General features: G+C 67.9%; 53 protein-coding genes, 1 tRNA gene and 1 pseudogene (1 of these 55 cut by a window edge). 31 read left to right on the top strand and 24 right to left on the bottom strand.

Annotated elements, in window-relative coordinates; genetic code table 11:
• The 6 genes from QCD75_RS07190 to QCD75_RS07165 form a co-directional block, all read left to right on the top strand.
• Positions 1 to 366 carry the 3' portion of a DUF3180 domain-containing protein gene (locus QCD75_RS07190; protein WP_301227232.1) on the top strand. It extends 156 nt beyond the left edge of the window, so 366 of the gene's 522 nt are visible here — the last part of the coding sequence; the start codon falls outside the window, past its left edge; its stop codon occupies positions 364 to 366.
• Complete coding sequence (locus QCD75_RS07185; RefSeq protein ID WP_301227086.1) at positions 347 to 859, top strand: PH domain-containing protein; 513 nt, start codon at positions 347 to 349, stop codon at positions 857 to 859. The genes QCD75_RS07190 and QCD75_RS07185 overlap by 20 nt, the downstream gene beginning before the upstream one ends.
• A gap of 24 nt (positions 860 to 883) precedes the next feature.
• Positions 884 to 2,482 carry a PH domain-containing protein gene (locus QCD75_RS07180; protein WP_441005444.1) on the top strand — a complete coding sequence of 533 codons (1,599 nt, stop codon included), beginning with the start codon at positions 884 to 886 and terminating at the stop codon, positions 2,480 to 2,482.
• On the top strand, positions 2,475 to 3,383 hold the full coding sequence (locus QCD75_RS07175; RefSeq protein WP_301227084.1) for a Rossmann-like and DUF2520 domain-containing protein: 909 nt from the start codon (positions 2,475 to 2,477) through the stop codon (positions 3,381 to 3,383). The genes QCD75_RS07180 and QCD75_RS07175 overlap by 8 nt, the downstream gene beginning before the upstream one ends.
• A gap of 14 nt (positions 3,384 to 3,397) precedes the next feature.
• Complete coding sequence (gene panC / locus QCD75_RS07170; RefSeq protein ID WP_301227082.1) at positions 3,398 to 4,297, top strand: pantoate--beta-alanine ligase; 900 nt, start codon at positions 3,398 to 3,400, stop codon at positions 4,295 to 4,297.
• A gap of 172 nt (positions 4,298 to 4,469) precedes the next feature.
• Complete coding sequence (locus QCD75_RS07165; RefSeq protein WP_301227080.1) at positions 4,470 to 5,930, top strand: DHA2 family efflux MFS transporter permease subunit; 1,461 nt, start codon at positions 4,470 to 4,472, stop codon at positions 5,928 to 5,930.
• Between the two features lie 110 nt (positions 5,931 to 6,040).
• On the opposite strand, the gene QCD75_RS07160 is transcribed toward QCD75_RS07165, so the two are convergent.
• From QCD75_RS07160 to QCD75_RS07150, 3 genes and pseudogenes are all read right to left on the bottom strand, one after another.
• The gene (locus QCD75_RS07160) at positions 6,041 to 6,874 is read right to left on the bottom strand and encodes an alpha/beta fold hydrolase (RefSeq protein WP_226759163.1); all 834 of its coding nucleotides are present in this window, start codon (positions 6,872 to 6,874) and stop codon (positions 6,041 to 6,043) included.
• A gap of 59 nt (positions 6,875 to 6,933) precedes the next feature.
• Positions 6,934 to 7,560: a thymidine kinase gene (locus QCD75_RS07155; RefSeq protein WP_301227228.1), complete on the bottom strand. Its 627-nt coding sequence runs from the start codon at positions 7,558 to 7,560 to the stop codon at positions 6,934 to 6,936.
• A gap of 216 nt (positions 7,561 to 7,776) precedes the next feature.
• A pseudogene (locus QCD75_RS07150) lies at positions 7,777 to 8,505 on the bottom strand (alpha/beta fold hydrolase); the annotation flags it as partial.
• A gap of 77 nt (positions 8,506 to 8,582) precedes the next feature.
• Between QCD75_RS07150 and lysS the strand changes: the two are divergent.
• From lysS to QCD75_RS07130, 4 genes are all read left to right on the top strand, one after another.
• Positions 8,583 to 10,115, top strand: a complete 1,533-nt coding sequence (lysS, locus tag QCD75_RS07145; RefSeq protein WP_301227077.1) for a lysine--tRNA ligase — start codon at positions 8,583 to 8,585, stop codon at positions 10,113 to 10,115.
• 2 nt (positions 10,116 to 10,117) lie between these two features.
• On the top strand, positions 10,118 to 10,306 hold the full coding sequence (locus QCD75_RS07140) for a hypothetical protein (RefSeq protein WP_301227075.1): 189 nt from the start codon (positions 10,118 to 10,120) through the stop codon (positions 10,304 to 10,306).
• 135 nt (positions 10,307 to 10,441) lie between these two features.
• Complete coding sequence (locus QCD75_RS07135) at positions 10,442 to 10,768, top strand: histone-like nucleoid-structuring protein Lsr2 (RefSeq protein WP_226759157.1); 327 nt, start codon at positions 10,442 to 10,444, stop codon at positions 10,766 to 10,768.
• A gap of 348 nt (positions 10,769 to 11,116) precedes the next feature.
• Entirely contained in the window at positions 11,117 to 13,609 is a 2,493-nt protein-coding gene (locus QCD75_RS07130) for an ATP-dependent Clp protease ATP-binding subunit (RefSeq protein ID WP_301227073.1), read from the top strand.
• A 92-nt stretch (positions 13,610 to 13,701) separates the two neighbouring features.
• Here the strand turns inward: QCD75_RS07130 and QCD75_RS07125 are convergent, their stop codons facing one another.
• Positions 13,702 to 14,148 carry a Rieske (2Fe-2S) protein gene (locus QCD75_RS07125; protein WP_301227071.1) on the bottom strand — a complete coding sequence of 149 codons (447 nt, stop codon included), beginning with the start codon at positions 14,146 to 14,148 and terminating at the stop codon, positions 13,702 to 13,704.
• 124 nt (positions 14,149 to 14,272) lie between these two features.
• Here QCD75_RS07125 and QCD75_RS07120 point away from each other — a divergent pair, with 124 nt between their 5' ends.
• The 5 genes from QCD75_RS07120 to dhaM all read left to right on the top strand — a co-directional run bounded on the left by QCD75_RS07120 (position 14,273) and on the right by dhaM (position 19,834).
• Positions 14,273 to 16,420, top strand: coding sequence for a S9 family peptidase (locus QCD75_RS07120; protein ID WP_301227069.1), 2,148 nt, complete (start codon positions 14,273 to 14,275; stop codon positions 16,418 to 16,420).
• A gap of 81 nt (positions 16,421 to 16,501) precedes the next feature.
• A complete protein-coding gene (locus QCD75_RS07115) occupies positions 16,502 to 17,011 on the top strand; it encodes an amino-acid N-acetyltransferase (protein WP_301227067.1) in 510 nt (169 codons plus the stop codon).
• 521 nt (positions 17,012 to 17,532) lie between these two features.
• Entirely contained in the window at positions 17,533 to 18,534 is a 1,002-nt protein-coding gene (dhaK, locus tag QCD75_RS07110) for a dihydroxyacetone kinase subunit DhaK (RefSeq protein WP_301227065.1), read from the top strand.
• Positions 18,535 to 18,536: 2 nt separating this feature from the next.
• Positions 18,537 to 19,163, top strand: a complete 627-nt coding sequence (gene dhaL / locus QCD75_RS07105) for a dihydroxyacetone kinase subunit DhaL (protein WP_301227062.1) — start codon at positions 18,537 to 18,539, stop codon at positions 19,161 to 19,163.
• Complete coding sequence (gene dhaM / locus QCD75_RS07100; protein WP_301227060.1) at positions 19,160 to 19,834, top strand: dihydroxyacetone kinase phosphoryl donor subunit DhaM; 675 nt, start codon at positions 19,160 to 19,162, stop codon at positions 19,832 to 19,834. Before dhaL ends, dhaM begins: the two co-directional genes overlap by 4 nt.
• A gap of 7 nt (positions 19,835 to 19,841) precedes the next feature.
• Here the strand turns inward: dhaM and QCD75_RS07095 are convergent, their stop codons facing one another.
• Genes QCD75_RS07095 through QCD75_RS07085 form a run of 3 tightly spaced genes read right to left on the bottom strand, consistent with a single transcriptional unit; the run spans position 19,842 to position 21,943 of the window.
• On the bottom strand, positions 19,842 to 20,534 hold the full coding sequence (locus QCD75_RS07095) for a hypothetical protein (RefSeq protein ID WP_301227058.1): 693 nt from the start codon (positions 20,532 to 20,534) through the stop codon (positions 19,842 to 19,844).
• A 24-nt stretch (positions 20,535 to 20,558) separates the two neighbouring features.
• Positions 20,559 to 21,056: a hypothetical protein gene (locus QCD75_RS07090; RefSeq protein WP_301227056.1), complete on the bottom strand. Its 498-nt coding sequence runs from the start codon at positions 21,054 to 21,056 to the stop codon at positions 20,559 to 20,561.
• Between the two features lie 50 nt (positions 21,057 to 21,106).
• Positions 21,107 to 21,943 carry an A/G-specific adenine glycosylase gene (locus tag QCD75_RS07085; RefSeq protein ID WP_441005446.1) on the bottom strand — a complete coding sequence of 279 codons (837 nt, stop codon included), beginning with the start codon at positions 21,941 to 21,943 and terminating at the stop codon, positions 21,107 to 21,109.
• 246 nt (positions 21,944 to 22,189) lie between these two features.
• Between QCD75_RS07085 and QCD75_RS07080 the strand changes: the two genes are divergently transcribed.
• The gene (locus QCD75_RS07080; RefSeq protein WP_301227054.1) at positions 22,190 to 22,921 is read left to right on the top strand and encodes a hypothetical protein; all 732 of its coding nucleotides are present in this window, start codon (positions 22,190 to 22,192) and stop codon (positions 22,919 to 22,921) included.
• An 87-nt stretch (positions 22,922 to 23,008) separates the two neighbouring features.
• Here the strand turns inward: QCD75_RS07080 and disA are convergent, their stop codons facing one another.
• A complete protein-coding gene (disA, locus tag QCD75_RS07075) occupies positions 23,009 to 24,085 on the bottom strand; it encodes a DNA integrity scanning diadenylate cyclase DisA (RefSeq protein ID WP_301227051.1) in 1,077 nt (358 codons plus the stop codon).
• A gap of 460 nt (positions 24,086 to 24,545) precedes the next feature.
• On the opposite strand from disA, the gene QCD75_RS07070 reads away from it, so the two are divergent.
• On the top strand, positions 24,546 to 26,159 hold the full coding sequence (locus QCD75_RS07070; RefSeq protein ID WP_301227049.1) for a peptide chain release factor 3: 1,614 nt from the start codon (positions 24,546 to 24,548) through the stop codon (positions 26,157 to 26,159).
• A 232-nt stretch (positions 26,160 to 26,391) separates the two neighbouring features.
• A complete protein-coding gene (locus QCD75_RS07065) occupies positions 26,392 to 27,750 on the top strand; it encodes a GAF domain-containing serine/threonine-protein kinase (protein ID WP_301227047.1) in 1,359 nt (452 codons plus the stop codon).
• Positions 27,751 to 27,776: 26 nt separating this feature from the next.
• Here QCD75_RS07065 and QCD75_RS07060 read toward each other — a convergent pair whose 3' ends face one another.
• Positions 27,777 to 28,979 (bottom strand): PucR family transcriptional regulator, encoded by a 1,203-nt coding sequence (locus QCD75_RS07060; RefSeq protein WP_301227045.1) that lies wholly within the window; start codon positions 28,977 to 28,979, stop codon positions 27,777 to 27,779.
• A gap of 99 nt (positions 28,980 to 29,078) precedes the next feature.
• Between QCD75_RS07060 and QCD75_RS07055 the strand changes: the two genes are divergently transcribed.
• From QCD75_RS07055 to QCD75_RS07045, 3 genes are all read left to right on the top strand, one after another.
• The gene (locus tag QCD75_RS07055; RefSeq protein WP_301227043.1) at positions 29,079 to 30,152 is read left to right on the top strand and encodes a ferredoxin reductase; all 1,074 of its coding nucleotides are present in this window, start codon (positions 29,079 to 29,081) and stop codon (positions 30,150 to 30,152) included.
• A gap of 13 nt (positions 30,153 to 30,165) precedes the next feature.
• Positions 30,166 to 31,377 (top strand): fatty acid desaturase family protein, encoded by a 1,212-nt coding sequence (locus tag QCD75_RS07050; RefSeq protein ID WP_301227041.1) that lies wholly within the window; start codon positions 30,166 to 30,168, stop codon positions 31,375 to 31,377.
• 148 nt (positions 31,378 to 31,525) lie between these two features.
• On the top strand, positions 31,526 to 32,407 hold the full coding sequence (locus QCD75_RS07045) for a cytochrome c oxidase assembly protein (protein ID WP_301227040.1): 882 nt from the start codon (positions 31,526 to 31,528) through the stop codon (positions 32,405 to 32,407).
• Between the two features lie 67 nt (positions 32,408 to 32,474).
• Here QCD75_RS07045 and QCD75_RS07040 read toward each other — a convergent pair whose 3' ends face one another.
• The 6 genes from QCD75_RS07040 to QCD75_RS07015 form a co-directional block, all read right to left on the bottom strand.
• A complete protein-coding gene (locus QCD75_RS07040; RefSeq protein ID WP_301227038.1) occupies positions 32,475 to 33,110 on the bottom strand; it encodes a class I SAM-dependent methyltransferase in 636 nt (211 codons plus the stop codon).
• 13 nt (positions 33,111 to 33,123) lie between these two features.
• On the bottom strand, positions 33,124 to 35,271 hold the full coding sequence (locus QCD75_RS07035) for a heavy metal translocating P-type ATPase (RefSeq protein ID WP_301227036.1): 2,148 nt from the start codon (positions 35,269 to 35,271) through the stop codon (positions 33,124 to 33,126).
• Between the two features lie 85 nt (positions 35,272 to 35,356).
• Positions 35,357 to 36,838, bottom strand: a complete 1,482-nt coding sequence (locus QCD75_RS07030) for a multicopper oxidase family protein (protein WP_301227034.1) — start codon at positions 36,836 to 36,838, stop codon at positions 35,357 to 35,359.
• Entirely contained in the window at positions 36,838 to 37,128 is a 291-nt protein-coding gene (locus tag QCD75_RS07025) for an SHOCT domain-containing protein (RefSeq protein ID WP_301227032.1), read from the bottom strand. The genes QCD75_RS07030 and QCD75_RS07025 overlap by 1 nt, the downstream gene beginning before the upstream one ends.
• A 111-nt stretch (positions 37,129 to 37,239) precedes the next feature.
• Complete coding sequence (gene radA, locus QCD75_RS07020; RefSeq protein ID WP_301227030.1) at positions 37,240 to 38,616, bottom strand: DNA repair protein RadA; 1,377 nt, start codon at positions 38,614 to 38,616, stop codon at positions 37,240 to 37,242.
• 54 nt (positions 38,617 to 38,670) lie between these two features.
• Positions 38,671 to 39,798, bottom strand: coding sequence for an FUSC family protein (locus tag QCD75_RS07015; RefSeq protein ID WP_301227028.1), 1,128 nt, complete (start codon positions 39,796 to 39,798; stop codon positions 38,671 to 38,673).
• Positions 39,799 to 40,050: 252 nt separating this feature from the next.
• Here QCD75_RS07015 and pstS point away from each other — a divergent pair, with 252 nt between their 5' ends.
• From pstS to pstB, 4 genes are all read left to right on the top strand, one after another.
• Positions 40,051 to 41,172 (top strand): phosphate ABC transporter substrate-binding protein PstS, encoded by a 1,122-nt coding sequence (gene pstS / locus QCD75_RS07010; protein WP_301227026.1) that lies wholly within the window; start codon positions 40,051 to 40,053, stop codon positions 41,170 to 41,172.
• Positions 41,173 to 41,316: 144 nt separating this feature from the next.
• A complete protein-coding gene (gene pstC / locus QCD75_RS07005) occupies positions 41,317 to 42,249 on the top strand; it encodes a phosphate ABC transporter permease subunit PstC (RefSeq protein ID WP_301227024.1) in 933 nt (310 codons plus the stop codon).
• Positions 42,250 to 43,359 carry a phosphate ABC transporter permease PstA gene (pstA, locus tag QCD75_RS07000; RefSeq protein WP_301227022.1) on the top strand — a complete coding sequence of 370 codons (1,110 nt, stop codon included), beginning with the start codon at positions 42,250 to 42,252 and terminating at the stop codon, positions 43,357 to 43,359.
• A 55-nt stretch (positions 43,360 to 43,414) separates the two neighbouring features.
• Positions 43,415 to 44,194 carry a phosphate ABC transporter ATP-binding protein PstB gene (gene pstB, locus QCD75_RS06995; protein WP_301227020.1) on the top strand — a complete coding sequence of 260 codons (780 nt, stop codon included), beginning with the start codon at positions 43,415 to 43,417 and terminating at the stop codon, positions 44,192 to 44,194.
• 14 nt (positions 44,195 to 44,208) lie between these two features.
• Here pstB and QCD75_RS06990 read toward each other — a convergent pair whose 3' ends face one another.
• The 3 genes from QCD75_RS06990 to QCD75_RS06980 form a co-directional block, all read right to left on the bottom strand.
• Positions 44,209 to 45,225 carry an inorganic phosphate transporter gene (locus QCD75_RS06990; protein ID WP_301227018.1) on the bottom strand — a complete coding sequence of 339 codons (1,017 nt, stop codon included), beginning with the start codon at positions 45,223 to 45,225 and terminating at the stop codon, positions 44,209 to 44,211.
• Position 45,226: 1 nt separating this feature from the next.
• Positions 45,227 to 45,844, bottom strand: coding sequence for a DUF47 domain-containing protein (locus QCD75_RS06985; RefSeq protein WP_301227016.1), 618 nt, complete (start codon positions 45,842 to 45,844; stop codon positions 45,227 to 45,229).
• 389 nt (positions 45,845 to 46,233) lie between these two features.
• A complete protein-coding gene (locus QCD75_RS06980; RefSeq protein ID WP_301227014.1) occupies positions 46,234 to 46,890 on the bottom strand; it encodes a hypothetical protein in 657 nt (218 codons plus the stop codon).
• A gap of 234 nt (positions 46,891 to 47,124) precedes the next feature.
• Between QCD75_RS06980 and QCD75_RS06975 the strand changes: the two genes are divergently transcribed.
• From QCD75_RS06975 to QCD75_RS06965, 3 genes are all read left to right on the top strand, one after another.
• Positions 47,125 to 47,197, top strand: a tRNA-Lys gene (locus tag QCD75_RS06975).
• Positions 47,198 to 47,319: 122 nt separating this feature from the next.
• Positions 47,320 to 47,829, top strand: a complete 510-nt coding sequence (locus tag QCD75_RS06970; RefSeq protein ID WP_301227012.1) for a MarR family winged helix-turn-helix transcriptional regulator — start codon at positions 47,320 to 47,322, stop codon at positions 47,827 to 47,829.
• A 52-nt stretch (positions 47,830 to 47,881) separates the two neighbouring features.
• The gene (locus QCD75_RS06965) at positions 47,882 to 48,148 is read left to right on the top strand and encodes a hypothetical protein (RefSeq protein WP_301227010.1); all 267 of its coding nucleotides are present in this window, start codon (positions 47,882 to 47,884) and stop codon (positions 48,146 to 48,148) included.
• A 12-nt stretch (positions 48,149 to 48,160) separates the two neighbouring features.
• On the opposite strand, the gene QCD75_RS06960 is transcribed toward QCD75_RS06965, so the two are convergent.
• Positions 48,161 to 49,333, bottom strand: coding sequence for a GGDEF domain-containing protein (locus QCD75_RS06960; RefSeq protein WP_301227008.1), 1,173 nt, complete (start codon positions 49,331 to 49,333; stop codon positions 48,161 to 48,163).
• Positions 49,334 to 49,510: 177 nt separating this feature from the next.
• Between QCD75_RS06960 and QCD75_RS06955 the strand changes: the two genes are divergently transcribed.
• On the top strand, positions 49,511 to 50,533 hold the full coding sequence (locus QCD75_RS06955) for a PHP domain-containing protein (RefSeq protein WP_301227006.1): 1,023 nt from the start codon (positions 49,511 to 49,513) through the stop codon (positions 50,531 to 50,533).
• 186 nt (positions 50,534 to 50,719) lie between these two features.
• On the opposite strand, the gene QCD75_RS06950 is transcribed toward QCD75_RS06955, so the two are convergent.
• Positions 50,720 to 51,832, bottom strand: coding sequence for a lactonase family protein (locus QCD75_RS06950; protein WP_441005443.1), 1,113 nt, complete (start codon positions 51,830 to 51,832; stop codon positions 50,720 to 50,722).
• A gap of 64 nt (positions 51,833 to 51,896) precedes the next feature.
• Here QCD75_RS06950 and QCD75_RS06945 point away from each other — a divergent pair, with 64 nt between their 5' ends.
• Complete coding sequence (locus QCD75_RS06945; protein WP_301227004.1) at positions 51,897 to 52,748, top strand: putative protein N(5)-glutamine methyltransferase; 852 nt, start codon at positions 51,897 to 51,899, stop codon at positions 52,746 to 52,748.
• Positions 52,749 to 52,780: 32 nt separating this feature from the next.
• Here QCD75_RS06945 and QCD75_RS06940 read toward each other — a convergent pair whose 3' ends face one another.
• From QCD75_RS06940 to QCD75_RS06925, 4 genes are all read right to left on the bottom strand, one after another.
• Positions 52,781 to 53,275 (bottom strand): hypothetical protein, encoded by a 495-nt coding sequence (locus QCD75_RS06940; RefSeq protein WP_301227002.1) that lies wholly within the window; start codon positions 53,273 to 53,275, stop codon positions 52,781 to 52,783.
• Positions 53,276 to 53,393: 118 nt separating this feature from the next.
• Positions 53,394 to 53,657 (bottom strand): GlsB/YeaQ/YmgE family stress response membrane protein, encoded by a 264-nt coding sequence (locus tag QCD75_RS06935; protein WP_301227000.1) that lies wholly within the window; start codon positions 53,655 to 53,657, stop codon positions 53,394 to 53,396.
• A gap of 284 nt (positions 53,658 to 53,941) precedes the next feature.
• Entirely contained in the window at positions 53,942 to 54,151 is a 210-nt protein-coding gene (locus QCD75_RS06930; RefSeq protein ID WP_226759802.1) for a dodecin, read from the bottom strand.
• A gap of 96 nt (positions 54,152 to 54,247) precedes the next feature.
• Positions 54,248 to 55,057: an SGNH/GDSL hydrolase family protein gene (locus tag QCD75_RS06925; RefSeq protein ID WP_441005445.1), complete on the bottom strand. Its 810-nt coding sequence runs from the start codon at positions 55,055 to 55,057 to the stop codon at positions 54,248 to 54,250.
• A 272-nt stretch (positions 55,058 to 55,329) separates the two neighbouring features.
• Between QCD75_RS06925 and QCD75_RS06920 the strand changes: the two genes are divergently transcribed.
• Positions 55,330 to 55,587 (top strand): metal-sensitive transcriptional regulator, encoded by a 258-nt coding sequence (locus QCD75_RS06920; protein WP_069950339.1) that lies wholly within the window; start codon positions 55,330 to 55,332, stop codon positions 55,585 to 55,587.
• Positions 55,588 to 55,627: the final 40 nt, after the last annotated feature.

Here is a 55,627-nt window from a genome sequence, read left to right as displayed (position 1 = left end):
CTCGTGCTGGGTATCCGGGTGCTCCGCTGGCGCAACGGCAACAAAAAGAAGATGCTCAACCCCATCCTGGCTGCCTGGACCCTCGTCCTCGCCCAGGCCTGCGCCTACACCGGCAGCGTGCTGCTGGGCTGGCATGCCGGGATCTTCGCTGACCAGCTGCGCCTCTGGAACCTGCGCAGCGACCAGACCCTCGCCTGGCAGGCACTGATCATGGCCGGCGGCGGCCTGGCCATGATCGTGGTTGGCCTGCTGGTGGAGCGGTTCTGCCGGATCCCGCCCGAAGAAGGAGACGGCGAACCGGCCCCGGGGCTGCAGGAAAAGCGCAAGCCCAAGTCGGAGGGCGAATATGCCTACCGAGGCGATTGACCCTCCGGGCATCAGCTGGCGGCGCGTCTCGCCAAAATACGTCACGGTGCGACTTGCCGGCTGGGCGCTGGCCAATCTCGTCGTCGTATCGCTGCTGTGCCTTCCCCTGATTCTGGTCGTCAACGGCTGGTGGCAGTCCTTCCCGCTGTGGCTGGCCGTCGGCATCCCCGCAGTGACGCTGGTCCTGGCCCTGTGGCGGCTCCTGCTCATTCCCCGCCAGGTGCGTGCCATCGGCTACGCCGAGCGCGAAGACGACCTGCTCATCCGCCGCGGCATCTTCTTCCAGCGCACACTCGTGGTCCCCTACGGCCGGATGCAGTACGTGGACATCGGCGCCGGGCCGGTGGAACGTGGCCTGGGCCTGTGCACGCTGAAACTGCACACCGCCTCCGCCGGCACCAACGCGGAAATCCCGGGGTTGCCCGCTGCCGAGGGAGCCCGGTTGCGTGAGCAGCTCTCCGCCCGCGGTGAAGCCCGGCTGGCCGGACTGTGACGGGTTCGCCGTGAAGGTCCTGCCGTGAAGCCGGACGCTGCCCCCGGGGCGTCCGCCGGCGCCGGGGCGGGGACCAACGACGGCGACGGGGCCCCCGACGGCGCGTGGCTGCGCGTGCACCCGGCCTCACCGTTTGTGCGCGGCTGGGTGCTGCTGGCCGCCATGGGATTCTTCTTCTTCCGGGACAGTTTCGAACGGGTGCTCCAGGGCGGCCCCCTCGTCGATGAGCGGATCGCCGGCCGGGCACCGTGGCTGCTGCTCGGCGGCGGCATCGTCCTGCTGCTCACCGTGCTCGGCTACATCCTGGGCTGGTACTTCACCCGCTACCAGGTGGCCGAAGGCTATGTCCGGCTGAACACCGGGTTCCTCTTCAAACAGCAGCGGCAGGCCCGGCTGGACCGGGTCCAGGCGGTCGACGTCGTGCAGCCATTGCTCGCGCGGATCTTCGGGCTGGCCGAGCTCAAATTCGAAGTGGCCGACGCCGGTGAGTCCGCGGTGCGGCTCGCTTACCTCCGGATGGACGAAGCGCGACAGCTCCGCGCCACGATCCTGGCCCGCGCCGCCGGCGTGCCGCAGAACCCCGCGCGCCCGGGGGCAGCCGCCGCCGAAGCGCCCGAGGACGCCGTGCTGACCGTCCCGCCGGGGCGCCTGGTCGGATCCCTGATCCTGAGCGAGCAGAGCGTATTCGTGGTCCTCGGCGGGGCGGCGTCCGTGGTGCTCTCGGCCCTTACGGAGAACCGCAGCTTTTACCTTTTCCTGATCCCCGCCGTGCTGGGCATGGTGGCCGCGTACTGGAACTCGGTCAATAGGGGCTACAACTTCACCGCCGCCGTGTCTCCGGACGGCATCCGGCTGCGCTACGGACTGCTGGACACCCAGGCGCAGACCCTGCCGCCGGGCCGGATCCAGGCACTGCGGGTCAGCCAGCCCCCGCTCTGGCGGATCTTCGGCTGGTACCGGATCCAGGTCAACGTCGCCGGTTACGGCGCCGCCGGAGGCAACGGCGAGGGCTCGTCCCGGACCACGCTCCTTCCGGTGGGGTCCTTCCCCGATGTGCTCACCATGCTCGCCCTCGTCCTGCCCGACCCCGGCACCCCGGACCCGGCGCGGGTCTTCACCGCCGGCGTCAACGGCCTCGCCAACCCGGCGGCGTACTCGGCGGACACTGCTGTCCCGGAGGCACCGGCGGGTTCAGGGACCGACGACGGCGGCTTCGTCACCACCCCGCGGCGTGCCAGGCTGCTGGCACCCCTGGGGTGGCGGCGCAACGGCTTCACCGCCACCGACACGGCCCTGCTGATCCGCTCGGGCCGCTGGTGGCGCAATCTCGTGGTGGTCCCGCACCAGCGCACCCAGTCGATGGCGCTCGAGCAGGGGCCGCTGGCCCGGCGCTTCCGGGTCGCGGACCTGGTGCTGCACACCACCGCCGGTCCGGTGTCCCCGCGGCTGATCCAGGCGGGCCTGGACGAGGGGCGCGCCCTTCTGGATGCACAGGCGGCCCGCGCCCGGGCCGCGCGCCAACGCCAGACCAGCGAGCACTGGCTGGACCAGGTCCGGGCCCTCGGGGCCGGACTCGCCCACACCGACGAACCCAACAGGCAGGACGAGCAGCAGCATGGCTAAACCAGGACGACTCGGCATCGGAATCATCGGAGCCGGAAAGGTCGGCGCCGTCCTGGGGGCGGCGCTGCGCGGCGCGGAGCACGCCATCATCGGTGTTTCCGCAGTCTCGGACGCTAGCCGGGAACGGGCGGAAGCCCTGCTGCCCGGTGTCCCGGTGCTGGACGTGCCGGACATCGTCGAGCGCGCCGAACTGGTGCTCCTCGCCGTCCCCGACGACGCGCTAGGCCCGCTCGTCGAAGGCCTGGCGAAGCTCGGCGCCTGGCAGCCGGGCCAGCTCGTGGCACACACCTCCGGACGGTTCGGCGTCGGGATCCTGCATCCCGTCCGGGCCGCCGGTGCCATCCCGCTGGCCCTGCACCCTGCAATGACCTTCACCGGGATGAGCCTTGACCTGACCCGGCTGCTGGACTGCACCTTTGGCGTCACAGCGGACGCCGCGATGCTGCCCATTGCCCAGGCCCTCGTCGTGGAAATGGGGGCAGAGCCGGTCGCGATCGCCGAGGCTGACCGCACGCTGTACCACGCGGCCCTCGCGCACGCCTCCAACCACCTAGTGACGCTGGTGGCGCAGTCCTCGCAGCTGCTCCGCGAGGTCGGCGTCGAAGCCCCGGAACGCATGCTGGGGCCGCTGCTGCGGGCAACCCTGGAGAACGCACTCGCCTCCGGCGAATCGGCCCTGACCGGGCCGGTGGCCCGCGGCGACGTGGGCACCGTGGCCGCGCACGCCGAGTCCTTGCGGGAACACGACGGCGGCTCCGACGGCGATATTCTGGAGGCGTACCTGGCCATGGCCCGGGCGACGGCCCGCCGGGCCGGACGCCGGGGACTGCTGAGGCCGGAAGAACAGGACAGCATCACGCGGGCGCTCGAGGGCCCGGACCGTGATGGCAACGAACCCTAAGGAAGGTCCCAAACTTGGCGATCCAACTCGTGACCACGGCCGCCCAGCTCCGGGCCGAAAGCACCCGGCTGCTCAAGGAGAAGGGCGGCACCTCGCAGGGCCTGGTCCCCACCATGGGCGCCCTGCATGAGGGCCACGCCGAGCTGGCGCGCACCGCCGTCGCGCAGAACGACGTGGTGGTGGTGAGCATCTTCGTCAACCCGCTGCAGTTCGGCGAGGCGGTGGACCTGGAACGCTACCCGCGGACCCTGGACGCGGACCTGGCGCTGCTGGACGCCGTGGGGGTGGACCTGGTGTTCGCGCCCGACGTGGACGAGGTCTACCCCGGCGGCGACCCCCGGGTGCGGATCAGTGCCGGTCCGATGGCCCGGAAATGGGAGGGAGCCTCCCGGCCCGGGCACTTCGACGGTGCCCTGACCGTTGTGGCCAAGCTGCTGCACTACGGAATGCCCGGAGCGGCGCCGGGCAGCCAGCTGCCCGCGTACCGGGCGTATTTCGGCCAGAAGGACGCCCAGCAGCTGGCCCTGGTCCGGCGCATGGTGGCGGACCTGAACTTCCCGGTGGAGATCGTGCCGGTGCCGATCGTGCGGTCACCGGATGGGCTGGCGCTGTCCAGCCGCAACCGCTTCCTCTCCGCCGGGGAACGCGAGGCGGCGCTCGTGCTCTCGAGGGCGCTGCGGCTCATTGAGGAACGGGCCAACGCCCGCCAGCCGCTGGACCTCGACTCGGCGCAGGCCCTCGTGGAGTCCCAGCCGCTCGTGGAACTGGACTACTTCGACGTCGTGGATCCCCACACCCTCGAACCGCTGGCCGAGAACTGCAGGGACACCCCGTTCCGCGGCGAGGCCCTGGTGCTCATCGCGGCCAGGGTGGGCCCGGTCAGGCTGATCGATAACGTCCCGCTGGACTCCTGAACCAGGCAACGCGGGGTCACTTAGCGCCCATGTTGAGTCCAAACTTGGGCCGGATCTGACCCCTCGTTGTTTCCTGTCGGAGGGAATTACTCCTCTGCCTGGATTGTTGGACCATGAGTCAGCGCCGCCGCTGCCGACCCCACTCCTCCAAAAACTGCCTGAGGGAACCCCCATGCCTACAGACGTCTCTTCAAAGCCCCCCGGCGATCCCGCGCAGGCCCAGGTTGCCGGCGGGGTGGCAACGCCGCCGGCGAAGATGTCCCGGGAATCCGTCACCATTATCGGCACCCTGCTGGTGGCCACCTTCGTGGTCATCCTGAACGAAACCATCATGAACGTCGCTCTGCAAAGGCTGATGGTGGACCTCGGCGTCACCGCACCCACCGTGCAGTGGCTGTCGACCGGTTTTATGCTCACGATGGCCGTCGTGATCCCCACGACCGGCTTCATCCTGCAGCGGCTGTCCACCCGCGCCGTCTTTATGCTGGCCATGGGCCTGTTCTCCGGCGGCACGCTGCTCGCGGCGCTGGCCCCGGGCTTCGAGATCCTCCTGCTCGCCCGGATCGTCCAGGCCGGCGGCACCGCCATCATGCTGCCCCTGCTGATGACCACCATCCTCACTCTGGTCCCCGTCTCACGCCGCGGCTTCGTGATGGGCAACGTCAGCATCGCCATCTCGGTGGCGCCGGCCATGGGCCCGACGGTTTCCGGGCTGATTCTTGAACACTTCTCCTGGCGCTTCATGTTCGTTTTTGTCCTGCCGATCGCCCTGGCCGCTTTCGCCATCGGCGCCCGGTTCCTGACCAACATCGGCGAAAAGGAAAAGACCCGGCTCGACGCCCTGTCCGTTGTGCTGACCGTTCCTGCCTTCGGCGGCCTCGTCTACGGACTGAGCCAGATCGGCGGCCAGGGCGGTCCCGGCGCGCCCGCCGTCACGGCGTTGGCCGTGGGCGTCATTGCCATGGTCGCGTTTGTGCTCCGGCAGCTGCGGCTGCAGAAGTCCGAGGCGCCCCTGCTGGACCTGCGCGCGTTCACCTTCCGGATGTTCACGGTGTCCGTGCTGCTGCTCGTGGTGGCCATGATCGCCCTGTTCGGCGCGGTGATCCTGCTGCCGTTGTACCTGCAGGAAATCCGCGGGCTGACGTCGCTGGAGACCGGGCTGACCCTGCTGCCCGGCGGCCTCGCGATGGGCCTGCTGGGCCCGTTCATCGGGCGGCTCTTTGACAAGGTCGGTCCGCTGCCGCTGACCGTCACCGGTGCGTCCCTACTTGTCGTGGCCCTGTTCCAGTTCTCCCTGCTTGACGCGGGCACACCCGTCGGGTGGATCGTCGCGCTGCACGTGGGCCTCAGCCTGGGCCTGGCGCTGATCTTCACCCCGGCGTTCACCACCGGGCTGAACCCGCTGCCACCGCACCTGTATTCACACGGCTCGGCCATAATGAACACCCTGCAGCAAGTGGCGGGGGCCGCCGGAACGGCGCTGCTCGTCTCGATCTACGCGGTCGTGTCCGCCGGCGCGGGAAACGTTGCGGGAATGCACGCGGCGTTCCTCACGGCATCGGCCATTGCCGTGGCCGCCGTCGTCCTGGCCGCTATGATGCGCAAGACCGCCGCAACGGAACACCCCGCCTAACCCCACTTAACCCCAACGCGGGGTCACATAACGCCCGTCCGGAGCCGCGGGATGGGCTTTAAGTGACCCCGCGTTGCTGTGGTGGCGTGGGGCGGGGCGGGCTTGGCGGGTTAGCTGGCGAAGAACTCGCTGAGCGCGGAGATGAGCTTGTCCGGTGCCTTGTTGACGCCGTCGTGCCCCATGCCCGGCAGGATCGTGTAGCTGGAGCCGGAGAGCACCTCGTGGATCTGGGCGCAGGCCACACCGAAGTACGCCGGGCTCTTCTCGCCCACGATGATCAGCGTTTCCAGCGGCAGTTCCAGGAACGGCTCCGCCGGCATGTCCGCGGCGATGATGGCCTTGATCTCCCGGACCCCGGTCTTCATCAGCTCGCGCATCTGTTTGCCGATCGGTGTGCCGGCGGCCAGTTTGTTCGCCAGGGTCAGCATGGACAGCGGCATCCGGGACAGGGCGCTGCCGGTCTCCAGGCCCCTGAGCAGCACGGCGAGGGCGCGGTCGTCGTCGCCGGCCGCCGTCGCCTTCTCATACTCGGTGGTCCAGTCAGCGGTGACGCTGTGGTTTACCGAGACGGCGGGGTCGTACACGGCGAGGCGTTCCACCGGCAGGGTGCGGGCGGCGTGCAGTGCCACCGCGCCGCCGAAGCTGTGCCCGAAAACGTCTGTGCTGGAGGTGTGCTTCATCACCGCGTCGAGGTCTTTGATGTCCACATCGAGGGTGTAGTCCTCCGGCTGCGGGGAGGAGGAGCCGCGGCCGCGCCGGTTGAAGGTGTGCACCGGCCGGCCCAGGGACGCACTGAGCTTCTGGGCGAAACGCGTGTAGTCGGAGGCGGTCACCATTGAGGCCGCAACGACGACGACGCCGGAGCCCGCCGAGGCAAGCTCGGCACCCGTGCTGAAAAGCTCGATGGTGCCACCGTCGGGGGTCCTGATGTTCTCGCGGGTCATGCTCCGAGCCTAGCCGAGGCTGCAGCTACGGCGTAGTAGGGTTCCCCGGCGGTGGACGGCTAGTTCCCCAGCCGCCCGCCGGAGACCTCGAGGTAGCAGGAGCCGCAGAGCGATTCGTACCAGACGTCCTGGCCGTCGATCGCGACCTGGTCGCCATCGAAGACCACCTGGTCACCGGCCCGGCGGGTGTTGAAGATGGCCTTGCGGCCGCAGCGGCAAATGGTCTTGAGTTCCTCAAGGGTGTGCGCGATTTCCAGGAGCCGCAGCGAGCCCGGGAATGCCCGGGTACGGAAGTCCGTGCGGATGCCGTAGGCCAGCACCGGAACGTTGTCCAGGACAGCGATCCGGAACAGGTCGTCCACCTGGCCCGGTTCCAGGAACTGGGCCTCATCCACCAGCAGGCAGGCAACCGGTTGAGTGTCCACATGCTCCAGCAGGGCGTCGGGATCGTCTCCGTGGGCATGGGCGGTGAACAGCCCCCGGGCGGATGCCCCGGCCGGGACCAGGAAGTCCACCGAACGGGTCATGCCCAGGCGGGACACGACGTCGGAGTCGCCCTTGGTGTCCACATCCGGTTTGGCCAGCAGGACCCGCTGGCCGCGTTCCTCGTAGTTGAAGGCGGCCTGCAGCAGGCCCGTTGACTTGCCGGAGTTCATCGCGCCGTAGCGGAAGTAGAGCTTGGCCAAAGGGGTCCTTTCGAAAGGGTCGCCCACCGATTGTAAGGGCGCGCCCCTCAGCGGCCCAGCTTGAGCCGCGGCCTGCGCGCCGGCGAGGGGCCGCAGGGTCCCCTCGCCGGCCAGCAGGAAACGTGCGGCCGCCCGGGGCAGCCGGATTCCGGGCCGCAGCGGGCTTTCGTGGAGCTGGCCCGGCAGCACGGCAGATTCAATCGAAGGGACGGCGGCGGCGAGCTGGCGGCCGGTCTCGGCGAAGTAGTCCGGGCTCCAGCCGCCGCTCAGCATCAGCGTGGGTGTGGTCACTGACGCGAAGTCCGCCAGCTCGGCATCGGCGTCCAGCACCGCCCGCATCTCCACGACGGCGGTGGGCGGCAGCTCGCGCATCTCGGCGCCCGTGCTGGTCCGGGCGGAGAGGATGCTGAGCATCCGCTGCGCGCCCAGCGGAAGCTTGGAGACCGGCCCGGCCGTCTCAAGGCCCTGGATCAGGTGCGCCCACGCCTCGTCGAGCTGCCCGGCAGCCACCGACCGCTCCAGCTCGGGCCGCCAGCGCCGGGTGAGGTTGCCCGAGAGCGACACCGCCGCGTCGTAGGTCACCATCCGGCGGATCGGCACCGTCCTTGCCGCCTGCAGGGCCACGAAACCGCCGTAGCTGTGCGCCACGACGTCGTTCGAGCCGGTCTCCCGCAGCACCGCCGCCAGATCGCTGACCTCGGTGGCCGCCGAGTAGCCGGGCGGCTGGGGGGAGGAACCGGCGCGTCCGCGCCGGTTGTAGCAATGCACCGGACGGCCCAGCAGGCGGCTGATCTTCCGTGCGACGGGGCGGTACAGGGTAGCGGTGACAAGGGTGCCGTGGACGACGACGATTCCCGGCCCCGGCGCGGGCCTCTCCGCCGGGCGGAATGAATGCAACTCGAGGTGTCCTTCGCCGTCGTCGGTGCTGATGTTCCGCGTCTCCACGCCCTGAGTCTATTCCGCAAAACGGGCCATACCTGTGCGGGACCTGAAGGGCAGAAACCCCGGTAAACTTGGGGATTGTGACTTCCCAAAACACCTCCGCCCCGAACACCGCCGCCGACTCCCACGACGCCAGCGAGCAGACGCGCATCCGCATGGAGAAGCGCGCCAAGCTGATCGAGCGCGGCATCGAGGCGTATCCGGTGGGTGTTGAACGCACACATTCACTGGGTGAAATCCGTGAGAAGTATGCGCATCTCGAGGCCGACGAAACCACCGGCGACGTCGCCGGTGTGACCGGCCGCATCGTCTTCATCCGCAACACCGGCAAGCTCTGCTTCGCCACGCTCCAGGAGGGCGGCGTTGACGGCAAGGCCGTCCGGCTGCAGGTCATGCTGAGCCTGGCCAACATCGGCGAGGAAGCGCTCGCCGATTGGAAGGGCCTCGTGGACCTCGGCGACCACGTTTTCGTCAAGGGCGAGGTCATCTCCTCGCGGCGCGGCGAGCTCTCCGTGATGGCCGAGTCCTGGTCCATGGCCTCCAAAGCCCTGCGCCCGCTGCCGGTACTCCACGCCGAGCTCAACGAGGAAACCCGCGTCCGCCAGCGCTACGTGGACCTCATCGTCCGGGACGAAGCCCGCGAAATGGTCTACACCCGCGCCGCGATCACACGGTCCATCCGCGAGACCCTGCACCGCCAGGGCTACGTCGAGGTGGAAACGCCGATGCTGCAGCTGGTCCACGGCGGCGCCACGGCCCGCCCCTTCGAAACGCACATGAACGCGTTCGACCAGAAAATGACCCTGCGCATCGCCACCGAGCTCTACCTTAAGCGAACCGTCGTCGGCGGAATCGACCGTGTCTACGACATGGGCCGCGTCTTCCGCAATGAAGGGGTGGACTCCACCCACAGCCCGGAATTCACCACCCTGGAAAGCTACGAGGCCTGGGCCGACCAGTTCGTCATGGCGGACCGCATCAAGGAGCTCATCCTCGACGCCGCCGATGCCGCCGGTGTGGGCCGGGTCCTGCAGTCCGAGGCCGGGGAGATCAACCTCGACGGCGACTGGGCCTGGATGGCGGTCTACCCGGGGCTCTCCGAAACCGTGGGCCAGGAAATCACCCCGGAGACCCCGGCATTGGAACTGCTGGCGCTCGCCGCCAAGCATGAGGTCAAAGTCGACGCCAACTGGGATGCCGAGAAGCTGGTGGTGGAACTCTTCGGCGAACTGGTCGAACCGACGCTGTTGAACCCGACCTTCGTGTACGACTACCCGCCGTCGGCCCAGCCGCTGGCCCGCCAGCACCGCGAGGACGACCGACTCATCGAGGCGTGGGACCTCATCATCGGCGGCATGGAGCGGGGCACGGCCTTCTCCGAGCTGATTGATCCGGTGATCCAGCGCGAGCGCCTCACCGAGCAGTCGCGCCGCTCCGCCGCCGGCGATGTGGAGGCCATGCAGCTGGACGAGGATTTCCTCCGCGCTTTGGAGTACGGCGCCCCGCCGATGGGCGGGATCGGCCTGGGCATCGACCGGCTGGTCATGCTCTTTACCGGCGCCGGTATCCGCGAGACCATTCTGTTCCCGCTGCTCAAGCCCGAAGGACACTGACCATGGAGTACATCGCCGTATTGCTTCCCTCCGTGGTGGTCGGCCTGATTTTCTGGTTCGCCATGAAATCCATTTTCAATGCCGACAAATCCGAGCGCCAGGCCGAAGCGCGTGCCCAGGCGGAAGCCGAGGGAAATGCCCAGGCGCCCGATACCCGCCGCAACGACGGCCATTCCAACGGCCTGAACTAATAGCGGGCTATTCAACCTTGGGTTTTCCTTGGAAAATCTATTTGGCTTTGACTCGTTGCCATTAAGCAGAGGATACTTTTAAGCAGATAGATCCCGCTTTTCCTAAATACTCATCCTTTTGGAAAGAGAGTCTTAATGGCACAGAAAGTAAAAATCATCCTTGTTGATGATCTGGATGGGGGATCCGCGGACGAAACCGTCCGGTTTGGCCTTGACGGCGTCAGTTACGAAATCGACCTGTCGGCGGACAACGCCGCGCAGCTGCGCTCTGCAGTTGAGCGGTTTGTGGCCCATGCGCGCAAGACCTCAAGCGGCCGCGCAACCCGCACCAAAATTTCATCTGGCCGGAACCAGGACTCAGCACAGATCCGGCAGTGGGCACGCGATAACGGCTATGCAGTAAACAGCCGCGGCCGCATCCAGGCTGAAATTCAGGAAGCCTACCAAAAGGCGAATTCCTAGCCTTCAAGCCAGGTATCCTGCGGCGCCTTATGCGCCAGGGCGCGTTACCTATCACAAAGCCCCTGCTTTTTCGGTGGGGGCTTTGTCGTGCGCGGCGCCGGCCGTGCTGCAGGGCCCCGCGCAGTCCCGGGCCGCCGGCTGTACCGTCCCTGCCGGCCGTGCCGCCCCGACCCGTCGGCCGGGTTGTGCCGTGTCCGTCGGCCGCCGCTGCAGGGCCCCGGCCGGGCCGCGGGTGCGCCCTGATGTGACGCGGCTGCGTCGTCCCGGTTTCCCCTGTGGCGAACAAGCCCCAATTCTTGAACCCGGCCACGTAGCATCAAAGTACGTCGTAGCTAGGAGTGTGGCGAAATGTTTGAGCGATTTACGGACCGTGCCCGTCGCGTAGTTGTGCTTGCCCAAGAAGAGGCACGCATGCTGAACCACAATTACATTGGTACCGAACACATCCTCTTGGGTCTGATCCATGAAGGTGAAGGTGTTGCTGCCAAAGCCCTTGAGTCCTTGAGCATTTCGCTCGACGGCGTCCGCGAGCAGGTACAGGAGATCATCGGCCAGGGCCAGCAGGCCCCGTCCGGTCACATCCCCTTCACCCCCCGCGCCAAGAAGGTCTTGGAACTCTCGCTCCGCGAGGCCCTGCAGCTGGGACACAATTACATCGGCACCGAGCACATTCTGCTCGGTCTCATCCGCGAGGGTGAAGGTGTTGCCGCCCAGGTGCTGGTCAAGCTCGGTGCGGACCTCAACCGCGTCCGCCAGCAGGTCATCCAGCTGCTCTCGGGCTACCAGGGCAAGGAAACCACCGGTGCCGGTGTTGGCCCGGGCCAGGCCGAAGGCACTCCTGCCGGTTCCGTGGTCCTGGACCAGTTCGGCCGCAACCTGACCCAGGCTGCGCGCGAGAACAAACTGGACCCCGTCATCGGGCGCGAATCCGAAATGGAACGCGTGATGCAGGTCCTGTCGCGCCGCACCAAGAACAACCCCGTGCTGATCGGTGAGCCCGGCGTCGGCAAGACCGCCGTCGTCGAAGGCCTCGCCCAGGCGATTGTTCGCGGCGACGTTCCGGAGACCATCAAGGACAAGCAGCTGTACACGCTGGACCTCGGGTCCCTCGTGGCCGGCTCCCGCTACCGCGGTGACTTCGAAGAGCGCCTCAAGAAGGTCCTCAAGGAAATCCGCACCCGCGGCGATATCATCCTCTTCATCGACGAGATCCACACCCTGGTGGGTGCCGGCGCCGCCGAGGGAGCGATCGATGCGGCCTCGATCCTGAAGCCCATGCTGGCCCGCGGTGAGCTCCAGACCATCGGTGCCACCACGCTGGACGAGTACCGCAAGCACATCGAGAAGGATGCCGCGCTGGAACGCCGTTTCCAGCCGATTCAGGTCAAAGAGCCCTCTGTCGCGCACGCGATCGAGATCCTCAAGGGCCTCCGCGACCGGTACGAGGCGCACCACCGCGTCACCATCACCGACGGCGCCCTCGCCTCGGCAGCGAGCCTGTCCGAGCGCTACATCTCGGACCGTTTCCTGCCGGACAAGGCGATCGACCTGATCGATGAGGCCGGTGCACGGCTGCGCATCCGCCGGATGACCGCCCCGCCGGAGCTCAAGATCATGGACGAGAAGATCGCCGCCATGAAGCTGGAGAAGGAATCCGCGATAGACGCGCAGGACTTCGAAGGTGCCGCCTCGCTGCGCGACAAGGAGCAGAAGCTCATTGCCGAGCGTGCCGAGAAGGAACGCCAGTGGAAGACCGGCGGCATGGACGACATCTCCGAAGTTGATGAGGACCTGATTGCCGAAGTTCTGGCGAACTCCACCGGCATCCCGGTCTTCAAGCTGACCGAGGAAGAGTCCTCGCGGCTGCTGAAGATGGAAGACGAGCTGCACAAGCGCGTTGTCGGCCAGGACGAGGCCATCAAGTCCCTGTCCCAGGCGATCCGCCGCACCCGTGCAGGCCTGAAGGACCCGAAGCGTCCGGGCGGTTCGTTCATCTTCGCCGGCCCCACCGGCGTCGGCAAGACCGAGCTCGCCAAGGCCCTGGCCGAATTCCTCTTCGGCGAGGAAGACGCCCTGATCACCCTGGACATGTCCGAGTACTCGGAGAAGCACACGGTGTCGCGTCTCTTCGGTGCCCCTCCGGGCTACGTGGGTTACGAAGAGGGTGGGCAGCTGACCGAAAAGGTCCGCCGTCGTCCGTTCTCCGTGGTCCTGTTCGACGAAGTGGAGAAGGCGCACGCCGACCTCTTCAACTCGCTGCTGCAGATCCTGGAAGACGGCCGTCTGACCGACTCCCAGGGCCGCGTGGTGGACTTCAAGAACACCGTGATCATCATGACCACCAACCTCGGCACCCGGGACATCTCCAAGAGCGTTGCCACCGGCTTCCAGTCCGGCACGGACACGCAGACCGGTTACAACCGGATGCGGGCCCGCGTCACGGAGGAGCTCAAGCAGCACTTCCGTCCCGAGTTCCTGAACCGTGTTGACGACGTTGTGGTCTTCCCGCAGCTGACCCAGGACGAGATCATCGAGATCGTGGACATGTTCGTCGGCCGGCTGGAGAAGCGCCTCAAGGACAAGGACATGGGCATCGAGCTCACGCCCGCGGCCAAGATCCTGCTGGCAACCCGCGGCTATGACCCCGCGATGGGTGCCCGGCCGCTGCGCCGGACCATCCAGCGCGAGATCGAGGACCAGCTCTCCGAGAAGATCCTCTTCGGCGAAATCCACGCCGGCGACATTGTTGTAGTGGATGTGGACGGCGAAGGCGACGACGCCAAGTTCACTTTCGCAGGCAACACCAAGCCGCGCATCCCGGAGATCGCTCCAAGCGTCTAGGCAGCCAAGCCAAAGGCGCGGTGCCAAAAGGCTCCGGCCGCTTCCTTCAAGGAGGCGGCCGGAGCCTTTTGTCGCTGGCACGCAGGGCGGTGTCAGGCGCTGACGGTGATCCATTCGCCGTCGATGGCGGCCTTCAGCTTGGCCAGCGGCGCCTGGGCCGGCCCGTTGACCACGCTGCCGTCGGATCCCTTGAATGAGGAACCGTGGCAGGGGCATTCGAAGTCTTCCCCGGCAGGGGCCACAGGGCAGCCGGCGTGCGTGCAGGCCGCGTCGTAGGCCAGGACGGTCGTCTCATCCTTCCGGAAGATCACCACCGTCTTGCCGTCTATTTTTCCGGTGGCCGTGCCGCCCACCTGCACATCGCCGAGCTTGCCGACCCTGACCGCGGTGCCGGCCGGAACGGAGGGGCCGGCCGGGGCCGTGGCAGCCGGGGTGCCGGTCGTGGAAGCGGCGCAGGCGGAGAGGGCCAGGGCGCTGCCGCCCACGGCACCGGCGCCGAGCAACAGGGAGCGTCGAGGCAGGGACTTTTCAGGGTTCATGGACTCATCATGCCAACAGTCCCTGAGAGCCCCCTGCAATTTCGGGACATTTCGATGTGAAAGCAGTGTTTCACTCTGAGTGAACGGGGTGTGATGCGGGCCATGGTGGGTGTTGAATCGGTGCATGGCTTCCACGGATTCAGAGACCCTGAGTGAAAAACCCGAGACACCCTTCCACCACCTGGACCATTACCTCGCCATCCCGAGGGTCAGCGGACTGGCGCTGAGCCCCGACGGACGGCGGCTGGTCACCACCGTGGCCACGCTCAATGCCAAGGGCACCGAATACGGCACCGCCCTGTGGGAGCTGGACCCGGAAGGGCGGAAGCAGGCCCGCCGGATCACCCGCAGCGCCAAGGGCGAGGCCGGGGCCGTGTTTGCCGCCGGCGGTGACCTGTACTTCAGTTCCGCGCGCCCCGACCCGGAAACCCCCGAGGCGGAACCGGTCAACGCCCTGTGGACGCTGCCCGCGGACGGCGGCGAGGCCCGTGTTGTGCTCACCCGAGCCGGCGGTATCAGCGCAGTCCTGGCCGCGAAGGGGGCCGGCGCCCTTTTCGTCAACGCCTCCGTGCTGGCGGGGGCCACGGACGAGGACGACGACGAGGAACGCCGCAAGTCGCGCAAGGACAACAAAGTTGCGGCCATCCTGCACAGCGGCTATCCGGTCCGCTACTGGGACGCCGATCTGGGCCCCGCACAGCCGAGGCTCTTCGCCGTCGAGCCCGGCGAGGAGAAGGAGCCGGGCAAACCCACAACAGTTGACGCCCCGGCGCCGCTGAAGCTCCGCAACCTTACGCCCGACGCCGGTGCCGGCCTTCGCGAGGCCGAGTCGGTCGTCAGCCCGGACGGCAAGACCATCTACAGCAGTTTCGCAAAACCGCTCGCGCACGCGAATTCCCGGTCTGTTCTCGTCGCGATCGACGTGACCAGCGGCACGCGCACCGTGCTGCTGGACACCGAGGGCATGAGCTACTTTCCCGGACCGGTCAGCCCCGACAACAGGACCTTGGTGGTGCTCAGCGAAAGCGACACCACTCCTGAGCAAGCCCCGCAGCTCAGGCTGCACCTGCTCGACGTTTCCGGCGCTTCGTCCGGACCCGGGACGGCAGGCGAAGCGGCGCTGGTGCCGCTCGTGCAGGACTGGGACCGCTGGCCGCGCCCCGCCGCCTGGCTGCCGGACGGATCGGCCCTGCTCGTCACCGCCGACGAGGACGGCGGCTCACCCGTCTTCCGGATCAGCCTGTCCGGCGATGGCGGCGGCGACGACACAGCCGGCCAGGTCACACGCCTGACCGCCGATACCGCCGCGTACACCGACGTTGTGGTCGGCCCGGACAGCCGCACCGCATATGCGCTGCGCAGCTCCTACGAGTTCCCGGCCGAGGCCGTCCGGATCGACCTTGCCAGCGGCGACGTCGTCCGGCTCCCGGCCCCCGCCGAACGCCCGCACTACCAAGGCTTGCTGGAACGCGTGGAGACGGCGGCGGCAGACGGCACCCGCGTGCCGGCGTACCTCGCCCTCCCCGAGAGTGCCTCGGCCGGCAGCCCGGCGCCACTGCTGCTCTGGATCCACGGTGGCCCGCTCGGGTCCTGGAACGCCTGGACCTGGCGCTGGAACCCCTGGCTGCTCGTCGCCCGGGGGTACGCGGTGCTGTTGCCGGACCCGGCTCTGTCCACCGGCTACGGCCAGCACCACATCCAGCGCGGCTGGGGTGCATGGGGCCAGGTGCCGTTCACCGATCTGATGGCCATCACCGACGCCGTTGTGCAGCGTACTGACATCGATGAGACCCGCACGGCTGCCATGGGCGGGTCCTTCGGAGGCTACATGGCCAACTGGGTGGCCGGGCATACGGACCGTTTCAAAGCGATCGTCACCCATGCCAGCCTCTGGGCGCTGGACCAGTTCGGCCCCACCACCGACGACGCGCAGTACTGGCTCAGGGAGATGACGGCCGAGATGGCGCTGGAGAACTCCCCGCACCTGCACGTCGGGAACATCAGCACCCCGATGCTCGTCATCCATGGCGACAAAGACTACCGCGTCCCGATCGGCGAGGGCCTGCGCCTTTGGTACGAACTCCTCGCCAAGTCCCGGCTTGCGGCAGACGAGAACGGCGAAACCGACCACCGCTTCCTATATTTCCCGGACGAAAACCACTGGATCCTGCAGCCGCAGCACGCCAAGGTCTGGTACGGCGTCGTCGAGCACTTCCTCGCCAAGAACCTGCTGGACAAGGACCTGCCGGTCCCAGCCGAGCTGGGACTCTAGGCGCCTGCCGGCCGGCCCGGAGGCTGCGTTCGCCAAGCCCGCCTAGCGGGTCAGGGATCCCAGTCCCCGTAGGATTGGGCTGTGACTGAGACAATCCGCATCCGCCCTGCCCGCACGAGCGATGTAGGGGCGATCAAGACGCTCGTGGCGCCGTTGGCCGAGCAGCGGATCCTCATGGCCAAGGAAACCGTGGCGTACTACGAAAGCCTGCAGGAGTTCCGGATCGCCGAATCAGCCGACGGTGAGGTGATCGGCTGCGGAGCGCTCCACGTCATGTGGGAAGACCTCGCCGAGGTAAGGACGCTCGCGACATCGGATGCCTGGCGGGGAAAGGGCGTGGGCCACCTGCTGGTGGAGCGCCTGCTGGAAGAGGCCAGGGCGCTCGGGGTCTCCCGCGTGTTCTGCCTGACCTTCGAGGTGGACTTCTTTGAGAAGCACGGCTTCGAAGTCATGGCCGACCAGACGGCCGTCGACCCCGTGGTTTACTCGGAACTGCTGCGCTCCCATGACGAGGGCGTTGCCGAGTTCCTGGACCTCGCCCGGGTGAAGCCCAACACCCTCGGCAACACCCGGATGATCAAGGCGCTGTAGTTCAGGCCCGAAAAAGCGGCGCCGGGAAATTGGGCGGCACGGGGCCTTCCCAGCAGTAAATTTGATGGATAAACTCATCCCGGTTCAAGGAGGCGGACCCCCCGACTACCAAAGGCAAAGACTTTGCATGAGCGCGCCATTTTTCCAGATTTCTCCGCATTCCAAATGACCATCAGCGGCGCCGGCGGACCGCACCGCGGCCCGGAGCCATCGGCCGGGAACATTGCAGCCGAGGACCCGGGCCCGCATGCTGGCCCGGTTACCGGCCCGGCGCCCGGGGCCGATCGGGGGCGGCAGGCCGCGCCGCCATTCTCCTGGCTTGGCAGCGACGCCTGGCCGAGCTTTCCGTTGGGGGCGGACAAACGAACCTGAGGTCCCGGGTCCCCGGATCCGGGGCCGGGGGCTGTCCGGCCGCATCCCGATTCCGCTTCAGAGCTCGTAAAACCGGAGCCTACCGCTGGCAGGGGCCCCGGTAGTAGGGTCTAAGCAAGCAGCCAGGACACCATCCAGGGAGCACCGCCATGAAGAAGCTCATCAATGATCCCCGCGCCGTGGTTGACGAGTCAGTGGAGGGTTTCGGGCTTGCCCACGCCGACCTCGTGACCGTCTTTGCGGACCCCAAGTACATCGTGCGCAAAGATGCGCCGGTGGCAGGGAAAGTCGGGCTGGTCTCCGGCGGCGGCAGCGGGCATGAGCCCCTCCACGGCGGCTACGTTGGCATGGGAATGCTCGACGCCGCCGTGCCGGGCGCCGTTTTCACCTCGCCAACACCGGACCAGATCCTTCCCGCCACCCTCGCCGTCAATTCAGGTGCCGGCGTCGTGCACATCGTGAAGAACTACACGGGCGACGTCCTGAACTTTGAGACGGCCTCCGAACTGGCCGAGGCGGAGGGCGTCGAGGTCCGCACGGTGCTGGTCAACGACGACGTCGCGGTGGAGGACTCGCTGTACACCGCCGGCCGGCGCGGCGTGGGCGGAACCGTCCTGGTGGAAAAGATCGCCGGTGCCGCCGCCGAACGGGGTGACAACCTGGACGCCGTTGCGGCGATCGGTGACCGCGTCAACCAGAACGTGCGCAGCATGGGCGTCGCGCTGACTGCCTGCACCGTCCCGCACGCGGGGGCGCCCAGCTTTGTGCTGGAGGAAAACGAGATCGAAATCGGCATCGGCATCCACGGGGAGCCTGGCCGGCACCGGATTCCCATGGAGAACGCCGACGGCATCACCGACCGGCTGCTTGAGCCGGTGGTCAGTGACCTGGGCCTGGCTTCCGGGGACAAGGTCCTCCTGTTCGTCAACGGCATGGGCGGCACTCCGCAGAGCGAGCTCTACATTGTCTACCGCCGCGCCGCGCAGCAGCTGGCTGAGAAGGGCATCACCGTCGCCCGCTCGCTGGTCGGGAACTACATCACCTCGCTTGAAATGCAGGGCTGTTCCATTACCGTTCTGCGCCTCGATGATGAGATGACGGCGCTCTGGGATGCGCCCGTCCACACCCCGGCCCTCCGCTGGGGCGTCTGACCGTGGGGCTGGACGTCAACTGGGCGCTGCGGTGGCTGACCCTCTCAGCGCAGGCCATGGCGGAGCACCGGGAGGAACTCATCGAACTGGACCGGCCCATCGGCGATTCGGACCACGGCGAGAACATGGACCGCGGCTTCAAAGCGGTCATGGTCAAGCTCGCCGAGGTCCCACCGGAAACTGCAGGGGCGGCGCTGAAACTGACCGCCATGACCCTCATGTCCAAGGTCGGCGGAGCCGCCGGGCCGCTCTACGGCACCGCCTTCCTCCGGGCGGCCACGGCGCTGGGCGAGACGGCCGACATCGACGCAGCCACCCTCGCCTCGGCCTTCCAGGCCGCCAGGGACGGGATCGTGGCACGCGGAAAGGCCGAATCCGGCGACAAGACGATGGTGGACGCCTGGACCCCGGCGGTTGACGCGGCCGCTGCCGCCGCCGGAGACAGCGATGTGCACAAGGTCCTGGCGGCCGCCGCCGAGGCCGCCGAAGCCGGAGCCGTGTCTACCGACCCGATGCTCGCCCGCAAGGGGCGCGCGAGCTACCTCGGGGAACGCAGCATTGGCCACCGGGACCCCGGCGCGGTCTCCAGCGCCCTGATCCTGCGCGCCGCCGCCGGGGCAGCCGAATGACGGTCAATCTGGTCGTCGTCTCCCACAGTGACAAGATCGCCGACGGCGCCGCCGAGCTTGCCGCCCAGATGGCGCCCGACGTCCTGATCCTTCCTGCCGGCGGCACCGACGACGGCCGGATCGGCACGAGCCTGGAGCGGGTCATGGCAGCGCTGGAACAGGCAGGTGACGCCAACGGCGACGGCATCGTCGTCCTGACAGATCTCGGCTCGGCAGTGATGACAGCCGAGTCCGCGGTGGAATTCATGGCGGACCCATCCTCCGTCCTGCTGGCAGATGCGCCCCTCGTCGAAGGCCTGGTGGCTGCTGCCGTGGCGGCACAGGCCGGAGCGGCTGCCGAGGGCGTGAAGGAAGCCGCGGAAGCCGTGTACCGGCCGCCGGCAGCGCCGCAACACGCGCACGAGCACCGGCCCCCCGAGGCGACAGGGGACTTTGAACTCGTTAACCAGGCCGGCATGCATGCCCGTCCAGCCGCGAAGATTGCCGGCGGCCTGTCCGGCCTGGACGCCGAGGTGACCCTCAACGGCGTCGACGGAGCGTCGATGACCGAACTCATGATGCTCGGAGCGGCCAAGGGAACGGTCCTGCACGTTGAAGCCAGCGGCCCGGATGCCGCGAAAGCCGTGGACTATCTGCGCGGACTGATCACGGCCGGCTTCGGCGAGCCCTAGGCCACGTTCACACCGTGCCGGCCCCGGCCAGGTCCGATGCCGCCGGTGCCCGCCGGGATCCGCTCCGGGCGATCCACCCGCCGGCAACAGCCATGAGCAGGGCACCGGCAGTCTGGGTCGGCAGGCTGACTCCCGTCGTCGCCAGCCCCAGGACAACACCCAGGACATAGAACAGCACTGCGCCGGCCGCCCAGAGCGCCCCGGCCCAGCGCGGCAGCACGCGGGAACGCCACACCGCTATCCCCAGCAGCACATGGCCGAGAAATGCGAGCAGCAGGCCCAGCAGGAACGCACCCGTCATGGACCCGGGGAATTCCAGTTGCATCACGTCCTGGTAGCCGCCCAGATAGGCTTTTCCGATTGCAGGCGTGGCAAAGGTGGATATCACGGCCGGCACCAGCAGCAGGGCCGTCCCGGCGGCAGCGGTGACCATCGCCGCCAGCGCCAGGCTGCCAACCCGGCTGTTGGCCAGGCAGCAGCCCAGTGCGAAGATGCCGAAGATCGCGAGGATCGTGCCGCCGGTGCTGCCGATCAAATGGCTGAAATGGTAGGAATCGGAGCTGACAAACCGGGCCCAGGCATCCGGGTCCTTCTCCTGGTCCGGCTGCGGTTCCAGCGTGGACCAGGCAGTGACGAGTGCTGAGACCGGCAGGGCCCACAGCCCGGCCCGGATCCAGCGGCCGATGTTTTCCGCGTTCACGGCGTTCACCTTTCTCCACGCGGGCTAGGCTGCCTGCCGGAGCCCGTCCGCGTCCAGCAGCACTCCGGCTGAGATGAACCTGCCGCACTGCGCGCCGTACGGGTACGCAACCCGCGGCGTGAACGTCAGGGTCCGGACCGGCAGGGGGAGGCCGCTGGCGCCGGTGCCGCCCACGCTGGCCTCGATGGGGGATTCAGTGAGCCGATCCAGCATGAGCATCCCCGTCAAGGCGCCGTCAGGTGAAGCGGTTGCGGAACAAGGACGGTCGTTGCCGTCCGCGCCCTGTCCACATTCCTGATCCACAGTGGTAGTCCCCGGGAGCAGCACAAGCTCAGCCTCTTTGCAGCGCCCGTCCTGGCAGGCTTTGAGCCGGAGTGTTTTAACTGAACCGGCGTACTCCCGGGCCACGGTCAGCGCAATTACCGGTGCCTGGGCGATTGCCGGGCACACCGTCTGGGGCTGGCACCCGGTGGCCAGCAGTGCGGTGCAAGCCATGCCCACGAGCGCCGCGAACGTGCGCATTCTTCAGGGTAGTTCCGGGCGGCCTTTCCGGCTAGGGCGCGGCGCCGGATTCAGGCGGGCAGCTGCAGGCCCGCGGGCTGCAGTTCGGCCAGCCCGTCACCCAGCAGTCCGGCCAGCGCGCGCTCCAGCTGCTCGGGAGGGGCGTTGAGCCGGTGCAGGGCGGCAAGCGGGATTCCGATCCCGGCCGGTTCGAAGCCAAGGTCCGCCGGGGCCCGCTGGAACAGTTCCGGGGCCACCGGCGACTCGGCCACGCGCAGCACCGCCATTACCGCTCCCCGGACCTGACGGTCCGTTCCGTGCCAGGACTGCCCCTTGGGCGTGTACGTTGGCGGCGGCTCGCCCGCTGCAAGCCAGGCGCAGGAGCCACTGACCGGGCATTGCCTGCACTTGGGCGAGCGCGCCGTGCACACCAGGGCGCCCAGTTCCATGACGGAGGCGTTCCAGCGGACCGAGGAGCCCGCACCATCCGGCAGCGCCTGCGCGGCAAGCCGCATTTCCGCGGCGGTCAGCGACTGCGAAGGCAGGGCTGAACCGGAAAACAGGCGGGCGTGCACGCGGCGGATATTGGTGTCCACCACGGTCTCGCGGCGCCCGAAGGCGAAGGCGGCGACGGCAGCCGCCGTGTAGCTGCCCACTCCGGGCAACTCCAGCAGTTCTGGGTGCGTTCCGGGAACCTCTCCGCCATGGTCGGAACAGATTGCGACGGCGGCCGCGTGCAGCCGCAGCGCGCGCCTCGGGTAGCCCAGCCGCCCCCAGGCCCGGACCGCTTCCCCGGCGGGCTCCCGGGCGAGGTCAGCAGGCTCCGGCCAGCGCCGCAGCCATTCCGTCCAGACTGGCAGCACACGAACCACCGGCGTCTGCTGCAGCATGATTTCGCTGACCAGCACACCCCACGGCGTGCATTCAGTGGCCCGCCAGGGCAGTTCCCGGGCGTTGGACTCGAACCAGTTGGTGAGGGCCTCGTGGAGGGCGGGCAGCGGAAGGGCAGCCGAAGCCGCTTCCGGGCGGGCGGCTGCAGGGACGGTGGGGGAATCGGCGAGAGCTTTGATGGATTCAGCGTAATAGATGAGGGCCACACTCCGCCTGCGGCGTGGGAGGGCCGCATACGCGGCGCTGTTCTCTAGCCTAGAAGGATGGGCAGGCAAGACAATTCCGGAACCCAGGGTTCCCGGCCGAGGGCTTCCGGCAGCGGAGCACCCGCGGGACGCAATTCCGTAAGCCACTCGGAGCGCAAACCCGCGCGCAAGCCTGCCCGAAAAAAGGTCAGCCCCGTTTACCGCCGCCGGCGGCTTTTCGTGGGCGCCGCCTTGCTGCTCGTCATCGCCGTCGCCCTCGGGGGATTCGCCGCTGCCTCGGGCGTCCTCAACGCCGGTCAGTCCGGCTCCGGCGGGGGAACGGCCCCCTCGGGCCAGGAAACGGGACCGGCCACAAGCCCGGAACCCACGGCTTCCCCTTCGGCTGCTCCGACCGGCAACGGCTGCGAGCAGAACCTCGTGACCGTCACGGCCGCCACGGACAAGCCCGCCTACGCCGCCGGTGAGAACCCGCTGTTCACGCTCAAAGTGACGAACGGCAACAAGGTGCCGTGCGAGGTCAATATCGGGACTTCGCAGATGGAATTCCTGGTCACGAGCGGCTCGGACCGGATTTTCTCCTCCACTGACTGCCAGACGGACCCGACCGACCTGGTGAAGACCATCGCGCCCGGGCAAAGCGAGACGGCAAACTTCCCCTGGCAGCGCAACCGCACGGTCCAGGGCTGCGCGGCGATCGAAGCCAAACCCGGGGCCGGCGGCGCGTATTACGTCTTCACTGCACGTCTGGCAAACAAAACCAGTGCCAAAGCCGTCTTCCAGCTCAACTGATCCGACCCCTCTCGGTTGCTCCGCAAGTGCCGTTTCGAGGGCTCAAAAGGGCACTTGCGGAGCACTTGAGAGGCCAGCCGAGGGGAGTCAGAGGAACCGGTCCAACAGACTCGCCTCGGCCATCCGGCTGAGGCCCTCGCGGACCGTCCGGGCGCGCTGGTCGCCAATCCCGTCCACCGTCATCAAATCATCAATCGTGGCCGCCATCAGGAACTGCAGGCCGCCGAAGTGGTCCACCAGGCGGTCAGCGACGGCCTTGGGTACGGCCTTCAGCCCGGACAGCAGCCGGTATCCGCGCGGCTGCACTACGGCGTCAAGGTTGGCCTCACCGCCTGCGAAACCGACAATCCCGGCAATCTTTCCCAGGTCGATCAGCTCCGTGGGGCCAAGGCTCACGAGCGCCTTCACGGCCTTATCGACATCCTCGGCGGACGTATCGGGGCCGGAGTAGTCGCGGATGATCACATCGCTGCCGGGGCCGCGGCCCACGGTCAATTCGTCCAGCTGGAGTGAGAGCAGCCGGCCGTCCTCGCCGAGTTCCAGCACATACTGTGAGATCTCTTCCGAGATCCGGCGGACCATTTCCTGGCGCTGCAGGGTGACCGCAACATCGCGGACTGTCACCATGGCCTCGATTTCCAGGGCCGAGAGGGAACTGGTCACCTGGTCCAGCCGGGACCGGTAGCGCTCCAGCGTTGCCAGGGCCTGGTTGGCCCGGGCCAGGACCTTTTCCGAGCCCTCCAGGACGTGCCGCAGCCCGTTCACGTAGAGGGCGATGATCTGCATGGACTGGCTGACCGAGATGACCGGGACGCCGGTCTGGATGGCGACGCGCTCGGCAGTCCGGTGCCGGGTGCCGGATTCCTGGGTCTCGATGCTGGAGTCGGGGACCAGCTGCACGGCCGCGCGGAGAATGTTGCTGGCATCCTTGTCGCAGATGATGGCGCCGTCCATTTTGGCCAGTTCCCGCAGCCGGGTGGGCGAGAAATCGATTCCGATGTCGAAGCCTCCGGAGCAGATGGACTCGATGGTCCTGTCGATCCCCAGCACGATCAGGGCGCCGGTCCGTCCACGGAGGATGCGTTCCAGGCCGTCCCGGAGGGGGGTGCCCGGTGCCACTCGGCCCAGGGTCGCCTTGAGTGAATCTTCAGGGCTCCGAGCCATAGATCTTCCCTTCAAAGGTGCAGGCCTCAGCCTGCAAGTGCGCCGGTTTCCAGTGTTTCCCGGCAGGATCAAAAGTACTCGGTTCCCCGTTCTCACCATAGTAAAGGTAAAGCGGGCCAACTTCCGCACAGACAAGCCCCAAAGTGGCCCATTAGTACCTTCGCGCGGACGCCCTGGGAATGCCCCCGCAGGTCCCGCCCCGGGACGGCATTTTTGAGTGGCAGCGGCCCGGCTTTGCCCTGGCTTTGCACCCGCATCACGGCGGCAGCGCGGGCTGCGATAAACTTGAATCCTGGGGTGTACCGTCGGCTCCCGCCGCCGTGCACCAACACTCGCACCCAGCAGTCACGCAGAACTCCCAGCAGAACAACCAGCAGAACAACCAGCGACCCCGCCGGGCCAGCCTGATTCCCGCAGGCCCGGGACCGCAACCACTCAACGCCGCAGCGAAAGTAGCACCGTGTCCCAAGAAGTCCTTAGCCCCGCCCGAGTCCAGGAGATTCACAAGCAGGCGGCCCGGCGTCGGACATTCGCGGTCATTTCACACCCCGACGCCGGCAAGTCCACGCTGACCGAGGCGCTGGCACTGCACGCGAAGGTGATCGGCACCGCCGGCGCCTCCAGCGGCAAGTCCAACCGCAAGGACACGGTTTCGGACTGGATGCAGATGGAAAAGGACCGCGGCATCTCGATCAGCTCCGCGGCCCTGCAGTTCTCCTACCGGGACACCGTGATCAACCTGCTGGACACCCCCGGCCACGCGGACTTCTCCGAGGACACCTACCGGGTGCTGGCCGCCGTCGACTGCGCCGTGATGCTCGTGGACGCCGCCAAGGGCCTGGAAACCCAGACCATGAAGCTGTTCGAGGTCTGCAAGCAGCGCAACCTGCCCATCATCACCGTGATCAACAAGTGGGACCGGCCCGGCCTCGACGCACTGGCCCTCATGGACGAGCTCACCGAGCGCACCGGCCTCCAGCCGATGCCGCTGACCTGGGCCGTTGGTATCTCGGGTGACTTCCGCGGGGTCTGGGACCTGCGCAATGACCGCTTCGCCCAGTTCAAACGCAACAACGCCGGCGCCAACATCGCCCTCACCGAGTACTTCACCCCGGAGCAGGCCGCGGCCAGCCAGGGGGAGGACTGGTCCAACGCCGTCGATGAGGCCGGGCTGGTCATCGAGTCCAACCTTGAGTTCGACGTCGACGCCTTCCACGCCGGCAAGGCAACGCCGATCCTCTTCAGCTCCGCCGCGCTGAACTTCGGCGTGAAGGAGATCCTCGACGCCCTCGTGGACTTCGCCCCGCCGGCCGCCCCGCGGCCCGACGTCGACGGCGCCTCACGGCCCGTCGATGCGCCCTTCTCCGGCTTCGTCTTCAAAGTCCAGGCCGGCATGAACAAGGCCCACCGCGACCACGTCGCCTTCATCCGGGTCTGTTCCGGCATCTTTGAACGCGGCATGGTGGTGACGCAGGGCCGGACCGGCAAGTCGTTCGCCACCAAGTACGCCCAGCAGGTCTTCGGCCGCGAACGGGAGGTCATCGACGAAGCGTTCCCCGGAGATGTTGTGGGCCTCGTGAACGCGTCTTCGCTGCGGGTCGGCGACAGCCTCTTCCTTGAGCAGCCGGTGGAGTTCCCTGCCATACCGCTGTTCGCCCCGGAGCACTTCCAGGTGGCGCGCTCCAAGGACCCCAGCCGGTTCAAGCAGTTCCGCCGCGGCATCGAACAGTTGGAACATGAGGGAGTCATCCAGGTGCTCCGCTCGGACGTCCGCGGCGATCAGGCCCCGGTGCTGGCCGCCGTCGGCCCCATGCAGTTCGAAGTCGTGGAGGACCGCATGGCCCACGATTTCAGCGCGCCGATGCGGCTGGAGCGCCTGCCTTATTCCATCGCCAGGATTTCGACGGCGGATGCCATGCCGGCACTGGCCAACGTTCCCGGCGCCGAGGTCCTGCTGCGCTCCGACGGCGAATACCTCGCACTGTTCAACGATGTGTGGGCCCTGCGCCGGATTGAGAAGAACCACCCGGACCTGACGCTCCTGCCGATAGGCACGCATAACCCCGCAAAGTAGCCGCCGGAACCGGCTTGCGGGCGGGGTAAAAGGATTGCCCTCAGGTCTTCCTGAATCAGGGAATCGCGGTATCATAAGTAACCTTGCTAATTATGCGGGCGCCGGACCTTCTTCTGATTCCGGTATTGGACTGATCCGCCCCGCGGACCCCGCTATAAGGGACAACGAACACCAGTTGACAGAGCTCATTTCACCTCCGGCCAGCTCCACACCGGCCCCATCAAAGCACCGCATGGAACCCGGCTACCTGCTCAGCGGGCGGTACCGGATCGCGGACCTTATTGGCAGGGGAAGCCAATCCACGGTGTTCCGGGCCTACGATGAGCTCCTGCAGCGAGAGGTGGCGGTCAAGCTTTTCCGCAACGTCTCGGATGATCTGGAACAAACCCGCCGGCAGGGCGAGGAAATCCGGATCCTGGCCGGAATGAGCCATCACGCCCTCGTGACGCTCTTCGACGCCGGCGCCGACCTGAGCGACCCGGCCGACCGGCTCACCTACCTTGTAACGGAACTGGTGCACGGACGTGACCTGCGCCACCGGGGGGCCCAGGGTCCGCTCTCGGCCGCGCACATGGCCCACATCGGCTACGACCTGGCGGACGGGCTTTCCTACATCCACCACCACGGCATCGTGCACCGGGACGTCAAGCCCGCGAACATCCTGCTCGTGGACTACAGCAACGACGACCGGCGTCCGCGGGCCAAGCTGACTGATTTTGGCGTCGCCGTCGTGATGGGCAATGGGCCGGTGTCGGACGACGGCGGAACCTCCGGAACGCCTGCCTACCTCAGCCCCGAGCAGGCGGCCGGCGAACCGGTCGGACCGCTCAGCGACGTGTACTCGCTTGGCCTGGTGCTGCTGGAAGGGCTGACCGGAAAGATGGCGTACCCCGGCGCGCCGATCCAGTCCGCCGTCGCGCGGCTGCTCAAAGACCCGCAGATTCCCGAGGAGCTCGCGCCCATGTGGGTTGCGCTGTTGTCCTCCATGCTGGCCCGGGACCCGGCGCAGCGCCCGCCGGCCCGGGAAGTGTCACTGGCCCTGCGCCAGGAAGTGATCAACACCGCGGCGCGCCACCGCATGGACCCGGCACCGGCACCCTCGGACGAGGAAGGCCGGATGCGCGCCGTCGAACGGTACCGGATCCTTGACACCCCGGGGGACGGGGCCTTCGACCGGATAGTGGGCCTCGCGGCGCGGATGTTCTCGGTGCCGGTGGCGATCGTCAGCGTGGTGGACCATGACCGGATCTGGTTCAAGGCACACCACGGCACCGAGGTCAGCCAGATCGGCCGCGACCCGGGGCTGTGCGCCTCCGCGATCCTGCAGGACGACGCCTGGGTGATTGAGGATGCGGCCAGGGATCCCCGTACCCTCGCCAACCCGCTGGTGGCAGGTGAGTTCGGCCTGCAGTTTTACGCCGGTGTCCCGCTGCGCACACCGGACGGTTACAACCTGGGCACGTTCTGCATCCTGGACCGGGAACCGCGGGAGTTCAGCGCCGAGGACGCCCGGACGCTGCAGGACCTGGCCGCGATCGTGATGAACGACCTGGAGATGCGGCTGCAGAGCCGGGAAGCTATCGCCAGTTAGCCGGCTGTGTTTAACGCCGGCTTTGTTTAACGCCGGCCGGCGTGGAGCGCCAGTTCCAGTTCGAACCGGGCCTTCGGGTCCTCCAGGGTGTCGCCGAACAACTCGCGCAGCTGCGCCGCCCGGTAACCCACGGTCTGCGGGTGGATCCCGAGCTCAGCCGCCACCGGGGCCCGCTGGCCCCAGTGCCGCAGCCAGGACAGCAGCGTCTCTGCGAGCCGCTCGCGCTGGGCCGGGCGAAGCCCCTCCAGTGGCGCCAGGCGGCGGTTGGCCAGTTCCGCGATCGCGGACGGCTCCGCACCGAGGATCACCTCGGCCAAGTGCTCGTCGGCCCAGATCGGCGGGTCCTCCGGGCCTTCGCGGGGCGGCAGCGCCGAGGCTGCGAGGACTGCCAGGCGCAGCGAATCGGGGACTTTTTCCCAGCCTCCGGCCGGCCCCACGGCCGCTCCCCGGCCGCGCAGCGCCTTTTCCAGGTCCGCCCGTGCGGACTTTGACGTCCGGGCCGGAACCAGGGCGACTGCGTCGGTCTCGCGTTCGATGACCAGCGTCCCCGGTCCCAGCCGGAGCCGCAGCCCCGCGGAACGGTCCACCGGCAGGGTGACCACCACCATCCGCTGCGGCAGGGACCAGTCCGCCATTGCTGCCGTCTGGCGCAGGGCGGCCTCATCTGCCTGTCCCAGGAGCAGCAGATCCAGCAGTTCGGTGCGCCGCCGGTCCACCGCGCCGGCCCGTTCCGACTGTTCAAAGGCATACGCCTCGGCGCTGACAGCGGAAAGTTCGTCGATGTAGGCCAGGATCGACTCGCCAAGGTCCACCACCACACTTTGGCCGAGGTGGTGCTCCACGGACACCCGTGACATCTCCCGGAAGGTCACGCGGGCGCCCATCCGGTACGCGCTCAGTAGCGCATCCATGCTCCGGCCCTGCCGGAATTCCCCGCTCCCCAGCCCCGCCACCAGTTGCCGGCTCTCCTCCGACAGGGCGGGCAGCCGCGTTCCGGGCAGCTGCAGGAAGCGGTCCAGTGCGGCAGCCACGCCCCGGCGCAGGCCCCGCCCGAACCGGCCCTCGATCGGCCTGGCGTAGGCCGGCACGAGCTGCGGCACGGCGTCGATGATTGCCTCGACAATGCCGGGCATCATCGGCCGGAGCATGTCGCTGACCTCGCGTGGCAGTGCCAGCCACGGAGGGTCGTAGGCGGGGGAGGCGGAGGTGCCGGCCGGGGAGGCGTTCATTGGGCGGTCCCATAAAGTTGTTTCGGGGAGATAGTTTCTTTGAGTCGATCGTATGCCTTGGATGAAGAACTGTGGCCCCCTTTGACATAAGATTGATAAATGATCCGGCTCCGTAAGCTGGCGCGCGCCGCATCTGTACTGACCACCCCTCTGGCTCCAGAAGACATTCTGTCGCTGTTCAATCCTGTGTTTTCCGCCCGCCAGTTGCGCGGTGTGGTTACCCGGGTGGTTCCAGAAACGGCCGATTCCGCCACAATTTTCTTCCGTCCCGGCCGCGGCTGGCAAGCGCACCTTGCCGGCCAGTGGGCCCGTATTGGCGTCGAGCTCGACGGCGTCCGCCACTGGCGGTCCTACTCGCTCAGCGCCCCCGCCGGCATGGACCCTGCCATCACTGTCACTGACATGGGTGCTGTCTCCGGCACCCTCGTGCGCAGCACCAAACCCGGTGACGTGCTCTTCCTGGCCCGGCCGCAGGGCGACTTCGTCCTGCCGGAGCATCCGCGGCCCCTGCTGATGCTCACGGCCGGCAGTGGAATCACCCCGGTCATGTCCATGATCCGCACGCTGGTTCCGCACCGCCCGGACTCCGACGTCGTCCTCATCCACACCGCACGGACTCCGGCAGATGCCATCTTCCGTGAGGAACTGGCCGAACTGGCGGACCAGTTTCCCAACTTCCGCGTGATCCACTGGTTCACCGGCGAACGCGGTCGGCTGGACTTCAGCTCCACAGCCGCGCTGGAACAGCTCTGCCCGGACTGGCGCCAGCGTGCCGCGTACGCCTGCGGCCCCGAAGGCTTCCTGGACGACGCCGAGGCGCTCTGGGCTGCGGAAACCGCAACCGCTGGTCCCTCCTCGGACTCCACCCTCACCATTGAACGCTTCAGCACCAAGCTGGCAGGCGGCGAAGGGCACGACGGCGGACTGGTCACCTTCGAGGCGTCCGACCGCGAAGTCGAAGCCGACGGCGACACCCCGCTGCTCGACGTCGGCGAGGACGCCGGCGTCCTGATGCCCAGCGGTTGCCGGATGGGCATCTGCCACAGCTGTCTCACCCCCCTCCGGGCCGGACAGGTTCGTGACCTTCGCACGGACGAAGTCCACGGCGAGCCCGGCCAACTAATCCAGACGTGTGTCTCGGCAGCCGCCGGACCCGTTAACCTCGACATCTGAGGAGTACCACCGCATGACGATTGTTTCCGACAAGCCTGACGTTTCCGACGACGGCGCTGCATCCGACAAAGCCGGCACCGGCTCTGCCAAGGCTCCGGCTGCCGTGAAGACGCGGCCCGGCGCCCTCGCCGAGACCGGCAGCCCGACTGTCCGCCCGCCGGCTGCCGCGCACCTCTCCGACGAGCAGGTCGCCGAGCTGGGCCGCGAACTCGACGCCATCAAGGACGACATCCTCGCCAAGCGCGGAGCGTCCGATGCCGCCTACATCCGCCGGATGATCAAGATCCAGCGCGGGCTGGAGATCTCCGGCCGTGCCACGCTCCTGGTCAGCAAGAACAAGGCCGCCTGGGTCGCCGGCACCACGCTGCTCAGCTTCGCCAAGATCCTGGAAAACATGGAGCTCGGGCACAACATCCTGCACGGCCAGTGGGACTGGATGCGGGACCCGGACATCCACTCCACCACCTGGGAGTGGGACTTCGTCACCCCGGCGCGCTCCTGGCAGCACACCCACAACGACCTGCACCACCGCTGGACCAACGTCGTCGGCAAGGACAACGACGTCGGGTACAACCTGCTGCGGATGGACGCCCAGCAGGAGTGGAAGCCGTTCAACCTCGGCAACCCGCTCTACAACGCGATTCTGGCGCCGGTCTTCGAGTGGGGCATCGCGATCTACGATCTCGAGCTGAACGACTACAAAGAGGGCAAGAAGTCCAAGGAGGCCCTCACCAAGGACCTCAAGGCCCTTGGACGCAAGGCCCTCACGCAGTTCACCAAGGACTACGCCGCCACTCCCGCCGTGGCCATGCTCACCGGCTCCGGCAAGCAGGCGCTGTACGGCACCCTGACGGCCAACGCGGTCCGGAACGTCTGGGCGCACGCGGTGATCTTCTGCGGCCACTTCCCTGAGGGGACCGACACCTTCACCGAGGAAATGGTGGAAGGCGAGACCCGCGGTGACTGGTACGTCCGGCAGATGATCGGTTCGGCCAATATTTCCGGGTCCAAGTTCATGCACCTGATGACGGGCAACCTCTCGCACCAGATCGAGCACCACCTCTTCCCGGACATCCCGTCCAACCGCTACGCCGAGGTGGCTCCCAAGGTGCAGGAAATCTGCAAGCGCTACGGCCTGCCGTACACCACGGGTCCGATCTGGAAGCAGGTCGGCTCCACCTGGGCGAAGGTCTTCAAGCTGGCGCTGCCGCCCAAAAAGGCCTAGCGCCGGCTTAAACCGGTTTGACTGATTAGCGGAAGGGGCGTCTGCCGTTGCGGCAGGCGTCCCTTTCGCGTGTCGCGGCCTCGCGGCCGGCGGACGGCCAATGAATCCCGGTGGGCGTCCCCCAAGGTTGCGGCGCTATCATGGGCCGGTGCCACCCCTTGACGAAATTGTGAGCGCCTGGCGGATTGACTGGGCCGCCTTGGTGATGATCGGCGGCTCCGGGGTGCTCTACGCGCTGGGTCTTAAGGCCGCAGCCGCCCGCGGGCGCCGCTGGCCGCTGTGGCGGACCCTGGCGTTCTATCTCCTGGGCCTGGGGTCACTCGCGTTGATCACGTGCGGGTTCCCCGGCGTATACAGCGCCCAGTTGCGCTGGGCGTTCACGCTCAAGATTTCCCTGCTCCTCTTCGTCGTGCCCCTGCTGATCGGCCTCGGCAAGCCGATCTCCCTGGCCCGCGCGGCCCTGCCACCGCGGGGCATCACACGGCTGAACGGTGCCCTCGCCAACCCATTGGTGCGGTTTGTGAGCAACTCAATGGTCGCGCCGCTGCTGGGGCTGGCGCTCTTCTCCACATTCCTGACCCCGGCGTTCTACACGTTGCGCGCCGATCCATTTGCCGGGGCCCTTCTGACCATCGGGGTACCGTTGCTGGGCCTGCTCATGGCACTTCCAATCATCGAGGAAGCGGACTTCCAGCGCTCGAGCGCCTACATCACGCTGGAGATCGTCTTCGTCTTCATTGAACTGCTGATCGATGCGGTCCCCGGGATCCTGCTGCGCCTGAACGGGCAGGTGCTCGATCACGTCATGACGACGCAGTCCAGCTTGACCTGGTTCCCGGGTGCCCTGCGCGACCAGCAGCTGGCGGGAGACTTCCTCTGGTTCATCTGCGAAATAGTGGACCTGCCCCTCATCATCCTGATGTTCATGCGTTTCTCCCGGAGCGACAAACGCGAGGCCCGCAGTTTCGATGACCTGACGGACCAGCAGCTCGATGAACTGAACTTCCAGCACTTGCGCGGGGGCGGCTGACCTTCGTCGATTCAATGAGGACCCGGCTGAAACGTCCGGGTCCCGGAGGCGCGTGCCGGGATTGAGCTCAGGGTTTGCTGGCCACCCCTAGCACGTGGGCCAGCCGCGGGTTGCCGGGCAGGACCGAAAAGCCGAAGCGCTCCAGTCCCTGTACCGTGAGGCCCGCCGCTGCGATCGTGGCGGGGGTGTCCCGGTTCGGGTGGCAGCCGCCTGCCATCCGGCTCCACAGCGGCGTGAGCAGGTCTTCGGCCGCCGCCAGCACCCGGTGCTCCGAGCGGACGTGTTCATAGAACAGCAAAAGGCCGCCAGGCCGCAGGACCCGGACCACCTCCGCCAGCGCCGCGGGCTGGTCCGCGACGCTGCACAGTACCAGGCTGGACACGACGACGTCGACCGAGGCGTCCGCCGTCGGTAGCGCTTCCGCCACGCCGTCCTCCACGGTGACCGGCACCGGCGCCCTGGCCGCGGCGGCCAGCGCGAGCGCCCGGAGGGTCGGGTCCGGTTCGAGGGCAAGCACGCCGGTCACCGCGCAAGGGTAGAGCGGGAAGGTCGCCCCGTAGCCCGCCCCGATTTCGACGACGGCGCCGTGCGCCGCGGCCAGGAGACGGCGGCGGTGCTCCGTTGCCCCGCGGGCGTCCATCCGCGGACCCGCCCGGGCGAAGGATCTTCCGAACGAGGGACTGCGGGGGGTGCTCTCCGGCATGGGACTCCCCGGCTCAGTTCGCTTCGGCGGGGTTGAGTTTCAGGCGGCGCAGCAGCTGGGCATTGAGCGCCACCACGATCGTCGAGGCGGACATCAGGACGGCGCCCGCGGCGGGGGAGAGGACGACCCCGGCAAAGGCCAGGACACCGGCGGCCAGCGGCACCGCGATGATGTTGTAGCCCGTGGCCCAGACGAGGTTCTGCCACATCTTCCGGTAGCTGGCCAGGGACAGGTCCACCATGGAAAGCACCGCCCGGGGGTCGTTCCCGGCGAGGACCACCCCGGCGGACTCCACCGCCACGTCGGTACCGCCACCGATGGCGATTCCCACCTCGGCGCGGGCCAGGGCGGGGGAGTCGTTGACGCCGTCGCCCACCATTGCCACCCGGAGCCCGCGGGACTGGAGTTCGGCCACCTTCTTGTCCTTGTCCGCCGGGAGGACCTCGGCGAAGACCTCATCGATGTTCAGCTCGGCGGCCACGGCCTGGGCCACCTGACGTGCGTCACCGGTGATCATGGCCACCTTGACGCCCCGGCGCTGCAGCGCCGCGACGGCCTGGCGGGACTCCGGGCGGACAGCGTCATCAAGGCTCACGGCACCCAGCACGGTGTTGCCGTCCACCACATGGAGCACCGCCGCGCCCCGGTCCCGCCAGGCAGCAGTGGCGGCGGCGAGTTCCGGGGGTTCGTCTGCCCGCAGTTCCCTCAGCAGCGCAGGGCCGCCCACCCCGACCGTCCGGCCGCCGATCGTGGCGCGGACACCGCGGCCGGTCAGGGAGGTGAAGTCGGTCGCGCGCGGCACGGAAAGCCCGCGGCCGCGCGCGGCCGCCACGATCGCCCGGGCCAGCGGGTGCTCGCTGTCCGACTCCGCCGCGGCGGCCAGGGCGAGCAGCTCGTCCGTGCCCGTTCCTGCGGCGGCGGCAACGTCCTTCAGTTCCGGCTCGCCCCTGGTCAGGGTCCCTGTCTTGTCGAACAGCACGACGTCGACTGTCCGCATCCGCTCGAGTGCCATCCGGTTCTTGATCAGCACTCCGGCCCGGGCTGCCCGTTCCGTGGAGATCGCGATGACCAGCGGGATGGCGAGGCCCAGGGCGTGCGGGCAGGCGATCACCAGCACCGTCACGGTGCGTTCCACGGCGTCGGGCATGCTGCCCAGCAGGGTCCAGACGACAAAGGTGATAACGCCCGCCCCGGCGGCGAAGTAGAACAGGAAGGCGGCGGCACGGTCCGCGAGGGCCTGGGCGCGCGAGGAGGAGGCCTGGGCCTCGGCCACGAGCCGCTTGATTCCGGCGAGTGCGGTGTCCTCGCCGATGGCGGTTACCCGGACGCGGATGCTGTTGTCCGTGGCGATGGTTCCTGCGACCACCGGGTCGCCGGGGGAGCGAAGGACGGTCTTTGACTCGCCCGTGATCATCGATTCGTCGAATTCGGCCTGCCCCTCGATCACAGTTCCGTCCGCCGGCATCCGCGCGCCGGAGCGGACCAGGATGGTGTCGCCGCTGCTGAGTTCGGACACGCTGACGGTCTCGGTGCCGGACCCGGTAATGCGTTCGGCCTCGTCCGGCAGGAGCGCCGCGAGGGCGTCCAGGGCGCCCTGGGCCGAGCCGAGCGCGCGCATCTCGATCCAGTGCCCCAGCAGCATGATGTCCACCAGCAGGGCCAGTTCCCACCAGAAGTCGAGGTCGAAGCCGCCGATCTCCAGCGTTGTCACCCACGAGGCGGTGAAGGCGACGGTGATGGCCATGGCGATCAGCAGCATCATCCCCGGCTTGCGGGTTTTCAGCTCATTCAGGCCCCCTCTGAGGAACGGCTTCCCGCCGTAGAAGAAGATGACTGTCCCCAGAACGGGCGGAATCCAGGCGGAGCCGGGGAAAATCGGTGGCTGGTAGCCGAGGAGGTCCCCGAACATCGGGCTGAAGAAGACCACCGGGACGGCCAGGATGAGGGTCAGCCAGAACCTGTTCTTGAACATCGCGACGCTGTGGCCGGCGTGCTGGCCATGGCTGTGCACAAGGTGCTCGTCGTCTGGCCGGTGGTCCGGGCCGGTTCCATGCGCGCCGCTTCCGTGCGGGCCGGCGCCGGTGCTGTGCCCGCTGCTGATTTCGTGCTGGCGGTTCGGCTGCCGGCCGCCGACGGCCTGGCTGCTGTGCCGATGTTCCATGATGCGCTCCCGGGGAGATTCATCGATACCTGGACTCAGCTTCAACATACCCCCAGGGGGTATCTTTGGCAAGATGTCCGTCGGTTCAGCGGACCTCGATCACGCCCATCATGCCCAGGTCCTCGTGGTCCAGGATGTGGCAGTGGTAGACCGAGCGGCCACTGAAGTCGCGGAACGCGATCCTGACCGTGGCGTGTCCGTTCGCCCGCACGTTCACGACGTCCCGCATGACCACGGAACCCAGTGACCGGCCGTTGTCCTCGAGCAGCTGCATCGGCCAGACATGCAGGTGGAAGGGGTGGTCCATGGGGCTGGTGTTAACAAGCGTCCATTCCTCGACGGTTCCGGCCGCGACGATTGTGTCCGTGCGCGCGTCGCTGAATTCACGGCCGTTGATGGTGAACCGCATCATGGCGCCCATTCCACCGCCCGGGCCTCCGGGCCCCGCACCCATGGCCAGGGTCAGCTGCCGGCGGGCGGCCACGGCCGCGTTGCGGAGGTCCTCCGGGGCCGGCCGCGCCGGGACAGCACCAGCCGGCGTCGTGGATTCGCCGGTGACCCGGAATCCCGCCAGCGCGGCCACCCTGCGGGCGGGGCCCGGACCCTGCCCCATCATTCCCGGCATGGCGCCGCGGTCGTAGGGGAGGGCCTGCAGTACGGAGTCGCCGGCGGCGGCGGTGACCAGCAGGTCCGCCCGGTTGCCCGGCGCCAGCAGGAGCTCCTGCACGGGTTCGGGTTCCGCGGACCGGCCCGAATCCATGCCGATCAGCTGCAGCTGCTGCCCGTCAAGCCGGAGCCGAAGGAAGCGGGCCACGCAGGCGTTGATGATCCGCCACCGCTCCCGTTCCCCCGGGCGGGCTGTGAGGAGCGGGCTGCTCTGACCGTTGAGCAGGAGCAGCTCTCCTTCCCGGCCCGCCACGCGTCCCATGGGTGACACCGCGGCGATGTTCCCGGCGTTGTCCAGGGTGGTGTCCGAGACGAGCAGGACCCGTTCCCTGCTTGCGGGGATGGCTTCCGGGTCCTGGACAATGATCGCACCGAACACTCCGGCGAAGATCTGGTCCGCGACCATGCCGTGGTGATGCGGGTGGTACCAGTACACGCCCGGGGGATGGTCCGCCGGCAGCCGGTAGCTGTAGTCGTGCCCTTCTCCGGGCGCGATCGCGATGAAGACGTTGTCGCCGTTGCCCTGCGGGGACACATGGAGGCCGTGGACGTGCAGGTTCGTGGGTTCGTCGAGGTGGTTCACCAGCCTGACGGCGAGCTCATCGCCCGGCCTCAGGCGGAGGGTGGGGCCCGGGAAGATGCCGTTGTAGGTGAGGGGCCTGGCCGTGCGGCCGCCGAGTTCAGCCTGTCCGCGTGCGGCGTCGAGGGTGAGCTGGAGCCTGCCGTCGGTGCTGCGAAGTTCGGCGGGACTGCGCAGCTCGGGACCTTGTGCGGGCCCTGCACCGCCGAGCGGCTGCGGCGTGGAGGCCAGAGACCACCACAGCCCGGCGCCCCCGGCCACTGTGGCTGCCGTGCCCAGGCCGCCCAGCAGCAGGGCCTCGCGTCGGCTGACCGGGCGCATTACTGCTGCTCGCCGAGTACCTTCAGGTTCTCGCGGTATTGTTCGGCGGTCAGCTCGCCCCTCGCGAAGCGTTCATCCAGGATCAGCCGTGCCTGGCTTTTTCCGCCCGGGCGGAACCCCGGCTGGCCAGAGGGCGGCGCGCCGTAGGGTCCGGGCTGGGCGGCACCGCTGCGGTGGCCCCCGCCGGAGAAGAGCTGGACCGCGAGCAGTACCAGCACGGCGATGCCGATCAGCAGGAGCAGCCCCCAGAGCCACATCCAGCCGAAGCCGTTTCCGTAGTAACCCATCATGGCAGATCCCTCCGTCGGTGACCGTTCCTGGTCCACATTCTCCGCCGGATACCCGGGGCGGGGCTAGGGTCCTAAGGCGCCCTTGGGGACACCGGTCTGAGGCCTCGGGTCTCAGCCGATCAGCAGGTCCAGGGCCTCGGTGAGGTGCCCGACTTCCCGGACGGAGAAGCCCGCCGGCACCGGCCCCGGGCCGTTCGGGCTGGCGGGCACCAGGGCGTGGGTGAACCCGAGCCGGTGGGCCTCCTGGATCCGCTGGTTGATGCCGGGCACCGGACGGACCTCACCGGCCAGGCCCACTTCGCCAAACGCGATGAGCCGCTGGGGCAGGGGTTTCCTGGCCTTGGCCGATGCCACGGCGAGCGCGACGGCGAGGTCAGTGGCGGGCTCGCTGAGTTTCACGCCGCCGACGGTTGCGACGTAGGAGTCGTCCTTGTTCAGCAGGCAGCCGGCCCGCTGCTGGAGGACAGCCAGCAGCATTGCCACCCGCGAACTGTCCAGCCCGCTGGTGGCCCGCCGGGGCTGCGCGTTGGCACTTTCGGCCAGCAGGGACTGCACCTCTGCCAGCAGCGGCCGGCGACCCTCGAGGGTGACCGTGATGCAGGTCCCGGACACGGGTTCCTTGGTCCGGGACACGAACAATCCGCTCGGATCGGCCAGACCCACGATCCCGTCCTCGTTCAGGTCGAAGCAGCCGACGTCGTCGGTGGGGCCGTACCGGTTTTTGACGGCCCGCAGCAGCCGCAGCCGGGAGTGGCGCTCGCCCTCGAACTGGCACACCACGTCAACCAGGTGCTCCAGCAGCCGGGGCCCGGCGATGGAACCGTCCTTGGTCACATGGCCCACCAGCAGGGTGGTCATATTTCGGCGCTTGGCCGCGGCGATCAGGGAGGCGGCGACCTCGCGGACCTGCGAGACGCCGCCGGCGCTGCCCTCGACATCGGCGCTGCTCAGCGTTTGCACGGAGTCCACGATCAGCAGTCGCGGCTCCAGCTTCTCCACCTGGCCCAGGGCCTGGCCGAGGTCCGTTTCAGCGGAGAGGTACAGGGATTCGGCGACGGCGTCGATCCGGTCCGCGCGGAGCTTGACCTGCGCGGCGGATTCTTCGCCGGTGATGTAGAGGACGTCCTGGGCGGTGCGGGCAAACTTGGCCGCGACGTCCAGCAGGAGGGTGGACTTGCCGACGCCGGGTTCGCCCGCCAGCAGGATCACGGCGCCGGGGACGAGCCCGCCGCCGAGCACCCGGTCGAGTTCGTCCACGCCGGTGGGGAGGAACGCCGCGGAACTGGCGTCCACCTCCGAGATCCGGCGGGCCGGCTCCAGCACGGCGGCGGCCGCCGTCGTGCGCGCCACGGCGCCCCCGGTTTCCTCAACGCTGCCCCAGGCCTGGCACTCGCCGCAGCGGCCCACCCATTTGGCCGTGGTCCAGCCGCACTCGGCGCATTTGTAGCCCGGCGCCTTGGAGGCCCGGGAAGAAGTTTTGGTAGCCATCGCTCCACACTATCCGCGCCCAGCGACAACCGCCCTTCCGCACCACGGCGGCAGTTAGAGCGGTGGCAGGATGTCCCGGGCTTCCCGGGAGTCGACCCCGGCCGCCTCGAGCAGGTCCACCATCAGCGGCCGGAACAGCATGACGACCGTTTCACCCTCCAGCCGCTGCACGTCCAGCAGCCGCGGGTGCAGCCGGCCGGCGATCTCCCGCAGGTCCGCCCGCGCCGTTCGCAGGTGCGCGCGGCGGACTCCGTCGTGCACCTCCGCCAGGCCCAGGGACAGTTCCTCGACGGCGTCGGCAGTGTCCTGCAGGACGTCGGCGATGTTCTGGGTGGCCTCGTCGGACAGCGCAGCATGGTTGATGGCGCTGGTCAGCCGGCGGGCAAAGACTCGGCTGTTGCGCAGTGCGAGGTCAATAAAGTCCAGCGACTGCTCCATCTGGTCCAGCTCCTCCCGGTGCCGCCTCTGGGCGGGCGCCAGCGTGGCCACCTCCCCGGAGGCCCGGAGCGACTGCCGCATGGCGTCAACGAGCGGCTGGCAGTTCCGCCCCCGGATGAGCGCGTGCCAGGCCTGCGTGGAGTCGCTGTCGCTCAGCGCGGAGGCGCACTCGCGCAGCACTTCGGCGAGTTCGTGCAGGAGCTTCCTGACATCATTGCGGGGTTCCCGGCGCGGGTCCTTGGGGATCAGGAACGTCACCAGCAGGGCAAACACCCCGCCCACAATCGCGTCGATGCTGCGGGTGAACGGCCCCCCGGCCGGCGCCGGGAGCAGGACAACCAGCAGGGACTGCAGCCCCAGTTGGGTGGTGAAGATGGTGCCGCTATCCAGGAAGCGTGCCAGCAGGATCGAGAAGAGCAGCACCACGGCGGCCTGCCAGATCCCGGCGCCCAGCCAGTGCAGCAGCAGGTCCCCGACCACGATGCCGATGGTGCAGCCCAGCCCGACCTCGATCACCCGGCGCAGCCTGGGGTCCCGGGAGAAGCCCAGGGCGATGAGCGATGACGTGGCGGCGAAGAGCGGGCCGCTGTGGCCCAGCACATATTCCGCGAACGCATAGGCGCCGACGGCGCAGGCGGTCATCTGGATGGCCGGCACGAGGGAATTCCGGCTCCGGACCAGGCCGGTGCGGACCCGTCCGCGCAGGAATCGGGCGCTTGCGGAGAGTCCAGTAGCAGAGGCCATGCGCCCCAGTCTATTTGCTCGGTCTGCGGGTGCCGCCCGCGCCACCATCCCTACGGACGTGACGCAGCTAACGCAAGAGGGACCCGGTCGATGTAAGCCAATGTCCCGGCGTCGTTAACCGTCCGTTCACCTTGCACCGCCATTCTCTTCACCTGGGCCGCCTAAGTTCGGTAAAGGTACAAACCGTACGCATCCCTGCCCGGCCTTCTCCGGCCCGGCACGCACAGAAAATCCCTGGAAGGGGTACATCTAGTGAAGGCACTCCGCTTCGGCCGCCACGCGGCCATCGCTGTCATCGCAGTCGGCGCTCTCGCGCTGACCGCCTGTGGTTCGGACAACGCAACCAACACGGCCCAGTCCGCCGCGCCGTCCGCTTCCGGCCCCCAGGTGACCGGTACGCTGACCGGCATCGGTTCGTCAGCCCAGGGCGCAGCCATGGACGCGTGGAAGACCAACTTCGCCTCCGCGAACCAGGGTGCCACGGTGCAGTACTCCCCGGACGGTTCCGGTGCAGGCCGCAAGGCACTCCTGGACGGCTCGGCCCAGTTCGGCGGCTCCGACGCCTACCTCAAGGACGACGAGTACGCCAGCTCCACCGCCAAGTGCGGTCCCGACGGCGCCCTTAACATCCCGGTCTACATCTCCCCGATCGCCGTGGCCTTCAACCTGCCCGAGATCAAGGAATTGAAGCTCGACGCCCCGACCGTTGCCAAGATCTTCCGCGGCGAGATTGCCAAGTGGAACGATCCCGCGATCGCCGCCATGAACCCGGACGCCAAGCTCCCGGATCTCAAGGTCACCCCGGTGAACCGTTCCGACGACTCCGGCACCACGTCCAACTTCACCGACTACCTGGCCGCTGCAGCGCCCGAGGCGTGGACCGACAAGGCCTCCGGCGTCTGGCCGGCAACCCTTCAGGGCGAGAACGCCAAGGGCACCTCCGGTGTGGTCAAGACCGTCACCGACACCCCGGGCGCTGTGACCTACGCCGACGACTCCGCCGTCAGCGGCAAGCTGGGCGTCGCGCAGATCAAGGTGGGCGACACCTTCACGAAGATCTCCGCCGAGGCAGCAGCCAAGGCAGTCGACGCCGGCTCGCCGGTCGCGGGCCGCAACGCCAACGACCTGTCCATCAAGCTGGACCGCAAGACCACCATCGCGGGCGCCTACCCGGTGGTCCTGGTTTCCTTCCACATCGTCTGCAGCACCTATGCAGACCAGAAGACCGTGGACCTCGTGAAGGCGTTCGAGAGCTACGTGGTTTCAAGCGCCGGCCAGACCGCAGCAGCGGACGCCGCCAAGTCGGCCCCGCTGTCCAAGACCCTGCAGGACAAGGCCCTCAAGTCCATTGAGTCCATCAAGGTCAAGTCCTAGGGAAAACCTAGCGTCTGCAGGCATAGTGGAAACACCCGCCTGATCCCGGTTCCCTGTCCCGATATAGCTGTCCACCGACGGCCGCACCGGGGCGGGGAACCGACGCGTTTGTCCGAAGTACCCCAAGATCTGAAGGATCGTTAAGTGACCACCACCTCCCTGACCACGTCCCGGGGCGCAGGCCGCGCCGGAGACAAGGTCTTTTCCGCAGCCACCTTGGCCGCTGGGTGCCTGATCCTGGCCGTGCTCTTCGGAGTGGCGCTTTTCCTCGTCATCCAGGCATTCCCCGCCCTCGTGGCCTCCCCGGACAAGATCCAGGGCGGCGAAGGCTTTTTCGCCTACATCTGGCCGATTGTCATTGGCACCCTGATCGCGGCCGTCATCGCCCTCGTGATCGCGACGCCGGTCGCGATCGGCGTCGCGCTCTTCATCTCGCACTTCGCCCCGCGCAGGCTCGCCTCCGGACTGGGCTACGTGATCGATCTGCTGGCCGCGATCCCCTCTGTGGTCTACGGCGCGTGGGGTGCCGCCTTCCTGGCCAAGGAAATCTCGCCGGCCTACAACTGGCTGGCCAACAACCTCGGCTGGCTGCCGATCTTCCAGGGGCCGGCCTCGGCCACGGGCAAAACCATCCTGACGGCAGGCATCGTGCTCTCCGTCATGATCCTGCCCATCATCACGTCGCTGACCCGCGAAATCTTCCTGCAGACCCCCAAGCTGCACGAGGAAGCCGCGCTGGCGCTCGGTGCCACCCGCTGGGAAATGATCAAGATGGCCGTGCTTCCGTTCGGCCGCCCCGGCATTGTGAGTGCCGTCATGCTGGGTCTGGGCCGCGCCCTCGGCGAGACCATGGCCGTCGCGCTCGTGCTGTCCTCCGGCGCCCTGACCGCGAGCCTCATCCAGTCCGGCAACCAGACCATCGCCGCCGAAATCGCGCTGAACTTCCCGGAAGCCGGCGGGCTGAAAGTCAACACGCTGATTGCCGCCGGCCTGGTCCTGTTCGTCATCACCCTCGGAGTGAACATGATCGCCCGCTGGGTCATCACCCGGCACAAAGAATTCTCGGGAGCCAACTAAATGACCGACACCCTGACCCCCGTCAAAAAACGCTCCGCCCTCACGAAGGGCCAGCTGCCCAAGTGGGCCCCGTACCTGGTTCTCGGCATCGCCCTCGTTCTCGGCGCCGCCGTCCTGGCCCTGATCGGCTTCAACGCGCTGGGCTGGGGCATCGTCTCCGCGGTCTTCTTCGCCGTCGGGCTCGTCGGCTGGAGCGCGGCCGTGGAGGGCTCACGCCGCGCCAAGGACAAACTGGCCACCTGCCTCGTCGTGGGCGCGTTCCTGATCGCGCTGCTGCCGCTCTTCTCCGTGATCTGGACGGTCCTGGTCAACGGCCTTCCCGGGCTCACGGACCCCGGCTTCCTCTCCACCTCGATGAACGGCGTCACCGGCGCCTATGACAACAAGAGCGTGGAGCAGGGCGCCCCGGTGGTCGGCGGCATCTTCCACGCCCTGATCGGCACCGTGCTGATCACGGTGCTGGCGACCGTGATCTCGGTGCCTGTGGGCCTGCTGACCGCCGTCTACCTGGTGGAGTACGGCGACGACCGCCCGCTGGCCCGCGCCATCACCTTCTTCGTGGACGTCATGACCGGCATCCCCTCGATCGTGGCCGGGCTTTTCGCCGCAGCCTTCTTCTTCGCCATCGTCGGCCCCGGGACCAAGACCGGCGCCGTCGCCGCCGTCGCCCTGTCGGTGCTGATGATCCCCGTGGTGGTGCGCTCCAGCGAGGAAATGCTGAAGATCGTGCCGAACGAACTCCGTGAAGCTGCCTACGCCCTCGGTGTCCGGAAATGGCGGACCATCCTCAAGGTGGTCATCCCGACGGCGATCTCAGGCATCGCGTCCGGCATTACCCTCGCGATCGCCCGGGTGATCGGCGAAACCGCCCCGATCCTGGTCACAGCCGGCTTCGCCACGTCAATCAATTACAACGTGTTCAGCGGCTGGATGGCCTCGCTGCCGACCTTCATCTACACGCAGATCCTCAACCCCACCTCGCCGTCCAACCCGGATCCGTCCTCCCAGCGCGCCTGGGGAGCGGCCCTGGTCCTGATCATCCTGGTGATGCTGCTCAACCTCGGCGCCCGCCTGATTGCCCGCATGTTCGCCCCCAAGACCGGCCGCTAGCCTGCCCCGGCAACCCAACTCTTCAGCCCGTACCTCCAGCAAGTGAAGGAACATCATGTCTAAGCGCATCGACGTCAAAGACCTGAACGTCTACTACAGCAAATTCCTGGCCGTCGAAGACGTCAACATCAGCATCGAGCCCAAGTCCGTCACGGCCTTCATCGGGCCCTCCGGCTGCGGCAAGTCCACCTTCCTGCGCACCCTGAACCGGATGCATGAGGTGATCCCCGGAGCCCGGGTCGAAGGCGAAGTGCTGCTCGACGGCGACAACCTGTACGGCCCCGGCGTGGACCCGGTCACCGTCCGCTCGCAGATCGGCATGGTCTTCCAGCGGCCCAACCCGTTCCCCACGATGTCCATCCGGGACAACGTGCTGGCCGGCGTGAAGCTGAACAACCGGAAGATGTCCAAGGGCGAGGCGGACGCGCTCGTGGAGCGCTCCCTGCGCGGCGCCAACCTGTGGAACGAAGTCAAGGACCGCCTGGCGAAGCCCGGATCCGGCCTGTCCGGCGGCCAGCAGCAGCGCCTCTGCATCGCCCGGGCGATCGCCGTCGAACCGCAGGTGATCCTGATGGACGAGCCCTGCTCGGCCCTGGACCCGATCTCCACCCTCGCCATTGAGGACCTCATCAATGAGCTCAAGGACGACTACACGGTGGTGATCGTGACGCACAACATGCAGCAGGCCGCGCGGGTGTCGAACAAGACCGCATTCTTCAACATCGCGGGCACCGGAAAGCCGGGCAGGCTGATCGAATACGGCGACACCCACACGATCTTCAGCAACCCGAGCGTGAAGGCCACCGAGGACTACGTCTCGGGCCGCTTCGGGTAAGCCTTCCTGCGCCCCTAGAGGCCTGCGAGCGGCGACAGCGACAGGGCCAGCACGAACGCCGCTGCGGCGGTGACGAGCGGGGTGAGCACCCAGAACATCAGGACCCGGATCACCACCTTCCGGTTGGTGGCGGGAAATCCCTGGTGGGTGCCGGAACCCAGGACCGCCGAGGTGACAGTGTGCGTGGTCGAGATGGGCCACTGCAGTCCAATCGCGCCGACCAGCAGGATGGCGGAGCTGAACAGCTGGGCCATGGAGCCGCGCAGGGGATCCATCCGGACCATCCGGTAGCCGATGGTGTAGGAAATGCGCCAGCCGCCGGCCAGGGTTCCGGCGGTCAGGAGGACCGCGGTGAACAGGGCCACCCAGACCGGCATCCCGGCGCCGTCGGACAGCCCGGACGCCAGCAGCGCCAGGACCAGGACGGCGCTGGTGCGCTGGCCGTCCTGGAGCCCGTGGGCGAAGGCCACAGCCCCCACGGCAATGCTCTGGGCGCGCCGTGAGCGGCTGTTCACGACGTTCGGCGGCGTATACCGGGCGGCCCACGTCGCGGGCCAGACCAGCAGGTAGGCGCCGGCGAAGGCGATCGCCGGTGAGAGCAGCAGGGGAAGCGCCACTTGGACGAGCAGGGAGGTGTCAACGCCCCCCACGCCGTTCCCGCCGACGGCGACGCTCGCGACCCCCGCGCCGGCCAGCCCGCCGACAAGGGCGTGCGTTGAGGACGAGGGGATGCCCCGCCACCAGGTGTAAATCCCCCACAGCACGGCACTGATGAGGCCCGCCATCAGGATGGTGAGCCCGTTTTCCCCTTTGGGCAGCTGGATCCAGGCGCGGCTGACTGCCAGGGCCAGGGCCGCGCTCAGCCCGGCACCGATGAAATTGAAGAACCCGGCCAGCAGCACCGCGACGGTGGGAGTGAGGGCGCGGGTCCGCACCGCCAGTGCCACCGCCGCCGAGGCGTCCCTGAAGCCGTTGAGAAAGGCGAATGCCCCGGCGAAGACCACCACCAGGACAAACAGGAAAATCGTCACGTCAGGATTCCTTGACGATGATGCTGCCCACCTGGGTCGCGATCCGGCGCATGTCCCTGGTGACACCCACGAGCTGGTCGGCGATGTCCCGGTTTCGCGCGTACTGGGCCCATTTCATCTCATGGAGCATGTCCGCCACCCAGACCCGGTGGGTGCGTTCTGCACGCTTGGCAAGGCGGAGGATCTCGATCCAGTAGTCCTCGAGGTCGTCCAGGTTGTCCAGTTTCCGCATGGCATCCACGGTGAGTTCGGCCTGCCTGCTGATGATCTCCAACTGGTCCGCTGCCCGTTTCGGGAGCCGGTCCAGCTTGTAGAGGGACACCAGCTCCGCGGCGGCATCGAGTTTCTCCAGCGCCTCATTCAGGAACCGGGAAAGGGCGTACATGTCCTCGCGGGGGAGCGGGTTCACGAAGGAGGTCCGCATATGCGTCAGCAGCGCGAAGTGCAGCTCCGCCGACTTGGCCTCGTGGTTGTGCATGTCTTCCACCAGCCGGGCGTTCTCAGTGGCCGGGGCGCCAAGGATCTCCGACAGGGTGCCCGTGGCGAGCACAATCTGGCTTGCCAGCTGGGCAAGAAGTTTCAGCCCGGCGGGCTCCTGGGGGAAAAGGCGCAGCTTCACGTGTGATTACCGGTCTTCGGGAGGGAGGTGCACGGGTTTGAGTCTGCCGGGCGTGTGAGGTGATGATGGCCCGCGCATGAGTATTACTTTACCGTCCGGCCTGAACGTGGCGGGAAAGCGCCCCGGCGGCCCCGAATATGACAGCAGTCCGGTGAACCCGGCCACACCGCTGCGGGAATGCGGCCGAAATGCGCCCGAAAAAGCGGCATGAAAATGGTGCCGAACCGGATACGCCTCTCGGCGGTAGGCCGCTCTAGGCGGCTAGATGTTGAAGCCCGGGGGTTTCGCGGTTCGGCACCGCTTTTAGTTTTCTACGTGCTCGGGGACAAGTCAACATTGACAGTCCGTGGGCGGCATGCGTACCGGGTGTCCGGCACCGTCCGGCCGGCTCAGTCCAGCTCGCCCAGACGCCACGCGTTGGCGGCGTGTTCGAGGTCCTCAGCGGTCTTGACGAGAAGGTGGGAGTTCCGCGTGAGTTTGCTCGCGTGGTTCTCGTTAGTGTGCTCGGCGCCGTCGGCAAGTGTTGCCTGGCCCAGTGCCACCACACGGCAGAACGCGGCGGAGCGTTCCAGTGCGACGTCGAAGTCGCCGTCGAACGCGCCGGAGAGGATGGCATCCGCCATCAGTTTCATCTCGTCCGCGCCGGGCGGCTCGGCAGCGCCGGCCACCACGTGCGAGACCTGGGCGGTGTCCTTGCCGGCCTTGAAGTACACGGAGATCCGCTCGGGATCCTGGATCGTGGCGGCGCGGAGGGCGTACAGGCGCCAGAGGGCCCCCGGGAGGGAGCGCGCGGGGCTTTCGGCCCACATTTCGGCGATGGCTTCCAGCCCCTGTTCGTCAGCGAGCTTCACGAGCCGCCTGGTCACGACGGGGTCGTCGCTGTCGCGTCCGCGGCGCACCAGTGCCTGAGCGGCGAGGTGGGCGGCCTCGGAGACCCTGGCCGGATCGGCGCCGCCCGCGAACGGCTCAAAGTCAATGGGGGCGAAGGGCTTCGGCTTGTGGTGCCGGTGCGGTCCGGGGGTGCTGGATCCTGCTTGCTCGCTCATGCCACCACGCTACTCCTGTGCTGTCGGGGAATCGAGCGTGAGGCCCGGCAGGGCTGAACCGGCCCTCACCCGTGCCGGCCGGTCACTGGGCCGCACTCCGCCGCGCGACGGCGGCATCGGCGCCCGGTGCGAAAAACACCCGCCGGTCTGGGGTACAGTATTAAGGTCCAGAAATGGACTGGGCTGATCGGCCCTTGAAGGGCGGATTTATCCGCCGTTTGAGGTCTTCAGCTGGGGCCTTTAGCTCAGTTGGTAGAGCATCGGACTTTTAATCCGTGGGTCGTGGGTTCGATCCCCACAGGGCCCACTCTTTTAGCGAAGAGTGGAAAACCCCCGGCATCCTGGCGACAGGGTGCCGGGGTTTTTTGTTGCCCCCGTACCTCGGGAAACCCACGGCGGCCTAGTTATCAGGTCGGCTAGTATTGCCGGATGGACGCGCACAGCCCCTCCGGCTCCGGGTATTGGTATGGACCCGACGACAGGCTCGACCCGCCCGGCGCCGTGCTGCAGGCGCTGCGTGAGTACCGCACTGTGGAAGTTGCCCGGCGGCGCTCCACGAGGGATTCCATGGGGATGGGCGAGACGGACCTGCTGGCGCTGCGGTACCTGCTGCGCGCCCAGTCCCACGGCGAGCGGGTCGGCCCCAAGGACCTCAGCCGCGTCCTGGGAATCACGACGGCCTCGACAACCTCGCTGATCGACCGGCTCGTGAGCAGCGGCCACGTCCGCCGCGAGCCCCATCCCACGGACCGGCGCTCGCTGGTGGTCGTTCCAACGGTGGCCACGGACGCGGAGGTCCGGGCCACGCTGGGGGATATGCACCGCAGGATGATGGCCGTCGCGGAGAGCCTCAGCGCCGACGAGGCGCGGACCGTGGTCAGCTTCCTGCGCCGGATGAGTGAAGCCATCGCGGAGCCCGGAAGCGGGAGGTCGGATTAACCGGCGCCCACCAACTCGCTAGTCTGACTAGCTATATGTATGCTTACTAACTATGTCTGATACTCGTTTGCCTGGCGGAGCGGTCGCCGAGCTGGCCCCCGCCCGCGTTTCTCCCATGCAGTCCCTGACAGCGCCGAGCCACTGCGGGATGGCAATGGAGTGGAAGGCACCGGCCTCAGCCACCAAAAGCGTGTACTCCTACTCCTTCGCGCCGGCCGATGCCGCGGCGGAGCTGCCGCCGGTGTGGCGTTGCGGTTGTGGCTTCCAGCTGGACGGCGCCGTGCATACCTCCGGCATCCTGTTCGAGCTCAGCCGTTGAGCAGCCCGGCGCTCAGGGTACCTGGTTCGCCGCGGGGGTGAAACTGATTGCCGCCCGGCTGCGACCCGCCGCCTTCGCGTCATACAGCGCACGGTCGGCTTCCCGGAGGAGGCGCGGCAGAGCCGCTGTCCGGTCGCGTGCGTCGACCACGCCGAAGCTCGCCGTCGGCGCATTCACGCCCCCGGGCAGGGAGCTTTGTTCGGCCAGTGCGGCGTTGATCCGGTCGGCGACCCGGACGCCCTCTTCGGCGTCGACGCCGTCGAGCAGCAGCGCAAATTCCTCGCCGCCGTAGCGGCCCACCAGGTCACCCTCCCGCACGGCGGAACGGCAGGCCTCGGCGAAAGCCCGGATGACGGCGTCGCCCGTGTCATGCCCGAAGTGGTCGTTGATTGCCTTGAAGCGGTCCAGATCCGCCATCACCACCGCGGAGCCGACGCCGGCCGCGAGGTTGGCCCGGAGCCTGCGCTGCGCCTGGTGCATGAACTCCCCGCGGTTCAGGAGTCCGGTGAGTCCGTCGCGGTAGGCCAGCTCCTGCAGATCTTCGGTCCGGCGGGCGTAGTTCAGCGAGGTGATGCTGGACGAGACGACCACCAGCAGGACCATGGCCATCAGCAAGGTCACGCCGGTGCCGAACAGCACCTGGAAAAGCGGATCGGCCGGCCCGAGCAGCGCCAGTCCCATCATCCGGCTCAGGTAATAAACTCCACTGACTGCGGTTGCGATGGCGAGCGACCGGACAAGATGCCAGGACTCGGCCCGCTCGCGCCATAGCTCCACGGAAGCGAGACCTATCGCCGCCCCCATCAGCGCCAACAGGACAATGCTGCCGATCCGGGCGTTGTCTGAGTAGCGGACGGCGGCGTCGACGGCCACGGCTGCTGTCGCGGGGATCGCCAAAAGCCCGGGCCGGATCTGCCGGCCGGCCAACGAGCGGGTCCCGGCCCAGACGCAACCGGAGCCAAACACCATCACACCGTTGCCCACGCTGGGGGTCCACGCCACGTCCCGGACCTCGCCCATGAGGTAGAAGACGGCGGCCAGGAAGAATGAGGCGACGGCCCCGCACCACCAGCCGGCAAAGGGCGCGCGGCTCTTGCGGTAGGTGTCGAAGTAGAAAAGGACCAGCATCGTCAGCGTCATCACGGCGAAGACCACCATGAGCGTTGACCTGTCGAGCAGCACCATGAAGTGATGATTCCCAGCTGCCGGAAGGGTCCTCCCCATGGACCGCCGGCGTAGTTCCCCACCGGATCACGCCCCGGCCGGGACAAGTCTCTCAGAACAGGCCCCGCTGCCCAAGGCGGCGCGGTAACGGCGCGTCGCGGGGGCCCCGCGCGGCGGGCGGGGGTGCAAGATGGTGCAATGGATGCCGTCGACGCCCTCAACGAGATTGCCTTCTGGCTCGAACGCGAGCTTGCCCCCACGTTTAAAATCCAGGCGTTCCGGAAAGCCGCCGGAATCATCGCCGGCCTGGAGGCTGAGGAACTCGCGGCCCGGGTCCGTGACGGACGGCTCAAACGGACCAGAGGGATTGGCGACCGGACCCTCCAGGTCATCAGGGAGGCGCTTGAGGGCGAAGTCCCGGAATACCTGAGCGGGCTGCGGAACCGGGGGTCCCAGCCGCTGGCGCCGGGAGGGCACGAGCTGGTCGCCGCGCTCCGCGGTGACCTGCACAGCCACAGCGACTGGTCCGACGGAGGGTCCCCGATCGAGGCCATGGTGGACGCAGCCCGACTGCTCGGGCGCGAGTACCTCGCCCTGACCGACCATTCACCCAGCCTCAAGATCGCCAACGGGCTGAGCGCCGAGCGGCTGGAGGAACAACTCGGCATCGTCGCCGGGATCAACGCCGGCTCCGGCGGCGGCTTCCGCCTGCTGCGTGGCATCGAGGTCGACATCCTGGAGGACGGCTCCCTGGACCAGGTTCCGGAGATGCTGGACCGGCTGGATATCGTGGTCGCCAGCGTGCATTCGAAGCTTCGCTCGGACAAACGCACCATGACCCGCCGGATGCTCGGCGCTATCGCTGACCCGCACACGAACGTGCTCGGCCACTGCACGGGCCGTCTCGTGCAAGGGGGCCGTGGCACGCGCCCGCCGTCCGAGTTCGACGCGAAAGAGGTCTTCGCCGCCTGCGCCGAACATAACGTCGCCGTCGAAATCAATGCCCGTCCGGAACGCCAGGACCCGCCGGACGCCCTGATCGAGCTGGCCCTCGACGCCGGCTGCCTCTTCAGCATCGACAGCGATGCCCACGCTCCCGGCCAGCTCGACTTCCTGCAGTACGGCGCCGAGCGCGCGGAACGCAACGGCGTGCCGGCCGAGCAGATCGTCACCGCCTGGCCCCTGGACCGCCTGCTGGAGTGGGCGGCGCCGGGGAGCTAAAGGCCTGCGTACCCCCACCGCCTGCAGCGGTCACGCCGTCCCCGGCGGGACATGCCCTCCTGCTGCGGGCGCGGCTGGACATAGTCCCGTTATGTCCATTCCCCGGCGCGGGAAATGGGCATGTCCCCCGAGCCAGGGTGTTGCAGAGCCAACGGGGCCAAGGCAGACTGCGGAGCCCGGCCCGGGCTAGCCTGCGGCCGGCTGCGCTCCCCGGGCCGCCGGGACCAGCGCGGTGGGGGAAGCCACCTCCAGCCTGCCCGCGGCCTGGCCGGGGAGTCCGCTCGCCGGGTCCAGCGGGTAGGTCACCACATCCCCGGAGCGTTCGTGCGAAACATGCAGCCAGCCGTTCCGGACCAGATGATGCCGCGGCCAGTCGCCGCCGCTGGGGACGTCGGCCAGCGGTCGGAGGGCGTTTCCGTCCGCATCCACCTCAAGCACGCTGATCCGGTTGGAGCCGCGCACCCCTATGTAAGCATGCCTGCCGTCCGCCGCGAGCGCGATCTCGGCCCCGGAGTCCCCGGCAAGCGCGCCCGCCCTGGTGGCCGGTCCCATTCCGGCCAGGCAGAAGATTGCGGACCCGGGGGAGCGCCGCACCACGGCCACCTCAACCGAGTATTCAGTCACCACCAGCACGCTCCCGCCGGGATGCTGGACGAGGTGCCGGGGGCCGCTGTCCCGGGTGAGGGCCAGTTCGTGGTCCAGGTGCAGCCCCTGTGCGGGCACATAGTTCCAGACCCGCAGGAGGTCGTGCCCGAGGTCGGTGGTCATCACCCTGCCGTCGTCGAGCATCAGGCTCGCGTGGGCCCGGCTGGGGCGCCCGGCCACGTCCGAGGCGGCGGCCGCGAACCTTGCCGAGATGCCGCCCGCGTCGTCCAGTTCGTAGAGCAGGACCTGGCCGTCGCCCCAACAGGACACCACAAGGAAGCGGCCCTGCGGGTCGACGGCGACATGGCATGCGGCGTCGCCGGCCGGCCAGTCGCAGCCGGCGGGTTCCAGGCCGAATTCGCCGGACCGGCGGTACGCCCGGACGGTCCGCGCCGTCTCGCCCACGGCATAGACGATGTCCAGCGTGGGGTGCACGGCAAGGAACGACGGCGAGTCGGCCGGGGCGGCCACTCCGAGCCACCGCAGCGTTCCGTCAGTGCCGGCCCGCAGCGCTCCGATCCCCTTCCCGCGCCCGCCGCCGTCCGCGGTGTAACAACCGGTCCAGATCAGCTCGTTCGACGGCACGGGGTTCGACACCGCGGGGTTCGTCGGCACGGGCGGCAAAGATTTGAAGGGCATTCTTGGGCTGGACATGGTGCAATCTTGCCACTTGGATAGCATGGTATTCCGGCACGGTAAGCGGGAGGGGGTCCTTGGCATGGCGGCACTTCCCGTGCCCGGTCCCTCCGTCATCACCCGGCTCCGCGCGGCCGGCTGCGTCTTTGCCGAGGAGGAGGCCCTGCTGCTGGCCGCCGCCGCCACGACGCCGAATCAGCTGGACACCCTCGTGGAGCAGCGGGTGTCCGGACTGCCGCTCGAGCACGTCCTGGGCTGGGCGGAGTTCTGCGGACTTCGCATCGAAGTGGATGCCGGAGTCTTTGTGCCCCGCCGCCGGACGGAGTTCCTCGTCCGGCAGGCCCTGCAGCTCCTCAGCGAATCCAACATCACCCTCCCGTCACGCCGCACCGGCACGCTGCCCGTCGTCGTCGACCTGTGCTGCGGGTCAGGGGCGGTCGGGTCCGCACTCGCGGCCCTGGCCGGTCCCCTGGAGCTTCACGCCTCCGACATCGACCCCGCCGCAGTGCGGTGCGCTGCCCGCAACATCGTGCCGTTCGGCGGCGCGGTCCACGAGGGGGACCTATACGAGGCCCTCCCGGAACGGCTGCGCGGGCGGATCGACATCCTCGCCGTCAACGCCCCCTATGTGCCATCGGCAGCAATTGCCACCATGCCGCAGGAAGCCCGCCTCCACGAACCGCGGGTTTCCCTCGACGGCGGCACAGACGGGCTCCACGTGCAGCGGCGGGTGGCCGCCGCTGCACGGCAATGGCTGGCCCCGGGAGGCTCACTGCTGATCGAGACCAGCCGGCGGCAGGCGCCGCGGACCGCCGGGCTGTTCATCCGCAGCGGACTCACGGCCCGGGTGGCCGGCTCCGGGGAGCTGGACGCCACGATCGTCATCGGAACAGCGCTGAATGATCCGCCGGCGGAGACGGGCCGGCCGTCGTAGTCAAGCGCCCTTGTCGTTAATCGCCCTTGAAGTTAAGCGACTTTGTCGGGATCGACGTTGGTTGCGGCTCCGGCAGGGGTGGCCCCGCCTTCGTCAGACCAGTCCTGGCCGTGCTGGTCGTTCAGCGCAGGGTCGGACTCGACGTCGGAAGCGGCGGCCGCAGCCGAGGTTCCGAGGTTCACGGTCTCCGGGTGGGTGCTGTGTGCGGGGATGCCTGCGCCCGCAGCAGCAGTGCTGCCGCCGGCCGGCTGGTGATCGTTTGCTGATTCCTTGGGGGAGTTGTCGCTGCGGACGGCTGAACCGATGACCGTGCCGGCCCGCCGGACTGCCTCGCCAAGCTGCTCCGTCACCTCGGGCGCCTTCACCTTCGCCGCGTCAGTGGCCGCGGCCACCCTGTCCTGGACCGGCTGGCTTTCCCAAAGGGCGGCCGCCCGTGCCTTGAGCTTTTCGTAGGCTGCCCGCCCGGACCGGGACCCGAGAACGTAGCCTGCGGCGATTCCGGCTCCGAAAAGAAGTTTGCCTTTCATGCTGTACTCCTGCGCTTTGGTGGTACTCAAACTATGGTGGTCAGTAAAACGTGGGGGGCTGGTGCCAAAAAACCGGCCCCGGGAAGAATCCCGGGACCGGTTGTCGGTCGCGTCAGATTTAGCGGGCCGAACGCTTGGAGATCATGCCGTAAACCAGCAGGACGATGATCGAACCGCCGATGGCCAGCAGCCAGGTCGACAGCGAAAAGAATTCGTTGATGTTCGTGTTGAACAGCACGCTGCCAATCCAGCCACCCAGGAAAGCGCCAACGACGCCAAGGATCAGCGTGATGATGATGCCACCACCCTGACGGCCCGGGAGGATTGCCTTAGCGATTGCACCGGCGATAAGGCCCAGAATCAGAAATGCGATAAAACCCATTTTAATCGTTCCTTCTTCAATGAGGAGGCACCCGGATTGCCAGGTGCGCTACATCCTTCTGCCTCAATAGTAATCATGCTTAGTATAAATATGCCAGTCAGGAGCCGGGCGGGTTCCATGGGACGCGTCTTTTCGCGCGGCCCGGCTCTGCTGCCGGGGCTGCGGCAGACATTCGCGGTGTCGGCGACGTTGAACCCCGGGTGACAGGCGGCGCCGGCGGGGCCCGGGTGGCCCGGGGCTGAACGCGTCCCGGGCGCGGGCCCGGGCTGCACCGGCACCGTAGCTTAGCGTTCCAGGCGGAACCCGAGCTTGATGGTCACTTGCCAATCGGCGACCTCGCCGTTTTCAAGGTGCCCGCGGACTTCCTTGACTTCGAACCAGTCGAGGTTCCGCAGGGTCTTGGCGGCCTCTGCGATGCCGTTGCGGACGGCGGCATCAATGCCTTCGCTCGACGTTCCGACAATTTCAGAAATGCTGTAAGTGTGATTAGACAACTTCGCTCCTCGTGATCGCCATCGATACCCGGCAGTGGGCCGTTCCTGCAGATTAGCGGACAGATCGCAGCGGGACTAGGGGCGGGAGGCTGGGCCTCAGGACCCGTAGACGGGCCCCGGCTCGGGACGCTTGGGCGCCAGCGGCGGGGCATCAGAGCGTTTCCGGACCCGGCTGACCATCCAGGGAAGCAGGTAGTTGGTGAACCAGGCGATGTCACCGGCTTTGCTTTCCCGCCAGCTTCCGGCGGGCATGGGCTTGGGCTCCAGCGGGCTCAACGTGTGCGGGACACTGAGGGACTCCAGTACCATGGCCGCGATGGTGTGGTGCCCCATCGGCGAGAAGTGCAGGCGGTCCGGATCCCACATTCGCGGGTCCGAGAGCTGCCGCAAGGCCCAGAGATCAGCGATCACACCGTGATGGCGCACGGCGATGGTCCTGATGTTCTCGTTGAAGACGGCGACTCTTCCCCGGTTATGCCCCAGCAGCGGCGTGTCGCCCCAGTCGGGACCGGTGAACAACACCACAGTGGCGCCGGTGGCGCTGAGCATGCCCACTGCGGCGTCGAGGCTGGCGGCCAGCCGGTCGGGGTCACTCCGGTGGAAGACGAGGTCGTTTCCGCCGGCCGACAGCGTGACCAGATCCGGCTTCAGCGCGATCGCGGGGCCAAGTTGCCGGTCGAGGATCTCGCGCATCACGAGGCCGCTGACGGCGAGGTTGGCGTAGCGGAAATCCGACCTCCCGCCGCTGAGCTCCTCAGCGATTCGGTCCGCCCAGCCCCGCATGCCGCCTGGACTCAGCGGTTCCGGATCCCCGAGGCCCGCCGTAAAAGAATCCCCCATGGCGACGTACCGGCTCCACGGGCCCGCTTCCCGCGGCCCGGCAATTTGGCCCAGCTCCCGGCCCAACTGCCGGCCGGGGCCCCGCCCCGCGGCGGGGTCACTGGTGCCGGACTGCCCGGCGCCAGGATCCAGGAAACCGGCGGCGTTCACATCCCCAGCATTACGCCGAATATTCAGGTTCCACTAGGTACTTAGGTCCCTAGCCGGGCGGTGCCTGCGCGCCGGCACGTGGCGACCCGGCCCGGCGGAAGTGCGGGCGGCCGGATGCCGCCGGGTGGTTTCTGATACGTAGGGGGGTATATCATGGAAAGCAAACCCTGTGAAATACGGAGGAACAAATGGAACTCGATCCGGCCGACATGAAGCCCGTCATCAACCGGCTTCGCCGCGCCCAGGGGCAGCTTGCCGCCGTCACCCGGATGATCGAAGAGGGCCGCGACTGCAAGAGCGTCGTTACCCAGCTGGCAGCCGTTTCCAGTGCGCTGGACAAGGCGGGATTCTCGATCATCGCCACCGGCCTGCAGCAGTGCATGCAGCAGGAGGACCCCAGCCTGGACCGGGCCGAACTCGAGAAGCTTTTCCTCTCGCTGGCCTGAGCCCCGTTTGACCCGGGCCGCCCGGCCATCAGGCCGGGCG

Source organism: Arthrobacter sp. PsM3 (assembly GCF_030433895.1).
Lineage (GTDB): Bacteria > Actinomycetota > Actinomycetes > Actinomycetales > Micrococcaceae > Arthrobacter.
The sequence above is the reverse complement of the archived record's forward strand: the minus strand, read 5'-3'. Positions and strand labels throughout refer to the sequence as shown.

What these genes read in the sequence shown, in the direction of transcription:
- QCD75_RS07185 (WP_301227086.1), top strand. Translation starts at nt 347, where the DNA reads ATGCCTACCGAGGCGATTGACCCTCCGGGCATCAGCTGGCGGCGCGTC.
- QCD75_RS07175 (WP_301227084.1), top strand. Translation starts at nt 2,475, where the DNA reads ATGGCTAAACCAGGACGACTCGGCATCGGAATCATCGGAGCCGGAAAG.
- QCD75_RS07165 (WP_301227080.1), top strand. Translation starts at nt 4,470, where the DNA reads ATGCCTACAGACGTCTCTTCAAAGCCCCCCGGCGATCCCGCGCAGGCC.
- QCD75_RS07160 (WP_226759163.1), bottom strand. Translation starts at nt 6,874, where the DNA reads ATGACCCGCGAGAACATCAGGACCCCCGACGGTGGCACCATCGAGCTT.
- QCD75_RS07140 (WP_301227075.1), top strand. Translation starts at nt 10,118, where the DNA reads ATGGAGTACATCGCCGTATTGCTTCCCTCCGTGGTGGTCGGCCTGATT.
- QCD75_RS07135 (WP_226759157.1), top strand. Translation starts at nt 10,442, where the DNA reads ATGGCACAGAAAGTAAAAATCATCCTTGTTGATGATCTGGATGGGGGA.
- QCD75_RS07130 (WP_301227073.1), top strand. Translation starts at nt 11,117, where the DNA reads ATGTTTGAGCGATTTACGGACCGTGCCCGTCGCGTAGTTGTGCTTGCC.
- QCD75_RS07125 (WP_301227071.1), bottom strand. Translation starts at nt 14,148, where the DNA reads ATGAACCCTGAAAAGTCCCTGCCTCGACGCTCCCTGTTGCTCGGCGCC.
- QCD75_RS07120 (WP_301227069.1), top strand. Translation starts at nt 14,273, where the DNA reads ATGGCTTCCACGGATTCAGAGACCCTGAGTGAAAAACCCGAGACACCC.
- dhaK (WP_301227065.1), top strand. Translation starts at nt 17,533, where the DNA reads ATGAAGAAGCTCATCAATGATCCCCGCGCCGTGGTTGACGAGTCAGTG.
- dhaM (WP_301227060.1), top strand. Translation starts at nt 19,160, where the DNA reads ATGACGGTCAATCTGGTCGTCGTCTCCCACAGTGACAAGATCGCCGAC.
- QCD75_RS07090 (WP_301227056.1), bottom strand. Translation starts at nt 21,056, where the DNA reads ATGCGCACGTTCGCGGCGCTCGTGGGCATGGCTTGCACCGCACTGCTG.
- QCD75_RS07080 (WP_301227054.1), top strand. Translation starts at nt 22,190, where the DNA reads ATGGGCAGGCAAGACAATTCCGGAACCCAGGGTTCCCGGCCGAGGGCT.
- disA (WP_301227051.1), bottom strand. Translation starts at nt 24,085, where the DNA reads ATGGCTCGGAGCCCTGAAGATTCACTCAAGGCGACCCTGGGCCGAGTG.
- QCD75_RS07065 (WP_301227047.1), top strand. Translation starts at nt 26,392, where the DNA reads ATGGAACCCGGCTACCTGCTCAGCGGGCGGTACCGGATCGCGGACCTT.
- QCD75_RS07060 (WP_301227045.1), bottom strand. Translation starts at nt 28,979, where the DNA reads ATGAACGCCTCCCCGGCCGGCACCTCCGCCTCCCCCGCCTACGACCCT.
- QCD75_RS07055 (WP_301227043.1), top strand. Translation starts at nt 29,079, where the DNA reads ATGATCCGGCTCCGTAAGCTGGCGCGCGCCGCATCTGTACTGACCACC.
- QCD75_RS07050 (WP_301227041.1), top strand. Translation starts at nt 30,166, where the DNA reads ATGACGATTGTTTCCGACAAGCCTGACGTTTCCGACGACGGCGCTGCA.
- QCD75_RS07040 (WP_301227038.1), bottom strand. Translation starts at nt 33,110, where the DNA reads ATGCCGGAGAGCACCCCCCGCAGTCCCTCGTTCGGAAGATCCTTCGCC.
- QCD75_RS07035 (WP_301227036.1), bottom strand. Translation starts at nt 35,271, where the DNA reads ATGGAACATCGGCACAGCAGCCAGGCCGTCGGCGGCCGGCAGCCGAAC.
- QCD75_RS07030 (WP_301227034.1), bottom strand. Translation starts at nt 36,838, where the DNA reads ATGCGCCCGGTCAGCCGACGCGAGGCCCTGCTGCTGGGCGGCCTGGGC.
- QCD75_RS07025 (WP_301227032.1), bottom strand. Translation starts at nt 37,128, where the DNA reads ATGATGGGTTACTACGGAAACGGCTTCGGCTGGATGTGGCTCTGGGGG.
- radA (WP_301227030.1), bottom strand. Translation starts at nt 38,616, where the DNA reads ATGGCTACCAAAACTTCTTCCCGGGCCTCCAAGGCGCCGGGCTACAAA.
- QCD75_RS07015 (WP_301227028.1), bottom strand. Translation starts at nt 39,798, where the DNA reads ATGGCCTCTGCTACTGGACTCTCCGCAAGCGCCCGATTCCTGCGCGGA.
- pstA (WP_301227022.1), top strand. Translation starts at nt 42,250, where the DNA reads ATGACCGACACCCTGACCCCCGTCAAAAAACGCTCCGCCCTCACGAAG.
- pstB (WP_301227020.1), top strand. Translation starts at nt 43,415, where the DNA reads ATGTCTAAGCGCATCGACGTCAAAGACCTGAACGTCTACTACAGCAAA.
- QCD75_RS06980 (WP_301227014.1), bottom strand. Translation starts at nt 46,890, where the DNA reads ATGAGCGAGCAAGCAGGATCCAGCACCCCCGGACCGCACCGGCACCAC.
- QCD75_RS06970 (WP_301227012.1), top strand. Translation starts at nt 47,320, where the DNA reads ATGGACGCGCACAGCCCCTCCGGCTCCGGGTATTGGTATGGACCCGAC.
- QCD75_RS06965 (WP_301227010.1), top strand. Translation starts at nt 47,882, where the DNA reads ATGTCTGATACTCGTTTGCCTGGCGGAGCGGTCGCCGAGCTGGCCCCC.
- QCD75_RS06960 (WP_301227008.1), bottom strand. Translation starts at nt 49,333, where the DNA reads ATGGTGCTGCTCGACAGGTCAACGCTCATGGTGGTCTTCGCCGTGATG.
- QCD75_RS06955 (WP_301227006.1), top strand. Translation starts at nt 49,511, where the DNA reads ATGGATGCCGTCGACGCCCTCAACGAGATTGCCTTCTGGCTCGAACGC.
- QCD75_RS06950 (WP_441005443.1), bottom strand. Translation starts at nt 51,832, where the DNA reads ATGTCCAGCCCAAGAATGCCCTTCAAATCTTTGCCGCCCGTGCCGACG.
- QCD75_RS06945 (WP_301227004.1), top strand. Translation starts at nt 51,897, where the DNA reads ATGGCGGCACTTCCCGTGCCCGGTCCCTCCGTCATCACCCGGCTCCGC.
- QCD75_RS06940 (WP_301227002.1), bottom strand. Translation starts at nt 53,275, where the DNA reads ATGAAAGGCAAACTTCTTTTCGGAGCCGGAATCGCCGCAGGCTACGTT.
- QCD75_RS06935 (WP_301227000.1), bottom strand. Translation starts at nt 53,657, where the DNA reads ATGGGTTTTATCGCATTTCTGATTCTGGGCCTTATCGCCGGTGCAATC.
- QCD75_RS06920 (WP_069950339.1), top strand. Translation starts at nt 55,330, where the DNA reads ATGGAACTCGATCCGGCCGACATGAAGCCCGTCATCAACCGGCTTCGC.